The following is a 48,456-nucleotide window of genomic DNA, read 5'->3' as shown; positions in this document are numbered from 1 at the left end:
ATCTCTGCAGCCAAGCCACTAGATTTGAGGCTGAAGGCATAAAATGGATTGTCTTCCAGGAATCCTGCATCCGTTGAAAACACATCTTCAGCTGCATTTTCTATCCTTTCAGGAGCAACCGATGCCGTTGGATCAATCCGAACCCACCCACGGCCATCAAACCAGGCCTCAACCCAGGCATGGGCATCATACTGCCTAACCACGATATAATTTTCATAAGGGTTCAGATCACCACCCTGATAGCCTGTCACTACCCTTGCCGGGATGCCTGCCGCTCTCAGTAAAAGTGCTGTCGCACTTGAAAAATGCCCACAGAAACCGATCTGTGTATCAAATAAAAATTCATCGACGCTGTTGCGCCCTAACAAGGGCGGTTGGAGCGAATAACTAAAACGCTGGTTAAAGTATGCTAAAACCTTTTGCACAAACTCCGCTTCCGAGTCGCTCTGATCGAGCCAGCTCAAAGCAAGCTGTTTGCTTTGAGTATTACCTTCAGGCAGATGCAACAATCGCTTTCTCTGATCATGATCAAGATCTCCGAAATACTTCAGTGAGGGATCCGATTTCATTGCAAATTGCTGTCGACTTGTGATCGGCAAGCCATACTCAACTGTCGCATCACTAAAAAGGCTAAGCTTTGTTCCGAGAGGCCCTACGGGATATGAGAGCGCTGGCACATATCGCTTCTGGGTTGGTTCCAGGATTAAACTATAAGACAGTCCGTTGCTACCCAAATCACTAGCACGTAATAACTTATCTTTTACAGGCTGGGCATTGAACCACTCTCTACCATCAAAATCATTTAGGACCAGAGCCCGCCAATAGAGTTGAGGCTGAGCGGGTACCTCCGCTTCAAATGTGGCTCTAAAAGCAACCTCGGGTGAACGAATCAGGCTGGATATATCGCCCGGTGACATTGTTTCAGATAAACCAGTTCGGGCTGCTGTGCGGTCAAGACCCACTTCCCAAAGCGGCCCAAAACGAGGCATTCCAATAAACAGCACAGCCATTAAAGGAAGCGCAGGTAACAGTAACAGACATGACCGTTTGAATGTCTTTAACAATCCCTTAGGTCTCAACTGATATACCGATAAAAGACCTGAAGTGATCACAGCAAATGCTGCGAATAGATAAAGAGCAATTAAAATAGTCTGACTAAATAGGAACCCTGTAGCGGCGACAAGGTAAGCCACATACAGAACCACCAAGGCGTCTCGCTGTTTATAGACCTCAAGTGTTTTAAGACTAAAACCAACCACTAATAAGGATACTGTGACACTGATACCACCACCGGCGCGATAACTAAATAAAACCGCAAGCCCCGTGACAATAACGAAAAGCAACTTGATCCACCTGGATGGGAATGACCAGCGGCCAAGGTAGGCCATAAAGCGCCACAATAAAGAGATGACAACCAGTAAAGGGATCCATAAAGGCAAGTGCGTCAGGTGAGGGAGTACCGCCACAGCAACTGCAAAAAGCTGCCACAAGACAGCATCACGACTAAGCTGCCCTGTGCTCATCGATTGCTCCTGAGCAGAGAATCTTCGCCATAGAGCGCCAATTTGGTTAAAACCGTATCAAGATGCTCAGGACCTATAGCAGGCGGTAGACGCGTACCTGTTAAATCAAGGCCATACCTTACCCCCTGATTTTCTAATTGAAGGGCCCAGTAGGTCATTATGGAAAGCCTTCTTTCTGATGATGCTCCCGGCCAATCTGCCCACCTTAACCAAACATCTTTACTCTTTTGTCCGGAGTACTGTTTAGTTAACAACCCTTTCCCCTGGGCAAACTGTTTCCATGCTATATGCCGCGTCGACTGCCCAGCCTGGTATTCTTCAAGCCCTGAGAAATCATCCCCTCCCCGTGAACGCCCCTGTTCACCTTCACTATGCTCCAGGTCTTTATCTGGGGAAGGTCCCTCTATAGGAATGGGATATGCTACCGCGCTCATCTGAAGGTCAATCCAGCTCCAGGCCCTGAGTAGACCCAACGGATAAACCGTTTGTATTCTGAGTGCCCCCGGATTAACAAAGCCCCGCTTTATAGTTTTTACGTTCAGTACAACTTCTTTGGAAACACCTCTATCCAGGGCAACTTTTACCCCTGGCTGGCCCTCCCAGTTCAGCTCAATACTTTCATAATCACGCTGACAATTGGAAAAAGCCTTAACAATAAAGTCCGCGTTTTCTTTAGCAAAACAGTTCCTTGTACGAATCGCGGAGATGTTCAATCCAGATAAATTAAGGAAGGTGTAGTGGATGGTTAGCACGCCCAGGGAAATCAATAGAAACGCAAAAGCGTAGACAAGATTATTTTGGTAATTCAGACCAATCAGAATCAAGACGCAGCAAACGAGAAGATAACCCCACCCTGCAGCCGTTGGAAAAATAAAAATCCTCTTCTGATTAAGCTCTATCGAATGCCCTTTTGGCCGGCGTTTTGCTGCCCATTGATCTGACCAGCGTTTAATCGGTGCAAAAAAAGCATACATACGGCTAGCCTACAACATCAACTTCGCTAAGCAGCATACGTACTAAAGCAGTGCCACTGTTTTCAGATAAGCTATCAGAAGACCTCAAGCGATGCGCAAAAACAGGGTCAATGAGGGTTTGAATATCTTCAGGGATCACATAATCGCGTCCAGCAATGTAAGCCCAGGTTTTGGCTGTATTTAACAACGCAAGCGCGCCACGTGGCGAGATGCCATAATCAAATTCCGAAGACTCTCGGCTGTACTTAACAAGCCGTTGCAGGTAATCAAGCACACTAGAGGATACTGCGACCTGTTCACATTGGCCTCGTAAACTGGCCAGTTGATCAGGCGAAAAGCATTGTTTCAGTTCAGGTATCTTTTGTCTTGCATCACCGCCTGTCAAAAGCTCTCGTTCAGCCTCTTCAGACGGGTAACCTAACTTGACCCGCATCAGGAATCGGTCCAATTGAGATTCAGGTAAAGGAAAAGTCCCGTATTGTGAAATCGGGTTCTGAGTAGCGATTACAAAAAATGGCTCAGGTAATGCGTAGGTATTACCCTCAACAGTGACCTGCCTCTCCTCCATAGCCTCAAGTAAAGCGCTCTGAGTCTTTGGCGTTGTCCGATTGATCTCATCCGCCAAAAGCAGCTGAGTAAACACAGGCCCTTTATGAAAGACGAACTGCCCTGAACTGCTTTCAAAAATTGATACGCCGAGAATATCTGCCGGGAGCATATCACTCGTAAACTGAAGGCGCTGATAATCAAGACTTAATACCTGCGCCAACGCATGAGCTAAGGTGGTTTTACCCATACCAGGAAGGTCCTCAATTAAAAGATGCCCTCCAGATATTAAACAGGTCAGCGCCTGTTTAATCTGCTTCTCCTTGCCATAGAGTACCTTGCTTACTTCATTAATTAATAACCCTAATTGGTCTCTCATGGAAAAGCGTCCCTACAACAAATGGATATCAAAATTGTGAGCCAATTAGAACTCAGCAAGTACAGATGGTTCAATATAACCCAACTTAAAAAATAAGTGGCACGGATTCTCTATGGTAATCAGCAAACTCTGACTTACTCGCTTCATCATCAGTGTTTATCTGAACCAGATTGGCTTTATGAATACCTACCTTTAAGCAGATATCGTAGCCATCTTTAACCTGCTGACAGGTAATAACATTACCATCCACATCTTTAATCAGCTCCCGGACCGTTTCATCGCCTTTTGAATACTCAACTTCGACGACCATAGGCCCACAACCCGATTCGATGAAATTGACTGTTTTAATGCGCTGCTGTTGGTTGAGTGTTTCTAACTGTTCAGTATCCATAAACACCACCCTTCATAAAGTTATTTACTGATCGTTATTAAGGATAGCCAATCTTGAACGAGCTGAACCATCGCTCAGGCATAAAAAAACCCGGTAAGAACCGGGCTTTTGGAATAGAAAAAATTAGGCTTTTGAATCGCAGTTTGGATCATTACAGCAATCGCCTTCATCACTTTCGTGAACATGGCCATGAGCGATCTCATTTTCAGTCGCTTCGCGAACGTCAGTTACTTCGACAGAGAAGATCAGTACCTGGCCCGCCAACGGGTGGTTGCCATCCAGCATTACACCATCTTCCTCTAGCGCTACAACCGTAACTGGCTGCTGCCCCCAAGGCGCTTCAGCCATAAACTGCATACCTACCTGGATATCATCGATACCCTGAAAGTTCTCACGATCAACTTTTTGGATCAATTCCGCACGGATCTCACCGTAACCTTCTTCAGGCTGTACCGTTACGTCCAACTTATCACCAACGGTCTTACCCAGTAACGCTTTTTCCAGACCTGCAACAATATTATTTGCACCACAAAGAAACGGCAGAGGCTCCTGGCCTTCAGATGAATCCAAAACCTGACCTTCTTCGTTTTTCAATGTGTAATGAATAAGTGCGACTAGATTTTCAGCGATCTGCATAAGAATAATCTCAATTTGGGCCCCTACCTTTAGAAAACACCAGGTATGAACTCACCTGCTAAAAGTATCGGTTACCCTGTTAAATTTAGTCATGATCATACCAGACCTGAATCCAGCTACCAGTAGCACCACTCAGTTCTTAAGGAAAAATAGGAATTTTTCTTAAGCAATTATTCAAAAGCCTGTGCTACCTTTTATTCATTGATTCTGTATTCAAGGAGAGAAGGACAGATGGAGAATGCATGTACGCTTTGTTACAACCTTGTGTTGCATAACAAGCCCCATTCAGCATTAAAAAAGATAAGCGAGTTGAAAGGTAGCGAGCTTTATAAGTGCTGCTGTTGCTACGCTTATCTACATAAACATAATCATGAATGGGAAATTATCAGTGGTGGGGACTTTATGGGTAGCCCTAAGTCCAAGAATAGGGATTTCGACCGTAAAGAGATCGAAGACAGCCCAGCTAATGAACTGCCTATGACAGGAACTGATCAGGTGACTTATCGTTAATATGAGTCACCTGACTTTTACAGTAAACCTACCTCATACATCATCGCAATGAGTTGCGTTTTATTTCTCGCACCAAATACACGCTTCGCACGAGTTATATGATAAGTAATGCCTTCTTCCGTAAGCGCTAATCTATCAGCAATACTTTTAACCGGCATACCCTGAGCAGTCATCTTCAGTATCTGTAAACATGTTCCAGATAATAGCTCCTGCCGTTTAAAAGGGTTCTGCTCTTTCTCAGCGACAACCTGCAAAAGCGTGTGATAGCGCATAAGAATAGGCACCAACCACTCGCCCATTTTTGTATACAACTGGGCAAATTCATCAGCTGGCAGCTTGTGAAACAAACCAAAATAATGAAACCAGTATTTGTTGCTTTTACTTGGCATCGGGATGTAGGCCCTGGAAGCAATGCCGTGCTTTTTCCAGAATGTTTCAGCATACACTCCCTGACCACCAGATAAATCGCTGGTTAAAAGCGGTGCTTGGATATCCGGAAGCTTATCCCAAACAGGATCATGATTAACAATGTCCTTGTAATAGGCTTTAACAACCGAATCAGGTAATGAACCTACAATATCGGATCCATTTTCCCATCGGCTTTTCATGCTATCACTAGCGACAACGCTGTTACGGGTAAGCACTGAATATGTAAAGTAGCCAAAGTCGAGTTGCGACAGTAACTCATCTAGCTCAGATAATAGCTTATCCCAAGTGCACTCAACCGCTAAAACGGGCTGTTCCTGAAAAACTGGCTGCTGCTTTAGCTGGAGAATTAGGTGTTCCATATCTTGCACTAAAACACTCCATTGACAAGTGAATATGTCCATTCAGGGGATTGAAAAGAGCGTAAAAAAATTATCGAACAGATAAAAATTCAAACAAAAATTCAAAAAACAACATGCTGCAAACTTAAGGCCGTGCAACAAATTCCCCTATCCATATGTGTATAATAAGCCTATTCATCGAGCGCAGTAGTACCAAAACCTATAGTATCGCGCACGATTTTTATCCTTTAGGTATATTTTATATCAGTTATCGCTAAAAACATTGATATTCATACCCTACAGCGGTGTTTCAGCCACCACTTTTCCCACTCAAATACTCTGTTATTGCACCAAAAACCGGCACTTTAGTACTATGAGCCCCAAAATAAAGCTTACTTATTGAATGGTTATTCTGTGTTATTTTGTAGCATTCACTCATTTACGATGGCTGATAACGCAAACAAGAATTCAAACAAAGAATCACTTTCATTAAGAATTAAAACAAAGATAGATAAATTCGAGCAAACAGACCGAAAGGTCTGTCTGCACCATTTAGGTGCAAACAGAAATAATAAAATCAAACCTACAGACTAAATAAACACCATCAGAAACAACGTTCACACAAATAGGTTTTCCATGTGAAAAAGAACACCAATGAAATCAGAAACTCAAAGGGTTAGGCTCGCTTACCCAATCGATAAGTTCCATCTTCGAAAAACTGAGCAGCTTCTTTTCTCTTCTTCCCTATCAACACAGGACCACAGTCAAAAAACAGGAAGTTCTTCCAATTACGGACAAATACATCCCATTTTGTTTCAATGATATGGTCACTTTGGTAACAGAAATAGACGGTGGTATCAGGCGCCCATCCTTTAAAATATTCATCCATAAGCTCAGGCAAATCGGCCTTATTCGAATCCCAGGCGGATTGCCAGAAATCCTTTTCCAACCAATTGGCACCTTTAGCCGCCCAATCATTTTCAGCAAAATGTTCTGGGTGCGAACATCCTCGACTTACATGCTCCCGCCAAATTTGCTCAGCACGTGGTTCCGTAAGCGGCTTAATAAGCAATTTATCCTCTTCCGTTACCGGTAAGTCTCTATGTCTAAAAATCCATGCTTTTGGGTATTGGTCCAGTGGAAGGTAATTCATCAAAAATAATCCAGTACAGAAATAAAAAAGGGAGCCTTAGCTCCCTATTTTCAGCAAGCAGAAGTGTTCGTTATTAGCCCTCACCCTCAACCCGGTTGGCTCCACTCTGCTTCGCAATAAATAAGTTTTCATTTGCTCTTCTCAGCATCTGATCAGAGTCATCTTCAGGCCCATTGAGTGAAGCAACACCCACACTGACTGTGAACCTCACGTCACCCGCCGCATATGGAATTTCCATCTCTTCCATAATTTTACGTACACGGTTGCCAGCAGCCATGCCCTGTTCATGGTTGGTTTCAGGCATAAACATCACAAACTGATCATCCCCGTAACGAGCAAGAAAGTCAGATGTACGTTTCATACCATGTATCGATGTTACTAACTGCTGTAACACCTGATCACCACAATCCCAGGAATAATTGTCATTCAGATCACTAAAGCTATCTACATCAATGACCATTAAACTGCAGACCCAATCATAACGCTGCGCCTGAGCCACGGCTTGCTCTAACACCGGACGAAGCGCTCGACGATTGTACGCACCTGTTAAAGGATCACGTTGCGCCTGGCTAGTAACCTGACGCTCTAATCGGCGTTTAGCCGAGATATCCTGATACACAACGACAACTTCGCTTCCCGCTGTCTGACAACGAAGTTCAAACCACTTCGTTTCAGTGAGCCCCTGCTCACGCAGAACAGGAACGTGTTCAGGACGTAACTGAATATCAGTTTTAACAAGTTTTTGCTTCTCTGAAGCCTTAACCGCTGCGGCAACAATATCACCGCTGATATCTGCTGGGAAAATATCTTCAAGCTTTCTTCCCATAACTGCTTCACTATTCAACCAACCAGCATCCCCTTCGGAGCATGCCAGAATCAAACCCGAAGGTTCGATTACCATTACAGTATCAGCTGTAGCCTTTAGCAGGGCCTCATAACGCGCTTGAACCTGTTTATCGGACATCCAATATTCTCCACTGAACAGACAAATTAAATCGGCATATCAAAAAGATAGCTGTTTGCCTCGCTATGAACAAGCCCGAAAAGCAATTTTTAAAGTGATCAGATCAAAGCCTGAGCAAATTACAAAATATAGTAGTCCAGTGGAGGGAAACCATTAAACTCAATTGAACTGTAACTCGTGGTGTAGGCTCCGGTCGAATACCAGAATACATGATCACCAATTTCCAGGGACAAGGGCAGCTTATATTTAAACTGCTCGTACATAATATCCAGGCTATCACAGGTCGGTCCCGCAAGAATCACCTCTTCTTCTTCGCCCTGCCGGGAAGAAGAGATTGGGTATTTAATCGCTTCACCCAACGTTTCAATCAGCCCGTTAAACATCCCTACATCGGTATAAACCCAGCGCTCTAGGGCGGTAGATGATTTACGCGATATTAATACGACCTCTGAAACTATGACACCGGCATCACCAACCAGCGAACGACCTGGCTCGAGAATGATTCTGGGTATATCTTCGCCGAAATCCTCGCGCAGGAAGCGCTTAATTTCTTCAGCATAAGTCGTAAATTCATTAGTTTTTTGAAGATAGATGGCAGGGAATCCTCCCCCCATATTAATCATCTCAAGGCGTATACCCGCTTCTTCAAGCAAACGCTCAAAGATCACTTTAACTTTTGCTATCGCACCATCCCATACGTCGATATCACGCTGCTGAGACCCGACATGAAAAGATACGCCATAAGGGTTGAGGCCTAATTCTTTCGCCAACACGGCGAGTTCATATGCCATTTCAGGGTTACAACCAAACTTACGTGAAAGCGGCCAGTCGGCACCTTCGGAGCCATCAGTCAGCACTCTTATGTAGATATTTGAGCCTGGCGCATACTTAGCAATATTCTGTAGATCGGCTTCGGAATCTGTTGCAAACAACCGAACGCCCTGCTCATAAAAATACTTAATGGCAGAGGCTTTCTTGATCGTATTTCCGTAGCTCATCCGCTCAGCTGGTACGCCATAGGCAAGCACTTTATCCAGCTCCTGGGGAGAAGCAATATCAAAGCTAGAACCCTTACTGGCCAGCAGCTCTATCACTTCATCTGCCGGGTTAGCTTTAACTGCATAAAAAATATCAGCCTCAGGAAATCCATGCTCCAATTCCACATATCTTTTTTCAACGACAGAAAGGTCCATCGCCAGAAAAGGCGTAGGGTATTTTTCGATTAAAGATTCCAGACGCGATTGGGCGTCAGCAGAGAAATACTGCGGTAAATTCATGCGCTCTAACACCACACGAGAAATTGAGAAAACCGCCAGAAAGGCAGGGACTATGAAGACCGCGAAGTATAGTCAGTAACGACGACTTAAGTCCAGAGTAAAAACACGCTTTACAGCTCCCCTCCCTGGGTAATAATGGCTTCAATATCTGCAAAGCTCTTGGCTTCATACATAACGTCAAAACTAATCTTAAGGCGCCTGGATATATCACTCGAAGAGATAACTCCTCGCACTCGCATAACCCCTGCCGTACTCTCATCTACAACGAGGACATGCTGATCACCAGAGGTCCTAAGGGTCTGCATCACATCTCCTACCCGTGACTCTTCAAGCTGGGAATACCTCAAAGCCCGGATATTAAGCTTACTTAACATGACATGCCGGACCTGCACCTGATCCCGACTAACACCATCTCGTTGCATAAACGACATCACTTTACGTCCCGAAACATCGGTAGCGGTGACAATACCGCTAAAGTTATCGTGGTTATCAAGCACAAATAACAGTCGCACATGCTGCATCATCATATATTCCAATGCCTCAGTCACAGGCATAGATTCAGGCACAGTGACTGGCTTTACCTTGGTAAAATCCGTAAACACATCCAAAGCCGGACTGTATAGATTCGCAGGCACTCCGGAGCTTTCCGGGCTTAGAATATAATCAACATCTACCGCGTCTTGCAGACGTATTTGTCTGAACTCCTGCAACATTCCCTTCTCCCGAGATGCTTTTCTTACAGAATAGTACAGTTATCAGGAAAGGCAGGAGTGACAAACTAAATTGCTGAGAACAGGTATTTTTCACGCTTTAGGTTAGCCGCGCTAAAACCTAGGTTTTCGAAAAATGACACAGAGTCATCAATCATTTGAGGATGACCGCAGAGATAGATCATGTCATCGTTCGGTGAAGCTTCCAGCAAGGTATATAGCTCGGTCACATGACCTGAGAACTCCCCTTCAGCCAGGTTATTATTTTCTCGGCTAAAAACGGCATTAAATCCAAATCGCTCTTCCCTGGCACTCAGCGCTTTGAACTCTTCACCATACAGAAGCTCTTCCCTGTTTCTTACTCCTAAAATCAACTCAGTTTTTAGCTCGGGCTCTGCATGAAGCCGATTAGTTAGTTCATCGAGCATAGACCGATAAGGCGCTACACCCGCCCCTGTCGCAATAAGGATAAAACGCTTCGGATTTGACCGGGGGAGCACCAGGTTTCCAAAAGGACCACTCGCCTCAATCTCACTGCCAGGCTTTGCGGATCGAAAATACTCACTCGCAGCTCCACCTTCAACCAGAGTAATCACAAAACTAAGCGTAAATTCTTCATTTTGATCCGCTCTTTTATTGTTCACTACACTGTAGCTTCGGGACTTAAAGCCATCACCACATGGGAAACGCAGTGAGTAAAACTGACCAGCCAGGTATTTAAGTGGTTTGTCTGACTGATAGCTCAACTCTAATGAACGCGGGCTAAGATATTTTTTGTCGATCAGAGTGAGCGAAGTAGCTGTATTCATCAACATAGAAACCTCCTGATTAACAATAATGTATTTAATATACATCTTAATAAACAGAAGCTCAAACTACATAAATGAAAAAGCAGCCCGTAGGCTGCTTGTTCTTATTAATAACCTAATTCACTGGGATCTATGACGATTCCAAGAGAGCGCTTATCAATGAATTTACCTTTACTGGTCTCTTTGTACCTGAAGGTGACTTTCTTACCTAGTTCGATCTCCAGTTCTTTATCAGGAGACATATAAGAATACTGCTCACCATCTACTGTGATCATATGGATATAGTAAGGTGGCATACCAACCCACTCTACGTGCGGGCCATCAGTTTCAACCTGTTCCAATACACCTCGACCAGAAAGTTTAGGTGTCTTCTTGTAGCCGCCGCGGCGACCTCCAAAATTACCTGCCATTAAGGCTCCTTAAGCAATTCAACAACATAAATAAACGATTGCACCACCATTGTAGCCCCCTGCAGCACCAACAGCCAAACTTTGTGGAAAAAACTGATAAAATTCGAGGAAGAATCTACAGCATCTGACCTATATGACAACGCTACCCATTGAATCAGCTCTCCCTGAACTGCTAGAAGCTCTAATAAATCATGACCAGGCTGTGCTTGAAGCACCTCCAGGTGCCGGCAAAACCACCCAGGTGCCTTTATCACTGAAAGACGCTAACTGGTTAAATGACCAAAAAATGCTGATGCTGGAGCCGCGCCGTATTGCAGCTAAAACTGCAGCAGCTCGCATGGCCTCAATGTTAGGCGAGGCTGTTGGCGACACTGTCGGATACAGAGTTCGACTAGATACTAAAGTCAGCGGTAAAACCAGAATTGAGATTGTGACTGAAGGCATTCTGGTACGCATGCTTCAAAGTGATCCTAGCCTTGAAGGTTATGGCTTAGTCATCTTCGATGAATTCCATGAAAGAAATATGGATGCAGAGCTGGGTCTGGCCCTCACACTGGAAGCCCGAGCAATTTTTCGTGAAGACGATCCTCTAAAGCTACTTATCATGTCAGCAACGCTGGATGGGGAAGCCATTTCAGATCTACTAGGTAACGCTCCTATCATAAAAAGCCTCGGCCGCAGTTACCCCGTTAAAGAAGTTTATACCGGTGCTCCTCAGCAAAATGAGTGGATAGAGACCAAAACAGTCAAAGCTATAGAACAAGCCCTGCTCGAACAGGAAGGTAGCATACTCTGTTTTTTACCCGGCCAACGAGAGATTAGAAAGACCGCTGAGTTATTAGAAGAAAGGACTCTTCCGCAGCAAGAGAAGGTCATCATTACTCCCCTTTATGGTGATCTGAAGCTGGAACAACAACAGATGGCAATCGAACCCGCACCAAAGGGTCAACGTAAAATTGTGCTCGCCACCAATATTGCCGAAACCAGCCTTACCATTCAGGGGATTTCTGCTGTTGTAGATGCAGGGCTAGAGCGCGAAGCTCGCTACGACCCTACAACCGCAATGACACGCTTACACACCTGTAAAATTTCTAAGGCATCCAGCGTACAGAGGGCTGGTCGAGCAGGAAGATTGGGCCCCGGGACTTGTTACCGTTTATGGAGTGAATCCCAGCAAGAGCAACTCGTTGCCTTTTCTCAGCCCGAAATACTTCAAGCAGATCTTACTTCGCTGGCGCTTCAGCTCTGTTGCTGGGGCATACCCGATCCCAATTCTTTAGCCTGGATCGATGCTCCACCGAAAGGCGCTTATAACCAGGCAATTGAACTTCTCAAGTCATTAGAGGCGATCGATGAAAAAGGGGCTGCGACAAGCCACGGAGAGCAGATGGCTCAATTCCCACTGCATCCTCGCTTAAGCCACATGATGATAAAAGCAAAAGAGCTCGGTCTGGAGAAAAAGGCTGCCGCTATTGCCGCCCTCTTAATGGAACGAGATCCGTTAAAGACTAATCAAAGCGACATTGAAGAGCGCCTGGACTGGTTAGAAACCACGCCACAACACAATAAGGGCGCATGGTACAGATTGGATACGCAGCGAAAACAACTGATCAGGATTTGCGATTCGCTGCCCTGCGCTAACCTCTCTTTACCGAATTCGATCGACAGCAGATACCAGGCCGGTCTTTTACTGGCTCTCGCATACCCAGACCGAATAGCCCATCGTAAGCCAGAAAAACTGAGCCAATATCAACTCAGCAACGGAAGAAGCGCATCTTTCCGGGAGCAGGATCGTTTGGCAAGGCACCCATGGTTGACGGTTGCCAATCTACAAGGAAGGCATGGGGAAAGTAGTGATACCATAACTCTTGCAGCGGCTTTGGACGAAACACTGCTTGCTCGATTCATTCCCGACCTGATCACTGAAGCAGAGATGATCGATTGGGACAAACAAACTGATCGACTGGTCGCTGAACAACAGACCTGTATTGGCAAGCTTGTCCTGGAGCGAACCCCTTTGGACTCACCTTCGAGGGAAGCGATCATCAGTGCTATCTGCCAGCAAATTCAAAAGCGCGGGCTTCATATACTGCCTTGGTCAGATGAGCTACGAGACTGGCAGCAACGCGTCGTATTCCTGTACCAACATGACAATAGCGCTAATCAATGGCCTGACCTTAGCGATCAGTGGCTGGTTGATAATATTCAATCATGGCTGGGGCCATACCTAACCGATGTTTCCCATATCAACCATCTCAAACGCCTCGACCTGAAGAGTATTCTTCTGGCTCTTCTGCCCTGGCCACTGCCTCAGGCCATGGAGCAACTTGCGCCGGAAAAATACCAGGTCCCTTCAGGATCTAAAAAACGGATAGATTACGCCACCTACCCTCCGATTCTGGCCGTAAAACTTCAGGAGATGTTTGGTTGTGATGAGACTCCAACCATTGCTAATGGCGTTTCCCTCCAGCTTCACCTGCTTTCACCCGCACAACGCCCGCTTCAGGTGACACAAGATTTAGTGAGCTTTTGGGAAAATGGCTACAAAGAAGTACAGAAAGATATGAAAGGGCGTTATCCCAAGCACCCATGGCCGGATGATCCGATGACATTTCAGCCAACGGCGAAAACGAAACGCCATCTAAATAAAAACGGCGCCTAAGCGCCGTTTTTAATCTACCAGTTCCTTACTCAGCTTCAGCGACTGCTTCAGCTTCTATCATGGGCTGCTGCTTAGCTTTAGGCCATGCACTGAGAATGGCTTTAAACAATGTCGCAAGAGGTATCGCAAAGAAAACACCCCAAAAGCCCCAAAGACCACCAAACACCAGCACTGCCACAATAATTGCCACGGGATGAAGATTAACAGCTTCCGAGAACAGCAACGGTACCAATACGTTCCCATCTAGCGCCTGAATAATACCGTACGCAATCATCAGGTACATAAATTCACTGCTCCACCCCCACTGGAAGAAACCAATCAGAGCCACTGGCAGAGTCACAAGTGCCGCACCAATATAGGGAATTAGAACCGACAGGCCCACCAGAATACCCAGAAGCGCCGCATAGTTAATACCCAGGAAAATAAACGTAATGTAGGTTACCGAACCCACCACAATGATCTCAATAACCTTACCGCGTATGTAATTTGCGATCTGATCATCCATTTCGTGCCAAACCTGAGTCATCATGTCGCGCTTTTCCGGAAGAAATGAAACCCACCAACGCGTCAGAGATGAACCATCTTTCAGGAAGAAAAACACTAAAATAGGCACCAGAACCAGATAAATTAGCAGAGCAATAATGCTGGTAATCGAATTAAGGGAAAAAGTCACAACCCATTGCCCCATCTGCGATAACTCAGCCGCCGCAAGGTTGATAAGCTCTAAGACCCGCTCTTCAGAAATGAAGCCAGGATAGCGTTCTGGTAACAACAACAGAACTGACTGGATTTCCGACATAATACCAGGCAGCTCATTAAATAAATTAACCGACTGTTTCCAGGCCAAAGGCATAACGATCAGCAACAGTGCCCCAAGACCACCGACAAACGCCAAAAAGACTAAAATGACCGATAGAAGATGCGGAACATTAAGCTGTCTTAACCTATTAACTCCGCCCTGCATCAGAAAGGCCAGAATGATCCCCGCAAAAACCGGCGCAAGAGCCTGACCTAAAGTCAGAATAACGATGAGTGAAGCGCCTAACAGAACAAAGAGCAGCAAGGCTTCTTCATCTGAGAAATAACGCTCAATCCACTTACTTAATATCTGGCGCATAAAGGTTCAGATTAGCCTCGTTTAATCAGGTAGCTGTAAGGCTCCTGTTCTGTCTGAGAGTCAATGAGCTCATGAGCCGATTGATCAGTGTAAGCTTTGAAGTCCCTTATAGAACCATTATCAGTTGCTAAAACTTTCAGCACTTTCCCAGGCTCAAGCTTATTCAGCGCCTGTTTTGCTTTTAACAAAGGTAATGGGCAATTCAGCCCCGAAGCATCCAGTAATTCGTCGTACACTTGATCAGTCATCTATGAGTTCAGTTTTATAATTATCGATTCAAAATTGCACATCACTATAAACAATTCTGCCACATGTAGCATTAACTCATTGAATAAAAACAAATTCGATTATCTATCCGTCTAACAAGGACTATTATGAAGACCTGTTTTCAAATATTTCGAGCAAAATTGTGGCTTTGAATGATGAACTTTTTACTGGTTTACCTATCTTAACTCTTTGATCTTTCATACTTTGCCCCCAAATAGCTTATAGTGTTCGCAAAGACCTAGAATCAGGTTTGGAAAAATATATGCGCGGTTTGTTATCAGCCTTTTTAATTACCTTGCTTATGGGCTCTTCATCTTCAGCCCTAAAAGCAGAATCTCAACTGCCTGATATTGGCGGCACGGGCTATAGTGTTCTTACGCTACAGCAAGAACACAACCTGGGACGTGCCTGGGTACGCATGCTTCGAGGAAGCAGCAGACTTTATAAAGATGCACTGGTAAGCCAATATGTTGAAGACCTGACATGGAGCCTGGTGACGCATAGTCAGTTGCTCGACAAGCGCCTGGAAATCCTCGTACTGGATAATCCCACCGTAAATGCGTTTGCTGCGCCTGGCGGTATCATTGGTGTACACACGGGGCTTCTATTAACTGCACAGAATGAAGCCCAGCTTGCCTCCGTACTTGCTCACGAACTTGCCCATCTAAGCCAAAGGCATTTTGCGGCTCAACTAGAAGAGGACCGACGCAACCGCCCTCTTTTTATTGCCTCAATACTGGGCAGTATTCTGTTAGCAGCGGCCGACCCTGAAGCGGGTGTGGTTGGCCTACACTCCTCATTTGGCGCTGCTACCGCAAATAAACTCGCCTTCAGCCGCCAAAACGAAAGAGAGGCGGATTATATTGGTATGCAAACACTGACCAGTGCGGGCTATTCTCCGAACGCAATGGGAAATATGTTTTTACAGTTACAAAAACAAGCCCGATTTAGCCGTGTGCCACCGGAATTTCTTCTCACCCACCCTGTCACTCAGTCACGTATATCTGATTCCCAGAGTCGAGCAGCAGGCTATAAGGGCGGAACAAGGAAGTTAGATAGTATTGACTTCAATATTGCCAGAGCTCGAATTCAGGCTAATTACGCAAAAGATCTGAAACAACTTCTCGCTGAATTGGATTCCATTCAGAAGAAACGAAATTCAGATGTAGTTAAATACGCAATTAGCTATGCGGCGATGAAAGACAAACAGTTCGAATTAGCGGAAACCACCCTTAAGACGATTAGCAAAGATTTTTCTAAACGACTCAGCGTCAGGCTTCTAAAAGCTGAGATTGCAATGGCTCAAATGAACTACAGCTCTGCGGTTAAAACCCTGAGCAAGTTGATGCAAGTTTACCCTGGCAATCATGCTGTAAGCTTCACTTATGCCGATGCTCTGCTGAAAATGGAGCAGCCATCCAAAGCGTCGCAGGTTTATGAAGATCTAGTTGAACGGAATCCTAACGATAGCCGGGCTTGGTATCTTTTAGCTGAATCCTATGGGCTTGAGGGAAATATTGTTGGCGTTCATGAAGCCAGAATCGAATACTTTCTATTAACAGCCAATGTTGATCGCGCCCTCCGGCAAATTGAGTTTGCACTTAAAGACGAAAGCTTAAGCACTGCAGAAAGAGCCAAATTTGAGCAACGCCGAGAGGATGCAAAACAAGTCAGGGAATCCCTAAATCTCGATTTCTGATACAAAAAAAGCCCGCTTACAAGCGGGCGTTTTTATTAACCTTTAAGACTGGCAGAGAAATCCAGCATTCGCTGCAATGGCTTTCTGGCATCAACAATCAGCTCTTCATCTACAAAGATTTCATCTTTGCCGGTTTCAAGGGCGTGTAGCACGCTCTCAAGTCCATTCATTGCCATCCACGGGCAATGCGCACAACTACGGCAAGTCGCTCCTGAGCCACCTGTAGGCGCCTCAATGAATTGCTTACCCGGCGCAGCCTGCTGCATCTTGTAGAAGATCGCCTTGTCAGTCGCTACGATGAACTGCTCATTCGGCAGGTCACGTGCTGCATTGATAATCTGAGTAGTTGAACCCACTGCATCAGCCAATTCAACAACAGCGTCTGGGGATTCAGGGTGTACTAACACAGCCGCTTCAGGATAAACCTTTTTAAGATCAAGAATACCCTTCGCTTTAAACTCTTCATGAACAATACAAGCACCATCCCACATCAGCATTTCAATGCCTGTCTGGCGCTGAACATAAGTACCCAGGTGCTTATCAGGCGCCCAAATCACTTTCTTGCCCTGATCGGCAAGATGCTCTACAACCTGAAGCGCGATGCTCGAGGTCACCACCCAGTCAGCGCGTGCTTTAACAGCAGCCGATGTATTCGCATACACAACCACTTCATGATCAGGATGCGCGTCACAGAAAGCAGAAAACTCATCGATTGGACAACCGATATCCAGAGAACATGTTGCCTCTATAGTCGGCATCACCACTTTTTTCTCAGGTGTCAGTATCTTCGCTGTCTCACCCATAAACTTAACACCGGCTACGACTAGCGTACTCGCTTCATGCGCGTTACCAAAGCGAGCCATTTCAAGGGAATCAGAGACACAGCCGCCTGTTTCATCAGCAAGCTGCTGAAGCACAGGGTCAGTGTAGTAATGCGCGACCAGGCAGGCATCCTTCTCTTTAAGAAGCTGTTTAATCTTCTGACGATGCTCTTCGACCTGCTCAATGGTCATATCAAGCGGAAGATGTTCTTTAGCAAAGTGCTCCTGAATAAGGATGCGATCCGAAATATCCTGTTGGCTCAGCATGTGATCTCTATACTCATATGTTCTACATCTAACACCGCTCTCTCACCCGAGCAGCACAGTCATCTGAAGTGTCACAGATGTTGAAGGGGGCGCATTATAGCATAAATGGGGAGAGGGTCAGCTAGGACCAGTCAACTTCGGCTGGGTTCGGCTGGGTTCGGCTGGGTTCGGCTGGGTTCGGCTGGGTTCGGCTGGGTTCGGCTGGGTTCGGCTGGGTTCGGCTGGGTTCGGCTGGGTTCGGCTGGGTTCGGCTGGGTTCGGCTGGGTTCGGCTGACTTCGGCTGACTTCGGCTGACTTCGACTGACTTCGGCTGGGTTCGACAGACTTCGGCTGGGTTCGACAGACTTTCAGGCATAAAAAAACCAGCCGAGGCTGGAGTTTTTAAAGTGGTGGGTCGTATAGGATTCGAACCTATGACCAATTGGTTAAAAGCCAACTGCTCTACCGACTGAGCTAACGACCCGTCACAGAGAGCGCGTATTTTACGCACCCGTTTCTGTAATGCAAGCTTTTATTGATAGCGGGTTGGATCTTCCAAACCAGCATCCGTGAAACCTAGAGCACGCAGGCGACAACTGTCGCAATTACCACATGCACGACCGGAGTCGTCCGCCTGATAACAGGAAACTGTTAACCCGTAATCAACTCCCAAACGCGTGCCTTCCTGAATAATCGCTTCCTTGGTCAGGTCGATCAGTGGCGTCTCGATTTTGATCGGATCGCCATTAACACCACGTTTAGTTGCCAGATTAGCCATCGTCTCAAAAGCAGCAATATACTCAGGGCGGCAATCAGGGTAGCCAGAGTAATCAACAGCGTTTACACCGATAAAAATGGAATCTGCTTCAAGCACTTCGGCCCAGCCTAACGCAAGAGACAGGAATACTGTATTACGTGCTGGAACGTAAGTAACCGGAATATCATCCGTTTCCTCTTCAGGTACGTCGATACTGTGATCTGTCAGCGCAGATCCGCCAAAATCTTCAAGATGCAGGCGTATAACCCTATGCTCCCTGGCATTTAACTGCTTGGCAATCTCCTTAGCCGCATTCAGTTCAGTCAACGAACGCTGACCATAATCAAAACTAAGAACGTAGCAGTCATAGCCGCGATCAGCAGCCATAGCTAAAGCTGTTGCCGAATCCAGACCACCAGATAGCAACACGACTGCCTTTTTACCAGCAGATGTATTCATGAGATTTACCAAAGAGTTATTGCAAGCGTTTAAACTCTTTCGCTAAACGAACAGCAGAAGAGTCAGGGTATTTATTAATCACCATATCCAGGTATTCAACTGATTTAGCCTTATCGCCAAGCTGATCATAGACAATACCCAGCTTATAGGCCGCATCAGGGGCTTTGCGATGATCTGCAAAGTTAGTGATAACCTGAACAAAAGATTCTCGCGCAAGCTCTGGTTTCTGTTCGGCAAGATAGATCTCACCTAACCAGTAATGTGCATTGGCTAGTCGTGCACTTTGCGGATAGTCCTTGATGAAATTAGTGAAGGCTTCGATTGCCTTAGGATAGTTGCGCTCTCTCACCAAACCAAATGCTTCGCGATAGGCTTTTGCATCGCTAGGTGCAGCATCAGGCTGAACCATTTCTGGCTTGGGTGGCTGGAAGCCTGTTGAAGGCTGCGCGGCCGAAGCACTTACTGAGGATGTTGTAGCAACGGTTGAAGGTGCCACACCACTCTGTTGTACAGACGAGATACGTCGATCCAGATCACGGTAACGATCCAACTGCTGACGTTCCATCTGCTTAATTCGATGATCCTGCTGCTCAATCTGCCCACGCAGGGCACGCACCTCATCCTGCAACTGCAGGACAATCATCATCAGTTCGCTGTTTTTAGACGCTGTATAAACTTGTTGCGGCGCATTTGTAACCTGTGAAGGTACAGTTCCACCACCCAAATCGATCACAGGGACTTCTTCAGCAACAACATTAGCGCTGATAACCAGCGCTAATGTTGAAGTCAGTACGGTCTTCTTAGACAACATAAATTATCGAGTTACGTACTTCAGTTCCACGCGACGGTTCTGGCTCCAGCTTGCTTCGCTGTGACCCAGTACGGCTGGCTTCTCTTCACCGAAACTCACTGTTTCGATCTGTGAACCAGATGCACCGTTCACCTGTAGGAAACGCGCTACAGCTTTAGCACGACGCTCACCCAGTGCGATGTTGTATTCACGAGTACCGCGCTCATCAGCGTGGCCCTCAAGAACAACCTGTGCAGATGGGTTCGCTGACAGATAAGCCGCGTGCTTTTCCAGATCTGCAAAACCAGCAGCTTTAACTACAGACTTATCGAAGTCAAAGTAGAAAACTGTCTGTAGGTTTGCAACATCAGACATTGAAGAACCGCTAACACCGTTACCCTGACCTACACCCTGTGTAGTACCAGTATCAGTACCTGTGTTTGCGCCACCTTCAGTGTTGCTACCACCTGTAGAACAACCTGCTACCCATGCTACGGATAGAGCTAGTGCAACCGCTTTAGTTACGTTGGAAGCTCGCATTGATCACTCCTGTTATTTGCTGCTAATCAGCAATCATAATATTTAGTTAAAGCCGCCATGCCAAAAACTGAACATAAGTTAATGTCTATAAAGAATTATTGCAAGTAGGGACTCCACGCAGGTTCCCTTACATCACCACTTGCTGATGGCAAAATGAATCTGACGTTGCCATCTAGTGTTACACCACCCAGAACACCTTTAACCCCTTTCTGAGTTGCATATAGAATAATACTGCCATTGGGAGCAATGGTTGGAGATTCATCCAGGAAAGTATCCGTTAGCACATCCAGGCGCCCTGTCTTCAGATCCTGAACCGCGATACGGAACACATTATCATTGCCTCGGTGCACCATCGCCAGGAAACGCCCATCCAGGGTTAATCGACCACGTGAATTGTAATTACCTTCATAGGTAATTCGCTCTAATTGACGAGTCGGCAGGTGGATACGGTAAATCTGCGGCTGCCCCCCACGGTCAGATGTAAAGATCAGGGATTGCCCATCCGGTGACCAGGTTGGTTCGGTATCAATTCCGTAATGATGAGTCACACGAATCAAACGCGGCGAACGCAGATCCTGAATGTATATTTCCGGGTTGCCATCTTTCGACAGAACCAGCGCCAGCTTCGTACCATCTGGGGACCACGCCGGTGCACCGTTCAAACCACGGAAAGACGGCAAACGCTCTCGCTTCCCAGTAGCTAAGTGCTGTATATAGATACGCGGCTTACCTGTTTCGAATGAAACATAGGCCAATTTCGTCGCATCTCGTGACCAGGTTGGCGACATAATAGGCTCGCTCTGCTCTCGAATTGTAATCGGACGAGCGCCATCTGCATCAGCCATTTTCAAACGGTAGCGAACTTTACCTTCGCCAAATGCATGTGCAGTGACATAAACAATGCGAGTCGAGAACGCACCACGAATTCCGGTCAGTTTTTCGTAGATCATGTCAGAAATATAGTGCGCAATACCGCGCATATTGTCACGACGACCGGTAACACGCTCTGCTAATAGCGGCTGCTCTTTTAGAACATCGTAGAGCTCAAATTCAACAACCAACTCGCCATTAGCAGCGGGCTGTTGACGACCAATAACCAAAAATTCGGTATTGCTTACCCGCCAGTCACGGAAGAAGACCTGATCTCTTCGCGCTGGGAAACTGAGCATATTCTTACGCTCCATCATCGCAAACAGACCGGTACGTCCCAGGTCAGCACTTACGATACGGGCAATATCTTCGGGTAAAGCAGAACTACCATCCCAGGAGAAAGGCACCACTGCGACCGGGGTAGGCTCATCAACCCCTTTTGTAATCTCTATTGCCAGATCACCGTCGGACGCGAAGCTATTAACAGCAAACATCGTGCTATATAAAGCAACCAGAAAAACAACAATATTCTTCACACGTATCTCCCTATATAACTGGTGATAATACCCAGCTATAGAATACCTAATATCAGTTACGCAAATCTTCAGGCCTGAAGCGGAATATCCGCTTCCTGAAATACCTGTCAAACACTACCGGATCCATCTCCTGTAGCTTTTCAAAAACCTGAACCCGATCTATCGCACGCAACGCATCATTATCAAAACGCGAGTCACCACTGGACTTTGTCACATAACGATCATTAACACGACCAGAAGGCAGCAGATGAACGGTCACCTCAACCACCATACCATTACGCGCTGAAGGAGATCGTCGCCAGTTACGGGTGATCTGGTCGACAATGTAAGCCTCATAGCTCATGGCTGAAGCACGCTCTTCCTCTGCCCTTATTGCCGCCTCTTCCTGCAGGGCTTCATTCTGAGCCTGACGAGCGGCCTCTTCACGTGCCGCTTTTTCGGCAGCAGCCTTACGGGCAGCTTCCTGTTTCTTTTTGGCTTCAGCCGCTTTCTTAGCCGCTTCAGCCTTACGTTTCTTTTCAGCCTCGGCTTTCTTTATACGTGCTTGCTCAGCTTTCTTCTTAGCAATTTCCTGCTGACGCTTCTTATCTGCTGCTTTCTTTTTCTCTTCAGCAGCCTTCTTCTTAGCAATCTCTTGCTGGCGTTTCTTTTCAGCAGCCTTTTTCTTCGCTAGATCCTGCTTACGTTTTTCATCGGCCTTGCGTTTCTTTTCAGCATCCGCACGACGTTGTTGATCCGCTTTTTTTCGCGCTTTGGCTTCAGCCTCAGCTTTTTTCTGAGCTTTAGCCGATTTCATATCTACAACTTGCGCCTGGACATGGCGCGGCACTTTACGAACCGGGTCATCATGTTCAAACCAGCTCTGCGCCAACAGTGCAATCACAACTGCATGTAGGGCAACCGCCAGAATAGTTGGTATGAGGTAACTTCCTGCTCGCAACACTATGACCTACTACTCAGTAACCAATCCAACACTTGGCGCACCCGCTTGCTGGAGCAGCACCATCAGTTGAACGACTTTGTCGTAATTAACGTTTTTATCCCCGCGAACAAGCAGCATTTTCTTGGGATTACTTCCCAGAACTTTTGCAACACGCTCCTCAATAACCTCAGCACTTACAGGTTCTTTAGGATCACCGCCCACATCAATAAAATATTGCCCCTCTGCGTTCACTGTCACCACCAGAGGCTCGTTATCTGCATCATCAACAGGTTCTGCGGAAGCTTTGGGCAATTCAACATTCACGCCCTGCGTCAGCATGGGCGCAGTGATCATAAATATGACCAACAGCACCATCATTACATCGATATAGGGAACGACGTTAATATCAGCGTTTAACTTACGTTTCTTTTTGTGTCGTCTAATCACGATCAACCCACCCTATTAGTGAGATGCGTGCATACGGCGATGCAAAATAGATGAAAATTCATCTGCAAAGGTTTCGTAATTACCCAGCAGGTATTCCACTTGCGCAGAATAACGGTTGTAGGCGATAACGGCAGGAATTGCAGCAAAAAGACCGATGGCGGTTGCGATCAACGCCTCAGAAATACCAGGAGCCACAGAAGCCAGAGTTGCCTGATGCACATTGGCCAGGCCACGGAAGGAATTCATGATTCCCCACACGGTCCCAAACAGGCCAATATATGGGCTGGTTGAACCAACCGTAGCAAGGAAAGGCAGGTGGCGCTCTAGCTTGTCTTCTTCACGTGCTAACGCAACACGCATACTACGCTGGATACCATCCATCACAGAATCAGGATCATAGCCCGGCTGCTGAGTCAGACGTGTATACTCTTTAATTCCCGCACGGAAGATGTTCTCTGCGCCGCAATCAGAATTAGGTTCGTGGTTAATCTCTCGGAACAACTGTCCAAGATCAACCCCTGACCAGAAACGATCTTCGAAATTACGTAACGATTTACGCGCACTGCTCAACACAGCCTGGCGCTGGAAGATCATAACCCAGGAAATCACTGAAGCCATCAATAGCATTAACATCACTAGTTGAACAACCACACTGGCGTTAGCAACCAGACTCCAGATCGACATCTTATCTGCCACAGCAGTTTCCCTCTAACTCAATTATTGGACACAAACTTCCGGCTTTATGATCGCGTTAAGAGTAGGAAGTTCAGTCATTTTTCAGATAATTTAACGAAGGGACAACAATAGCAGGGACAGCAATTAATACAATAAAAAAACCAGCGATATCGCTGGTTTTTTAGATAGGGAAAGCGCCTTAGTCAGCCACTGAAAAACTTCATGCAGTTTTGCGAACTTCAGCTTCCAAAACCGACTGACAACGGATACATCGTGATGCAGTTGGACAAGCCCTAAGCCGGCTCAACTCAATCTCCTCACCACAATCCAGACAAAAACCAAAATCCCCTTCGTCAATTCGTTTCAACGCAGCAAGACAATCAGCAATCTCTTCGTCATGACGCGCCAAATTCTCAACATGCATCATCAGATCGACTACAGCTTCGGCTTCCTCGCCAGAATCATGAACATGAAGATCCTGCTGTTTAGTTTGCTCGGAGTATTCCTCTCCTGCTTCAGCTCTTAACTGCTCAAGCAGATCTTTAAGCTCTGCTTTGAAAGCAGCGATTTCGCTGAGATTTAAACTGACCATCGTGGTTTACCTGTTGATAGTTATATATTTTTATACAGGCATATTAGACGGGCTTTCAGCGAATACCCTTTGATTAAGATCAGAAGAGCACAAAAAACCTATTTTCTTTGTGGTTTATTGATCTGAGTCGGGTTTGGCGATGCCAAAATGCTTGTAGGCATGGTCTGTTACAACACGCCCACGCGGCGTACGCATAACAAACCCCTGCTGAATCAAGTAGGGCTCCAGCACGTCTTCAATCGTATCACGCTCTTCACTGATAGCCGCTGCCAGACTCTCTACCCCAACCGGGCCTCCGGCAAATTTCTCGATCATGGTCAGAAGCATACGACGGTCAAGGTGATCAAAACCATGATGATCAACATTAAGCATATTCAATGCTTTATCCGCTATCTCATTGTTAATCACACCATCCCCTTTCACCTCGGCATAGTCGCGTGCACGACGTAACAACCTATTAGCAATTCGCGGTGTTCCCCGGGAGCGCTTTGCCACTTCACGTGCTCCCTGATCATCAATCCCTGTTCCAGAAAGATTGGCAGAGCGAGAAACAATGCTCGTTAGATCATCAACGTTGTAGAACTCCAGACGCTGCACAATACCGAAACGGTCGCGTAACGGCGAAGTCAGCAAACCCGCTCGAGTTGTCGCTCCAACCAAAGTGAATGGCGGAAGTTCCAGCTTAATAGAACGTGCAGCCGGCCCCTCTCCGATCATAATATCCAGCTGGTAATCCTCCATTGCCGGATAGAGCACCTCTTCAACATTAGGACTGAGACGATGAATCTCATCGATAAAAAGAACATCGTTCGGTTCAAGGTTTGTTAGCAATGCAGCCAGATCACCTGCTTTTTCCAGAACTGGACCGGAGGTAGTCTTTATTTCAGAACCCATTTCGTTAGCAATAATATTTGCCAACGTTGTTTTACCCAGCCCAGGTGGGCCAAAGATCAGGGTATGATCCAGCGCCTCGGAACGCATTTTAGCGGCCTGGATGAAAATCTCCATCTGCTCGCGCACAACCGGCTGACCAACATAATCCTCAAGGCTTTTAGGTCGTATAGCGCGATCTTGAGCCTCCTCAACTGGATTACTTAACGGCGAAATGAAACGATCTGCTTCTATCATAACTTTTCCTTAGCCGACCATTGAACGCAGCGCGTGGCGAATTAGCTCTTCACTACTTGCACTGCTGCCCAGTGTCTTGAATACCTGCTCAATCGCCTTAGTTGCCTGTACAGGCTTATAACCCAAAGCAACCAACGCACTTTCAGCCTCAGCGCGATTGTCAGCCTGAGGCTCGAAGGATGCCATATCCGGTCCATCAGCCGCCGATAGCTCGAAATCTCCAGACGTTTCAAGCCCCAGGGCTTTAATCTTGTCTTTCATCTCAACAATCAGGCGCTCGGCAGTTTTCTTACCCACACCAGGCAATTTAATCAGCGATGCGGTGTCACCATCATTCACACAACGAACGAATTCAGAGGTAGAGATACCAGATAAAATCGTGATCGCCAATTTAGGCCCTACGCCATTGGCTTTAATCAGCGTACGAAACAGCGAACGCTCCTCTTTATCATAAAAACCATAAAGCAACTGCGCATCTTCGCGTACAACAAAGTGGGTAAAAAGCGTGAGTGTCGAGCCCAATTCAGGCAAACGATAAAAAGTGTTCATCGAAGCTTCAACTTCATAACCAACACCCTGCACATCGATCACTAACTGAGGCGGCTGCTTTTCAATTAATTCACCTTTTAATCGACCAATCACTGATTTTTATCCTTCTTTATTTTTTCCAGTTTATGCCCGGTAACAATAAACTCAGGCAAGCGCAGATCAGCAAACATAGCCGCCATACGCAACACAAATATGATCATCATAGAGCTAAGCGCAACCACTTCGCCCGGCATATATTCTTTGAAAACGATATAGAAAATCGCGCCACCCAATGCACAGGTTGCATAGAGCTCACCATCCCTTTGCAGAATCAATGGAATCTGCCCAGTGATGATGTCTCGAATCATCCCTCCGGCACATCCAGTGATAACAGACATCATGACAACGATTAGTGGCGGAAGCTCCAACGCCAATGCCTTTTCAGCACCCAGCACAGCAAACAGTGCCAATCCCATGGCATCGAGTACCAATAACGTACGTCTCGGATACTGGATATAACGACAAACAACAAAAGCAACGACTGCAGAGATGATCGCTGTCCACAAATAGGAGGTATCAGCAATCCATACTACCGGATGGATATCCAGAGTAATATCGCGGATAGTTCCACCACCCAATGCCGTAACAATTGCCAAAACGACTACACCCAGAATATCAAGGCGCTTCCCCTGAGCTGCCAACGCTCCCGCGGTAGCAAATACCGCCACACCTATCAGGTCGGCAATATAGATAAACTGGGCATAACTTAGATCAGTCATGTTAAAGCTCTCATACTTAGCGGCGCCAACTAGCGTTTCGAGAGGACATTGTACCTGCTGTTTTGATCAGACTATTACGGGTATGGGCATGACAAAGCGCGATAGCCAGCGCATCTGCCGCATCCGCCTGAGGCAACCCCGGCAACTTCAGTATATGCGCAACCATATGCTGAACCTGTGCCTTATCAGCCGAGCCCTTACCAACAACCGATTGTTTCACCTTTCGAGCTGCGTACTCGTATACCGGCAACTCAGCATTTGTACCCGCCACAATAGCAACACCACGCGCCTGCCCCAGCTTCAAAGCCGAATCAGCGTTGCGTGCCATAAAAACCTGCTCAATCGCAAATTCTTGCGGGCAATAACGCTCAATCACTTCAGACACACCCGCATATACCTGCTGTAAACGTTCCGGTAACTCATCACCTTTGATACGGATACAACCGCTGGCAACATACTCATTTTTATTGCCCACACAGTTAATCACTCCGTAACCGGTGATTCGCGAGCCCGGGTCAATTCCTAATATCAGCATCAAACAAATCTACTGGTTATTTATACAGGCAAGCATACAGCAGTCACCCTGGTTTACAAAGGAATTTCTCACCAACAAAAAGCCGGAACACAGGTCCCGGCCAGATTAAGCACTCAACAGTTTTACAGGTCCATCGCCTCTTCAGGGATGACTGCATTGTGGTAGACATTCTGCGAATCATCCAGATCATCCAGCACATCGATAAGCTTCATTACCTTACGCCCGGTATCGACGTCTAATTCAACAGTCGTTGTTGGTATCATCGCCACTTCTGCATGCACCGGTTCAAAACCCGCGTCTAATAAGCCCTGTTTCACATCGAGGAAATCATGCCAGTCTGAAAACACATCAATTGAGCCATCCTCATTAGCCACTACATCCTCGGCACCCAGCTCAAGTGCAGCATCCATGATTGACTCTTCATCAACGTCATCAGCAAAAGTAATCTGACCCTTCTTATCAAATAGATAAGCAACAGAACCACTGGTTCCAAGGTTGCCGTTATATTTATTGAAGGCAGCACGTACCGCAGCAACCGTCCGGTTCACATTATCAGTCATACACTCAACGAGAATAGCCGCACCATTAGAGCCATACCCCTCATAGGTCAACTCATCATAATGCTCATCTTCACCGCCACCCGCGCCGCGCTGAATCGCTTTATCGATAGTGTCGCGCTTCATATTCGCACCCAACGCCTTATCGACAGCCGCACGTAAGCGAGGGTTGTCATCGGGATTTCCGCCACCCTCTTTAGCAGAGACAACCAGTTCGCGGATTAGCTTAGTAAAAATCTTGCCTCGTTTAGCATCCTGGGCTGCTTTCCGATGCTTGATATTGGCCCATTTGGAATGACCTGCCATAGCGCCTACTCCTTCGTTCGCTGATGATTATCCTATATAAACAAAAAAAGCTGCCCTTAGGCAGCTTTTTCGAGTTATAGAAGCAGGTTTGAAATTAAGGCGTTTTACGCAGCTTAATGTTCAATTCGCGCAGCTGAGCAGCACTTACTTCACCCGGCGCTTCAGTCATCATGCACGATGCGCTCTGTGTTTTCGGGAATGCAATCACTTCACGGATAGATTCAGTACCTGTCATCAGCATGATCAAACGATCAAGACCAAATGCCAGACCACCGTGCGGTGGCGCACCGAACTGCAGCGCGTTCAACAGGAAACCAAACTTGTCTTCAGCTTCCTCATCAGAGATACCCAGGATCTCAAGAACCTTAGCCTGCATCTCCTGATCGTGAATACGGACAGAACCACCGCCCAGCTCACAACCGTTCAGAACCATATCGTATGCACGAGACAGCGCTTCCAGCGGGTTAGCTTTCAGCTCATCTGCTGTGCAGCTAGGCGCTGTGAATGGGTGATGCAATGCAGTCAGGCCTGCATCAGTCTCTTCGAACATCGGGAAGTCAACAACCCACAGCGGAGCCCACTCGCACTGCGCCATGTTAAGATCTTCACCAACCTTAATACGTAACGCACCCAGCGCTTCAGATACGATCTTAGCTTTGTCAGCGCCGAAGAAAACGATATCTCCATTCTCAGCACCCAGACGCTCCATGATCGCCATAGTCACATCATCACCCAGGAACTTGATGATTGGTGACTGCAGACCATTTACGCCGTTTTCAATCTCATTAACCTTGATCCACGCCAGACCCTTCGCGCCATAGATGCTTACAAACTTGGTGTAATCATCAATGTTCTTACGTGTCAGCTGAGCACCACCTGGTACTTTAAGTGCAGTTACACGGCTCTTTGGATCGTTAGCAGGACCGGCAAATACTTTAAACTCGATCTCAGCCATCAGATCCGCAACATCTACCAACTCCATCGGGTAGCGCAGATCCGGCTTATCGGAACCGTAACGCTGCATAGCTTCAGAGTAAGGCATACGCGGGAAGTCACCAAGATCTACGTCTTTCATCTCCAGGAACAACTTGCGGATCATGTTCTCAGTCAGCGCCATGATACCTTCTTCATCCATAAATGAAGTTTCGATATCGATCTGAGTAAATTCCGGCTGACGGTCAGCACGCAGGTCTTCGTCACGGAAACATTTAGCAATCTGGTAGTAACGATCAAAGCCAGAAACCATCAGCAACTGCTTAAACAGCTGTGGAGACTGTGGCAACGCGAAGAACTGACCTTCGTGAACACGACTAGGAACCAGATAATCACGCGCACCTTCTGGTGTCGCACGGTTCAGGATAGGTGTTTCGATATCCAGGAAGCCGTTGTCATCCAGGTAGTTACGGATCGCGTTTGTTACCTTAGAACGGAAACGCATTTTTTCCTGCATTTCAGGGCGACGCAGGTCAATGTAGCGGTGACGCAGGCGAACTTCTTCACCTACATTCTGATGCTCATCCAACTGGAACGGAGGCGTTTCAGCCTTGTTCAGGATCACAAGTTCTTTACCAAGAACTTCGATCTCACCTGTAGGCATTTCCGGATTAACCGTACCTTCAGGACGATTACGCACAGTACCTTTGATCTCTACAACAAACTCATTACGGCAGCTGTCCGCCAGCGCGAAGCTCTCTTCACGATCTGGATCAAATACAACCTGTGCCAGACCTTCACGGTCACGCACGTCCAGGAAGATAACACCACCGTGGTCACGACGACGATGTACCCAACCACACAGGGTAATGTCTTCGCCGATATGCTCTTTTCTGAGATCGCCGCAATAATGACTGCGCATAATTTTCTTTTCCCGTTCTTAATCTGTCCGCATCGCGGACTCAACAAAATAAAATAATAAGCCTAGCTCGCTGAGGAGGAGCCAGAATCACCTGCAAGATTTTTCTTCTTGCCGGTCTTAAAATCAGTTTCATACCAACCAGAGCCCGAAAGTCTAAACCCTGGCGCAGATACTAGTTTGGTCACATCATCACTTGCGCAGGATACACAAGCGGGTGCTGGCGAATCGCTCTTTAGCACAAGCTTTTCAAACTCATGACCACAGCTTTGACACTGAAAATCGAAGATTGGCATTCGAAATAACCCTAGACCCGGAACAGGTCAGTACCTTTGAAAACGGCGGATTATACCTGAAATATTAAGCGGAAACAGGCCCCAAAACAGATTGAGGCCTGAATAGATGAGATAGTTTTAGATTTCCTGAGAAATAAGCTTGAAAAATACTAATTGGTTAGTTTTCAGGAACGAAATCCAGCTCACCAGCCATTAGCGATTCAAGCTTGCGACGGATATCGTGGATCTGCTGTTCGGTATAGGGAACCGCAGGCACTTTACCCCACACAGGGCCGGGCCATGCTTTATCATTCTCGTAACGAACAATGTGATGAAGATGGAGCTGCGGCACCATATTGCCCAGCGATGCGACATTCATTTTCCTGGCAGCGAAGCTATCCGCCAGATTCGAAGCCAGAAAAGAGGATTCTTTGATCAGGATGCACTGATCCTCATCTGAGAGATGGTAGATCTCAGTTGCGCCAGCCCTTCTCGGCACCAAAATAAACCACGGATAGTTAGCATCATTGAGCAGCAAGAGCCTGCTGACGGGAAAATCACCTAAAACAATACAATCAGCAACCAATTGCGGGTGGAGTTCAAATTCCAACTCTAATTCATCCATTACAATACTCCTGTACGTATAGCTGCCAGGGTCATTACAATAGAAAAGACCCTTAACTCCTTTTAGCTTAGCAACACTCGATGGAAGCCGCGACATGCTGGAACTAAAATTCAGCCATAAAATCAGTGAAATAGGAGAGACAGTCTGGGATGAACTCCGTCCTGATGACTTTCCATTCAGCAGGTACGCGTTCCTCAATGCCCTTGAAGAATCCGGCAGCGTGTCAGCCAAAACGGGCTGGCAACCACTCCATCTACAGTTTCAAGATAACGGTATAACTATTGCAGTAATGCCGCTTTATCTGAAAAATCACTCTTATGGAGAATACGTTTTTGACTGGGCCTGGGCTGACGCATATAACCGCTACGGGCTGGATTACTACCCTAAACTGGTCTCCGCCATACCCTACTCCCCTGTATGCGGGACAAGGATTCTGACCAAACAAGATCCCAAGCCTCTGATAGAAGTTATTGAAAGAATGCTGCCCCAGCTATGTAAGAAATTAAGCGCCAACTCCTGGCACTTGCTGTTCCCAACAGAATCAGAACAGGACAGCTTCACAGCCTCTCACATACTCAAACGCAAAGGCTGTCAGTACCAGTGGTTTAATAAAGGTTACCGCTCCTTTACCCATTATCTTGAGCACTTCAATTCCCGCAAACGAAAAAGCGTTAGGAAAGAGCGTCAGAAGGTCGAAGCCCACGGCATAACCCACCAGCACTTTGAAGGTGAGCATATTTCAGAAGAGCAGATAGATATATTCTACGAGTTCTATCGAATGACCTACCTTAAACGCGGCCGGGAAGCCTATCTAAATAAAGCGTTTTTCACACAACTGATTAAAGACATGCCCGAGCATGTTCTGTTGATCCTGGCATACAGTGATCAACAACCGGTTGCCGCCGCACTGTCACTCAAAGATAGCAATACCCTTTACGGCCGCTACTGGGGATGCTTTGATGAATATGACAGCCTGCATTTCGAAACCTGTTATTACCAGGGTATTGATTATTGCATCGCCAATAATTTACAACGCTTTGACTCCGGAGCTCAGGGTGAGCACAAGATCCAGCGTGGATTTGAGCCTGTAGAGACCTGGTCAGCCCATTGGGTAAAAGAGGTTGGGTTTAACCAGGCAATCAGACAGTTTGTAGAAGAAGAATCAAAGGAGATAGATCTTCAACTTCAACAATTACGTGAATATCTTCCGTTTAAGAAATAGACGCCAGAGCACCGAATATTATCGGCTTTAAGAGGCGATGTACCGACCGTTCATCTTCTATTCGAAACTACTTCAACTATAATAGATTCATCGTTAAAGGATTATTTACCGGTCAGGCTGACCATTTCCCTATATGACTATGGCCCAGTTTGTACCGCGAATATGAGTTCAGACCAACATATTAAAAAAGCTTTTGAGCTGTCAGCAAAGTTCCTTGCGCACAAAAGCTACAATTCCCTGACCCATGCAGTGCTGCACTATTTCTGCTCGCTTGAGGGCGTGTCAGAAGCAGTGTCCTACGAAATATTTGGTGACCCAAATTCTGAAACAGGCCTATCCATACGCCGCTTCCCAATGACCCTCGATGAGTCTTACTCAGACCGCAACCGTGACTTGATGCTCAAAGCACTACCTAAGAGCAAAGGCGGGGTCACCTGCTTCAAATTTAAAGGCGACGACTACATCCTCCTGGATATTACCAAAGATGTGTTACCGCGCCGAATCATCCTGATTCGGGGAAAGGTTTCATCTTCTGATCTTATTTTGGTTGAAGGCGTGTATGGGATCTATGCTAATCAGGTATCACTACTCGATTCCAAAGAGCGCGATAACCTGACTGGGTTACCTAATCGCCAGACAATGGAATTTACGCTGAATGATGTGGTGACTTTTCACCGCAATAACAAGCTAAACCCTATTAAGCCATCGTGGATGGTGGTACTCGATATTGACCATTTCAAGAAGATAAATGACACCTTCGGTCATCTTTACGGTGATGAAGTTCTCCTTCACTTTGCGGATCTGCTAAAGAAATCCTTCCGGCACACCGATTTTCTTTTTCGCTACGGAGGCGAAGAATTCGTTGCGATCGTAAATAATGCAAACCCAGAGGAAGCCCAGCAGATTCTGGAACGCTTTCATCAAGCGGTGCAAGACTATGATTTCCCTTCCGGCAAAGTGACTGTCAGCATTGGTTATACGCAGGTAGATCCAGTCACCCCGCCCCTTCTACTGTTTGAGCATGCAGACAGAGCCTTGTATCACGCGAAACACAATGGCCGAAATATGATCGTTAATTTTGAGGATATGGACAGCCAGGTCAGGGTCCACGAAGACGACATTGAGCTATTTTAAGCATCGATCCGTACGAATAATTGAGCAATAAAAAGGGCATCTAAGATGCCCTTTTTTAATTCGCAGAGCTTAACCAGATACAAATACTGGAGCAAATCCAAGATTCCAAACAATTACAGTCCCTACGCGGGTTGTAACCAGATATACCAGACCTACTGTCAGAATAGCGCCGCTGAAGAAGAATGCGCGATCCTGATCGATGCCAAGCACATGAGGTAAGCCATCATAGATGAGATACCCTGCATAAGCTGCGGCAACCATGTAAGCCAACATATTTACCCATGGAACTGGGTACAGAGAAACAAAACCAGCCAAAAACAGAGGCGTACAGGAATAAGCCGCCAAAGCGATACCATTAGCTGCATATTCATCATGACCACTGCCGTATGTTTTTGACATCCAGTCAATCATCCAGCCTAAACCAAAGACCCCCGCAAGGATCGCAATATAGGTTAGAACATTGAGTTGAATGGAGCTCATTGTAGTAAGCTTAATCAGCTCACCATCGCCAACACGCCAACCAAACTGAGTGGTTGAAATAAAGGCGCAGACCGGCCCAATCAGGGCGAGAATTCCAATATAAGTGAAGTATATTCTGCCGGGGTTGCTGTGCTCTTTCTTGATAAGCTCCCACTCGGCATCTGGGTGGGTGAACATTCCGGGTACGTGACTCAGCAACATGATTAACACCTCTCAAACTTGTTTTTATTCTCTGAGCATTTGCATCATCAATATTACGACTTCATGTAAGATATAGATCAGTATTTGAACAGCAACAAGCCTGTAACCCTAACAATAGAAATTTTCATGTTGGCAAAATACGACATATTGCAAACATTTGCGGCGAAATACGCACAAAAAAGGCCGCTTTTAAAAGCGGCCAAACGGATGTCTGATCCTGCGAACAATAGAATCAGCTTACACCAAGAACATTAAGGGCTTACTGAGCAGCAATAACGCTAAATTCAACGAGCAGATCAGGACGCGCCATCCGCGCTTCAACACAAGCACGAGCTGGCTTTTCATAGTCCGCCACCCAGGCATCCCATACCGCATTCATCGCTGCAAAGTCTTTCATATCACGCACGTAGATTGTTACTGAAAGCAGCTTGTTACGCTCACTCCCCGCTTCCTCTAACAACGCATCAATCTTAGCCAGGCATCGCTCAGTCTGCTCGGTGATATCCCACTCAGGAGCGCTGGCAGTTTGACCACACAGATAGATAGTACCGTTGTGTTTAACAATTTTACTCATACGCTCAGTCGAGCCAATTCGCTCAATTGACATTGATTTACTCCACAAGAAAAAATTAAATTACAGAACTTTTCGTTCAAAACGATCTATTCGGAAAGCACTCAGATCAAATCCGGACTTACCCGTAAGAACAAGATCTGCCATGACCTTCCCGATAATGGGCCCCATCTGGAATCCGTGCGCAGAAAAGCCAAAGGCATGAAAAGCATTTTCAGAACGTACACTTTCACCAATCACCGGCAGGTTATCTGGCATATACGCCTCAAGCCCTGACCACATACGATTGACTGAAGCGGTCCGCATGATCGGAAAGAACTCGATCGCATTCTTAGCGCCCACAGCCAACTTGCTGTAATCAAGCCGGGTTCGATTATGATCACGGTCAGCAAAGCCTTTCGCTCCACCACCAATCAGAACGGTACCATTCTCAAACTGTTTAAATGACAAAGGACGACTAACTGCACCCACAACTGGCGTTGCGAAATGCGGCATTCGAGATGTGATCATTAACATGGGGGCACTATGAGTGAGCGGCACGTTATCACCGATCATCACCGAGACTTTATCAGCCCAGGCACCGGAACAATTCACAAGCTTAAGCGCCTCGTATTGCTGAGATGGCGTTTCGACCAACCAGGTAGTGCCAATTCTACGAATCTGCTTTACCTCAGCCCCTTCTATAAACCTGACTCCTAATCGAGCAGCCGCATTTCTAAAAGCCAGAGTGGATTTATAAGGGATCGCATAACCATCGGATTCAGAAACAACGCCACCCACGCAACCTGGGGACACATAAGGGAGTCGCTCTCTTAACTCCTGTTGATCGATCATCTTTTCATGATAATGGCCCAGGCTATGCATCTGTTCCTGACGCTTGAGCAGGGTCTCTATATCCTGCTCATCTGCTGCAATATTAATGAGCGATCGACATCTGAACCCCGTATCCGCTTCAAGCTCATCATCAAGCCCCTGCCACAAATCCATAGATGCTTTGCTTAACTCAACCTCTGCGACATGACGCCCCAGAACCCGAACACCACCTGCATTAACACCCGATGCATGCTGAGAAACACGGTCTTTCTCCAATACAATGACAGAGGCACCTTTCTTAGCCAGCTCATAAGCCGTCGCACAGCCCTGAATACCACCTCCAATGATAATGACATCAGCATTCATGATTGAGCCTCCTGCTGCTGTACCGGGCTCACCTGGCTAAACTGACTCAGCTCTGTCAGGTTCAACAGCCGCATAGGTGAGCGCAAACGATAGTATCCAACCTCACTGACCGGTTTTTCCTGCCAGCTAGCCAGCAGTTCTGAAACCGTATGCCCGCACTGCCGCCCCTGGCAGGGCCCCATACCACAGCGAGTCAGGCCTTTGAGTTCATCAGGTCCTGCGGCTCCTTTTTCGAAACCGGCTTTAAGCTGCGCAACAGTCTGCTCTTCACACCGGCAGACAACGGTTTGAGGGCTATCAGGTATACGATGACCCACAACCGGCTGATATAAACAATCAATAAACGCTCTGAATTGATTCATTCGGGTAATGAAATCAAGGTAATCCGCAGACTGCAGATCCCGGTGCTGCTCGCTTATCAGGCCTAATCGAACCAAGCGCTGTAGCGCGACAACCTTTCCCATTGCCTGGGCGGCATCAGCCCCGACAATGCCACTACTATCTCCAGCAACGGCCACATTCGGAACCGAACTTTGTCCCCATTGATCAAGGGTTGGCTTCCAGCATAGCTGCTGCTTACACCAATGATGCTCTAAACCCATGGATCGGGTCATATTCAGGTTCGGGATCACCCCCTGGTGCAAAAACAGGTGTTCTGCAGAAAGCTGAATCGATTCGCCGCGACTCTTAAAACGAACCCCCTCAACCGTCTCTTCGCCCACAACTTCAACGCTGTCAGCGAATCGGTATACTTCCACGCCAGATCGGCGAATCTCATTAAGTAATCCAAGCCCCTTAGCTAACATTTTGTAGCCTCGCAGCGCAGCCGGGAAAAGCGAAACTGAATCTTTATAAGCCGAAAACGGTGTCGTATCGACAAGCGCTCTCACCTTTACCCCTAAACGAAGGTATTGAGCTACGATCAGGTAGAGCAGCGGACTTGTTCCAACAAATACAGCATCATCACGTACCAAGCCATCATTTTTCAGCATGACCTGAGCACTACCAGCCGACATCACCCCCTTTAGATGCCAGCCTGGCACAGGAAACGGACGCTCCATAGCACCACAACCAATGATGACTTCACGTGCTGTCAGACTTTTAGTTTTTCCATCATGAGAAAATAGAATCTCGCCATTCTCTCCCACATGCCAGACATTCGCTTCAAACATCTTTTCAGCCTGACAATGGTCAAAAGCTTCTACTAATGCCTGACCACTTAAGTAATCTTCACCAAGCTTCTCTGGACATTCTAAAGGGCTGTAAGTCACGTTCCGGTAGATCTGACCACCCGCACGTTTTTTATCATCTAGCACGATAACCCGCGCCCCGGCTTGTGAGGCTGTAATAGCTGCAGACATTCCTGCAGGGCCTGCACCAATAATGGCAAGATCGTAACTGCTTAGCATGAGGCCCCCTTTTCTCTCTGCACATCAAAAACCTGTACAACCTCATCAGGCGAAATCTCTGTGGAATTCGGCGTTAAATAAGGCAGACAACTTTCCTGAGTAATTTCCTGACGTTTAACTTGCATACCCTCACGTGCTTCGATTAGGCATGCCTGACGATTGGGAACTCCGTCCACCTCAACCAGACACTCAAAGCAAACACCCATCGCACAATACGCAGAGCGCTCTTTTTCAGATACTGATGACAGACGAGTCGTCGTTTCACCTGCAACAGCCATTGCAGCCCAGACAGAACTCCCTGCTGGAACGTTTATCTCTTGGTCATTAATATGCAGCTGGACAGTATGCTCTGGTCGCTGCGCCAGAAAACGGAACATAGTGGATACCTTTCAGGCAATAAGATGCCCGGGTCATGGCCCTCAAGCAGGCACACAACCATTTAAAAAACTAAATGGGAGAAGTGGTAACCAGGCATTCGCTGGATCGCCTGGTTACCTATTTATAGATGAGGATTAGTTAGCGATCTGATCAAGAACGCCCTGTCCCCACTCAGCACCGATGTCATCAAGGATTTTTGGCCATACTTCAGCACGTACTTTTTTCGCTGCTGCCGCCAGCTCATCATCAGACAGTTTTACAATTGTTGCGCCATATTCTGCCAGCTTCTGCTCGTAGTCAGACTGGTCTGATTCAGCACGTTCCCAGCGTTTGGCTTCAAACTCTTTCGCCGCTTTGATCAAAGCTTCGCGGTCATCCGCATCCATATCAGCCAGCGTTTCAGAGTTAATCAGCATGTACCAGGCTTCAAAGTGCGTGTTAACCGGAATGTAAGTTTTAGTCACATCACGGAAAGAAGCATAGTAACCCTCCGCACCAGAACCGATCACACCATCAACTACACCTGTCTGTACTGCAGTGAAAGCTTCTGAGAAAGGAATCGGCGAACTGATATAACCCAGTGAGTCAGAGGTCAGCTGGAAGCTTTTGATTCCAGGCACTCGTACCTTAATCCCTTTATCAACATTTGGGTTACCCGGTGAAACTGCGTCAGTATTCAGAGCAACGCCGCCGAAATAAACCGGATATGCAGCCAGCATGGTAATGTCCTGCTTAGCATAAAGGCCTTTCATCGCCTCATAGATCGCGCCACCTGGGCCGTAAGCAACTTTTGCCTGCTCCCAGTTAGCCGCCACATAAGGGAAGTAGGTAATCTGCATCTGGCGTGATGCTGCTGTAGCTGCTGGCTGAACCGCCATATCTACCGCACCCACGGAGATACGCTCCTGTACAGTGGTGTAATCACCCAATGCACTCGCAGCAAAGATTTTAACTTTCACATCGCCTTCAGTAGCTTTATCAACATTAGCAGCAAAGTCTTTAAGCTCCAGGTCAACTATCGCGCCTTGTGGACGGATATGGCTAATCTTCAGCGTCGCTGCTTCAGCAACAGCAGTCAAGCTCATAGCACCCGCTACTAGCGCAGCGCCCAGGGTTTTATTAAAGCGAAAAGGTTTCATTTTCTATCCTCTGTATTTGTTTTTGTATGTCCCGGCTTTTGGCGCCGGGATCAGGATCTTTCAGGATCTTGCTTTAGTATCCAAAGACTCGTGGCAGGTAGAGCGACAAGTCAGACCAGAATGACGTCAGGAACACTACTGGCAGATAGCCGGTAAGGATCAGAATCATTGCAGGACGAATTACTTTAGTTACCTTGACCTTGCCGATGCGGGCACCAAGGTAAAGAATCGAAGCGTAAGGAGGCGTTACACCACCCATAGCTGTGTTAACACCCATGATGGCTGCGAACTGAACCGGGCTAATGCCAATCGCTTCCATCAATGGCAGCAGTAGAGGCGCAATCAAAATGATCGCTGTCACATCATTGACGACCATGCCCACCAGGAATAACAGAACATTGATCAGGATAAGCAGGACAACTTTGTTATCAGTGATCGCAAAGATCGACTCAACAATGGCCTGAGGAATGCTCTCCAACACAAACATCTGAGAAAGGATCATAGAGAACAGAATCATCACCATGATCGCACCAACCGAGGTCGACGCTTCTTTACCTGCCCCCAGGAAAGTTTTCCAATCCAGACCTTTGTAGATCAGGAAACCAACCGGAATCGCATAGATCACCGCAACCGCAGCCGCTTCAGTTGGGGTCATAATCCCGCCATAGATACCACCCAGGATGATGACAGGCATCAACAGCGCTGGTGTTGCCTTAAAACCACGCTGGGTAACCTCAGCAACAAACTCTTCCCCTTTAGGACGATCCTCCAGCTTGAGTGGAAACTTACGTGCCAACCAGACGTTAACAACCGAGAAGTTCGCCATGATCAGCAGGCCCGGACCTAAGGTCGCCAGGAAACACGCCAGAATCGATGTATCAGTTACCCAGCCATAAACGATCATGGTCACGCTTGGCGGGATCAAAAGGCCTAACAAGGATGCATTGGCAATCAGTGCCGTAGCGTATTCACGCGGATATCCCTGCTTCTCCATCTCAGGAATCAACAGTGGGCCGATTGCAGCTACCCCGGTCAAACCTGAGCCAGAGATCGCGCCGATCAGTGCACAGCTAATAGTCGCCACCACACCCAGACCACCACGCAGATGACCAACAAAGATATTTACAAAGCGGAGCAAACTGGCGGCTATCCCGCTGACACTCATAATCGTGCCTGCCAGGACGAACAGTGGAATCGCCAGCAGTACCGGATTGCCCAGCTGCTGGAAGCCCCAGAGCATGTTGCCTTTCATGACAACATCGCCCATGAAGTACATCACCATCAAACCGCCACCAAAACAGTACGGAAGTGGCACACCCAGAGTCAGCAGAATAACCAGTACAGCAACAGCCATCAGAGCAACTTCAATCATGATTGACTCTCCTCATCAAACAGCGAACGGACGTGCTGAACGAGGTGATACGCTGTGTAAATCATCATCAGAACCATACCCACTACCAGAGCGATATCTACATAGAAGGTCGGGATATAAAGGGTCGGGCTCTCTTTCCATACCCGCCAGGAATACTTGGTAAAACGCCAAGCCCAATAGGTTAACCAACAACCTACAACCAGACTGACTACCTCAGCAACGATGGCCAAAACCACATGCTGCTTCGGTGTTTTAAGAAAAATTTCCAACACATTGGCACGGATATGCGTGTTCTCACGAGAAGCATTCACTGCTCCAAGCATATAAAGCCATAAGGTCGGATAGAGAAGACTTTCCTCAAGTCCCATCACCGGAACTTCGAGGACATACCGGGTAATCACCTGGACAAACTGCCCTAGCGCTACCAGGCAGATCAGCCCCGTCAATAGAAGACTGGCAAATCTGTTCATGGATATTTCCTTCGCACTTTTAGATTTTGTTTTTATCTGTTTGATTAATGATGGCAATCATCACCCATAAACTCAAAACGATAATATTGATCGAACCATAGATTTATCTTATGGATATGGTTTATTCTTTAATATTCAATCACCTATTTCTGTAGTGGTTACTAAAAAACATCGGTTAGTTAGCAAAAAGCTGACCTGACTCAGGAAGTTACCCATGAATCTAAGCTTCAAACAGTTACAGGCATTTCGTGAAGTGATGCGGACCGGCTCGATATCAGAGGCTGCACGCGCTCTTAACCGAACCCAACCTGCGGTCAGCTCACTGATTACCACACTGGAAGCAGAACTCGGAATTGATCTGTTTGAGCGCAATCGTGGCCGGCTGATAAAAAAACCCGAGGCGCAATTCTTTTTAGAAGAAACAGAGGCAATCCTTGAGCGACTTAACCACTGCACCAAAACCATGAAAGAGATAGCCGACCTTAAAGAAGGCCGGCTTCGAATCGCCTGCATGCCTGCATCGTCTCAGTTTATGATGCCGCGACTAGTTGCCGACTTTGTTCGAGACAAACCTCAGGTTAAGGTTTCACTGATGATGAGGGCCTCTGCCATCATCGAAGAGTGGATCGCTTCTCAGCAATTCGATATTGGCCTTGCCGAAACACCCGCTCCTAGTGGTGCGATAAAAACGGAAACATTTGAACTGGCCTGCATCTGTGCATTACGCAGCGACGACCCACTTGCAGAAAAAAGCATCATTACCCCTAAAGATCTCTCCGGAAGACCTCTCGCGACCCTTCAGGAGGATCACCCCAATCTATTAGCTACCCAGGCAGCCTTTAAAAGCGCAGGCGCACAATTCAATGCCAGATTCGAGCTACGAAACTTCCAACCCGCCCTGAAGCTGGTAGAAGAAGGCCTTTGCTATTGTATCTGCGATCCGATGACGGCAAGCAGCTACTATGAGTACCAGTTACAGGAACAAGCACTTTGCTTCCGCCCTTTCGCGCCGGAAGTCCACCTTTCGGTCGCGATATTGCAGCCAGCCCATCGCCCTGCATCGGAGCTTTCATCTGCATTTATCGATATCCTCAGAGCCGATCTGTTAGCTATCAACCAGCAGTTCCAGACGTAGAAATACCCCGCAGTTGAGAAATCCGGTCTACGCTTTAAGAAAGCGTCTGAATAAGCGGGGTACATTATGCTGGAGCATATTGATGCAGAGCTTGAGGACCCAATTCTAAAAGTAATGGCCAGTTTCAAAGCCTCTACTGTTTCTCATAAACTGGATCTCGGTATTGGCGTCTATCGCGATAGCAAGGGTAAAACACCGATTTTTAAAGCGGTCAAAGAAGCTGAGCTCATCATTCAAATGCAGGAGACCAGTAAAGCCTATCTGGGGCCTGTTGGTGATACCCAATATACCGGACTGATCCATCAGCTTTTGTTTGGCCAGCTTGATTGCCCCCCCGATTTTTTCCAAATCATTCAAACCCCAGGTGGTACGGGTGCGCTCAGGGTTGCTGGGGAGTTTTTACACAGCGCGCTACCCTTCGCAACTTTGTGGCTTTCAGACCCCGCCTGGTCTACGCACAAGCCTATCTTTTCCGGGGCACAACTGCCTACTAAGGAGTATCGTTACTTTGATCATGAAACTCGTGTGCTGGATTTTGCCGCCATGTGCGAAGATATTGCAGCCATCCCAACAGGCGATATCGTCCTGCTGCAGAGCTGTGGTCACAACCCCAGCGGCTGCAATCTTAGTTATGAGCAATGGCTAAGCGTTTCGCAATTAATGGCCGATAGAGGGCTTTTACCTTTACTCGATCTGGCCTATCACGGGCTAGATCAGGGTCAGATTTTGGATCTTCAATCAATTAAAGCGATTGAAGCACACCATGATGAGTGGTTGCTTTGCTATTCAGCTTCGAAAACCTTCAGTCTATACAACGACAGAACCGGCGCGTTGGCAGTTAGAAACAGAACCATTCAAAACGCCCATCACGCGCTTAGCCTGATCCTGAATCTGGTGTGCGCAAACTACTATATGCCACCTGCTCATGGCGCATCGGTGGTTCGGACCATTCTTACAAGCTCTGACCTCACAGAGCTCTGGAAACATGAACTTGAAGCCGCCCGAACTAGAATTATTGACTGCAGAAAAGCGCTTATCGATGCTTTATCAAGTTCGGGGACCGATGACTATCAGTTCCTCGAACGCCAAGAGGGTATGTTTGCCTATCTGGGCCTGACAGAAAAAGAGCTAGCTTGGCTAAGGGAAAAGCATGCTCTCTATTTTGGTCCGGGTGGTCGTCTGAACATTGCCGGTTTAAACCCGCAGAGTCTTCCGCAAATCAGCCAAGCGTTGACTGAACTTGCGAAAAAAAAACGGGGCTAAAAGCCCCGCTAAAAAAGCGTCCAGCAGAAGCTGGAAGCACACCAATAGTGTTACAACAAGGATTCCAGAGATAAAACCTGTACAAGCCTTATATCTGGCATCCCTGAAACAAATCTCAGGATAAGTTGCAGCCACCGGATTACTCCGGTAGCTGCCGGGGCAGCAGATAAACCCCATGTGTCTATCTGCCATCCAGCAAAACGCCAGCGCGCAGTGAGGCATTTTGCTGAATTTTGCCAGGCTGGATCTCCCGTTCACCTGGCTCAAGATAAGAAGTTCGACTTTTTAACCTTCTTGATCCTGATAAGCTTCAATGCCTGGGCATGAACAGATGAAGTTACGGTCGCCGTATACGTTGTCGATACGGTTAGTCATCGGCCAGAACTTATTCGTACGAGTCGCTTCATTAGGGAAGACAGCCTCTTCACGAGTATATGGACGATCCCAAGCACCATTCATTACATCTGCCTGAGTGTGAGGCGCGTTGAACAACGGGTTGTTGTCCGCAGGCCACTCACCATTCTGAACTTTTGCGATCTCCTCGCGGATCTGAACCATTGCATCGACGAAACGATCGATTTCAACTTTAGATTCAGACTCAGTTGGCTCAATCATCAATGTGCCTGCTACTGGGAAAGACATGGTTGGCGCGTGGAAACCGTAGTCCATCAGACGCTTAGCAATATCTTCCTCAGTTACACCGCTCTCTTCCTTAAGTGGACGAATATCAACGATGCACTCATGAGCAACTTTGTTGTTACGACCGCGATACAGAACCGGGTAGTGCTCAGCCAGTTTCTCAGTCATGTAGTTCGCATTCAGAATTGCCATCTGAGTGGATGCTTTAAGGCCAGATTTACCCAGCATTACGTTGTACATCCAAGTGATTGGCAAAATAGACGCCGAACCATAAGGAGCGGCGGCAACCGCGCCGTTTTCAGGGTTCAAACCTTCAACCGGGCTCACTTTGTGACTCGCCAGGAACGGTGCCAGGTGACTCTTAACACCAATTGGGCCCATACCCGGACCGCCACCACCGTGTGGGATCGCGAATGTTTTATGCAGGTTTAGGTGAGATACGTCAGAACCGATCAGGCCTGGTTTAGAGATACCTACCTGCGCGTTCATGTTCGCGCCATCCATGTACACCTGACCACCGTTTTTGTGGATGATGTCACAGATTTCAACGATATCTTCTTCGTAAACACCGTGTGTAGACGGGTAAGTGATCATCAAGCATGACAGATCATCTTTGTGCAGCTCAGCCTGAGCGCGCAGATCAGCCACATCGACGTTACCGTTGTCATCGCACTTAGTTACAATGATCTTCATGTCCATCATAGCTGCAGATGCCGGGTTAGTACCGTGCGCAGAAGATGGAATCAGGCAGACGTTACGGTGACCTTCACCGATAGACTCCTGGTACTTACGAATCGCCAGCAGACCTGCATATTCACCTGATGCACCTGAGTTAGGCTGCAGGGATACTTTGTCGTAACCAGTGATTTCAACCAACTGCTCTTCCAGCTCATTTAGCATCTGGTGGTAACCAGCAACCTGGTCAGCAGGCGCAAATGGGTGGATGTTAGCAAACTCAGGCCATGTTACCGGGATCATCTCCGCAGTCGCATTCAGTTTCATCGTACAAGAACCCAGTGGGATCATGCCGTGAACCAGAGAGTAATCTTTGTTCTCCAGCTTCTTCATGTAGCGAAGCATATCTGTTTCGCTGTGATAGCTGTTAAATGTCGGGTGAGTCAGGATCGCATCTTCACGACGTGCATCAGCGGAGATACCTGTTGCTTCACCTGCAACGATTGCTGCATCCAGCGCTTCAACCGTCTGACCGTGAGCGTCGCCCAAAATAACGTCCAGTAGTACTGCAACGTCTGCAGGAAGCGTTGTTTCATCCAGGCTGATACCCAGCTTGTCAGAGCCGATCTTACGCAGGTTACAACCTTCTTCCAGCGCGCGCTGGTAAACCACTTCCTGAGTTTCAGGCAGGGTTACTGTCAGTGTATCGAAGTAAGTATCGTTAACCTGAACACCTTTAGCTTTAAGGCCGTTAGCCAGAATAGCTGTCAGGCGGTGCACGCGCTCAGCGATACGTTTCAGACCTTCTGGACCATGGTACACAACATAGAAAGAAGCCATGTTTGCCAGCAATGCCTGAGCAGTACAGATGTTTGATGTCGCTTTCTCACGACGGATATGCTGCTCACGTGTCTGCATTGCCATACGCAATGCCTGGTTGCCGTTTACGTCGATAGATACACCGATGATACGACCCGGAACAGAGCGCTTAAGTTTTTCAGACGCAGCAAAGAATGCCGCGTGAGGACCACCAAAGCCCATTGGCACACCAAAGCGCTGTGAAGAACCCAGTACGATATCAGCACCTAGTTCACCCGGTGATTTCAGAAGTACCAGCGCCAGAATATCAGCCGCAACAGATACCATTGCTTTCTGACCGTGCGCAGCATCAATAACAGACTTAATATCAGTGATATCGCCGTATGTGCTTGGGTACTGCAGCTGGACACCAAATGGATCCGCCGCTTCAAGATCAGTTAGCGGGTTACCCACTACGATATCGTAACCGAAGTATTCAGCACGGGTTTTGATAACGTCAATTGTCTGCGGATGCACATCGTCAGCGACAAAGAAGGTATTAGACTTCTTACGATTTGAGCGCTTGCACAATGTCATCGCTTCAGCCGCGGCTGTTGACTCATCCAGCAGGGATGCGTTCGCCAGCTCCATGCCTGTCAGGTCCATCACCATTTGCTGGAAATTCAGCAATGCTTCTAGACGACCCTGAGCAATTTCTGGCTGATATGGGGTATAAGCAGTATACCAACCTGGGTTTTCCATAACGTTACGCAGAATAACGTTTGGCACCAGGGTATTGCTATAGCCCATCCCAAGGTAGGATTTATTGACTTTATTTTTCGCTGCCAGCTGTTTCAGGTAAGCCAAAGCATCGGCTTCGCTTACGCTATCAGTCATATCCAGCGCATCATCCAGGCGGATGGAATCAGGAACAGTCTGAGTCATCAGATCTTCTACAGAATCAACGCCCAGGTAAGACAACATTTCCTGAGTCTGTTCGGCATCGGGGCCAATGTGGCGATGAGTAAATTCATTCGCTTGCTGAAGATCACTCAGAGTACGAGTTTCTACTGCCATAACAATAACCTAATGTAACACTAATAAATTAAAGGGTGCGAAGCGGTCCTGCACTACCACTTCGCGTATGCCGGAGAGATAAACCTCTCCAGAAGCATGATCGGGGACAATGGAGGGATAAGCTTATGGCTGATTAGGCCGGCCTATCACCTCCAATCGATCACGCTTCTTCAGCAATCGTAGCTGCGTACGCTTCAGCGTTTAGCAGTTTTTCCAGTTCAGAAGCATCTGCAACTTTGATCTTAACGATCCAGCCGTCACCGAATGGGGATTCGTTAACAGTCTCAGGCGCGTCTTCCAGCTCTTCGTTAACTGCAACGACTTCACCAGAGATTGGCGCGTAGATGTCAGACGCTGCTTTTACAGACTCAACCAGAGAGAACTCTTCGCCGGCTTCAACTTCACGGCCTTCTTCTGGCAGTTCAACGAATACAACATCACCCAGCAGCTCCTGAGCGTGGTCAGAGATACCAACAGTTACAGTGCCGTCACCGTTGTCCAGTACCCACTCGTGGCTTGGTGCAAAAAGGTAGTTAGATGGAATGCTCATAATTGTTTCCTATTGCTTGTTCGTTACACAGGTTCTTATCGATACAGAGGGAACTTCTTGCACAGCTCTTCAACCTGCGCACGTACTTCCGCTTCAACTTTTGAGTTATCTTCTGGGTTAGCCACCAGGCCATCCAGAACATCACTGATCAGGTTACCGATCAGACGGAATTCTTCAGGACCGAAGCCACGGCTAGTGCCCGCTGGTGTACCCAGACGGATACCAGATGTAACCATCGGTTTTTCAGGATCAAACGGGATACCGTTCTTGTTACAAGTGATGCCCGCGCGCTCAAGCGCTTCATCTGCAGCATTACCTTTCAGACCTTTTGGACGCAGATCTACCAGCATCAGATGGGTATCAGTACCACCTGTTACGATGTCACAACCACGCTCAACCATAACGCCAGCCAATACTTTTGCGTTCTCTACTACACGATCGATGTAAGTCTTGAACTCAGGCTGAAGCGCTTCACCGAAAGCAACGGCTTTAGCAGCAATCACGTGCATCAGAGGACCGCCCTGAAGGCCAGGGAATACAGCCGAGTTGATCTTCTTACCCAGATCCAGATCATTAGACAGGATCATACCGCCACGTGGACCACGCAGAGTTTTGTGTGTCGTTGTCGTAACAACGTGAGCATGTGGCAGTGGTGATGGGTGAGCACCCGTAGCAACCAGACCAGCAATGTGCGCCATGTCGACAAACAGGTATGCGCCTACTTTGTCAGCGATCTCACGGAAACGTGCGAAGTCAATCTGACGTGGGATAGCAGAACCACCTGCGATGATCATTTTAGGCTGGCACTCTACTGCCAGTTTCTCGATCTCGTCGTAATCGATACGGCTGTCTTCACGGGAAACACCGTACTGAACTGCATTGAACCACTTACCAGACAGTGCAGGACGTGCACCGTGAGTCAGGTGACCACCAGCGTCCAGAGACATACCCAGAACAGTATCGCCAGGCTGTAGTAGCGCCAGCATAACTGCACCGTTCGCCTGAGCACCCGAGTGCGGCTGAACGTTGACAAATTCACAATCAAACAGCTGCTTAGCACGCTCAATTGCCAGACCTTCTGCTTTATCAGCATACTCACAACCACCGTAGTAACGACGGCCTGGGTAACCTTCAGCATACTTGTTAGTCAGTACAGTACCCTGAGCCTGCATAACAGCCTTAGATACAATGTTTTCAGAGGCGATCAGTTCGATCCCCATCTCCTGACGATCAAATTCTTCATTAAGAGCGGACTGCAACTCAGCATCACGGCTTGTCAGATCCTGAGTAAAAAATGCTTCGCAAACAGCGTCGTTGCGGTACAGATCACTGTGACTCATATTTTTATTCTCTTAGTTGTGCGACTTATGATTAGTTATTCAAAAAGGGGCCGATTAACATGCAACCACGTTAACCGCTAGCCCACCTTGAGAGGTTTCTTTGTACTTGTCCTGCATATCGAGACCTGTTTGACGCATCGTCTCAATTACAGAATCCAGGGAAACGTGGTGCTCGCCGTCACCACGCAGGGCTAACCGTGCAGCATTAATCGCTTTCACAGCACCCATGGTATTTCGTTCGATACAAGGAACCTGAACCAGACCACCGATTGGGTCACAGGTCAGTCCCAGGTTATGCTCCATGCCAATCTCAGCGGCATTTTCGATCTGCTCGTTAGTGCCGCCCATAACAGCGCAAAGTGCACCAGCCGCCATAGAACAAGCAACGC

Annotated in this window: 50 protein-coding genes and 1 tRNA gene; 7 read left to right on the top strand and 44 right to left on the bottom strand. The window is 47.2% G+C overall.

Going from position 1 to position 48,456, the window contains the following annotated elements:
• The 5 genes from MED92_RS00265 to MED92_RS00245 form a co-directional block, all read right to left on the bottom strand.
• On the bottom strand, positions 1–1,523 hold a 1,523-nt coding region (locus MED92_RS00265), incomplete at its 3' end, for a transglutaminase TgpA family protein (RefSeq protein WP_007019446.1).
• Positions 1,520–2,497 (bottom strand): DUF58 domain-containing protein, encoded by a 978-nt coding sequence (locus tag MED92_RS00260; RefSeq protein ID WP_007019445.1) that lies wholly within the window; start codon positions 2,495–2,497, stop codon positions 1,520–1,522. The genes MED92_RS00260 and MED92_RS00265, both read right to left, overlap by 4 nt.
• A 4-nt stretch (positions 2,498–2,501) precedes the next feature.
• Positions 2,502–3,422, bottom strand: coding sequence for an AAA family ATPase (locus tag MED92_RS00255; RefSeq protein WP_007019444.1), 921 nt, complete (start codon positions 3,420–3,422; stop codon positions 2,502–2,504).
• A gap of 85 nt (positions 3,423–3,507) precedes the next feature.
• On the bottom strand, positions 3,508–3,813 hold the full coding sequence (locus MED92_RS00250) for a hypothetical protein (RefSeq protein ID WP_007019443.1): 306 nt from the start codon (positions 3,811–3,813) through the stop codon (positions 3,508–3,510).
• A gap of 123 nt (positions 3,814–3,936) precedes the next feature.
• Positions 3,937–4,449, bottom strand: a complete 513-nt coding sequence (locus tag MED92_RS00245) for an FKBP-type peptidyl-prolyl cis-trans isomerase (RefSeq protein WP_007019442.1) — start codon at positions 4,447–4,449, stop codon at positions 3,937–3,939.
• Between the two features lie 231 nt (positions 4,450–4,680).
• Between MED92_RS00245 and MED92_RS00240 the strand changes: the two genes are divergently transcribed.
• Entirely contained in the window at positions 4,681–4,959 is a 279-nt protein-coding gene (locus tag MED92_RS00240) for a hypothetical protein (RefSeq protein ID WP_007019441.1), read from the top strand.
• Between the two features lie 17 nt (positions 4,960–4,976).
• On the opposite strand, the gene MED92_RS00235 is transcribed toward MED92_RS00240, so the two are convergent.
• From MED92_RS00235 to MED92_RS00205, 7 genes are all read right to left on the bottom strand, one after another.
• On the bottom strand, positions 4,977–5,747 hold the full coding sequence (locus MED92_RS00235) for a helix-turn-helix domain-containing protein (protein WP_238321503.1): 771 nt from the start codon (positions 5,745–5,747) through the stop codon (positions 4,977–4,979).
• Between the two features lie 655 nt (positions 5,748–6,402).
• The gene (locus MED92_RS00230; protein WP_007019439.1) at positions 6,403–6,879 is read right to left on the bottom strand and encodes a DUF2947 domain-containing protein; all 477 of its coding nucleotides are present in this window, start codon (positions 6,877–6,879) and stop codon (positions 6,403–6,405) included.
• A 73-nt stretch (positions 6,880–6,952) separates the two neighbouring features.
• Positions 6,953–7,843, bottom strand: a complete 891-nt coding sequence (locus MED92_RS00225; RefSeq protein WP_007019438.1) for a sensor domain-containing diguanylate cyclase — start codon at positions 7,841–7,843, stop codon at positions 6,953–6,955.
• A gap of 119 nt (positions 7,844–7,962) precedes the next feature.
• The gene (locus tag MED92_RS00220; RefSeq protein WP_007019437.1) at positions 7,963–9,120 is read right to left on the bottom strand and encodes a type III PLP-dependent enzyme; all 1,158 of its coding nucleotides are present in this window, start codon (positions 9,118–9,120) and stop codon (positions 7,963–7,965) included.
• Between the two features lie 110 nt (positions 9,121–9,230).
• The gene (locus MED92_RS00215) at positions 9,231–9,833 is read right to left on the bottom strand and encodes a CBS domain-containing protein (RefSeq protein WP_007019436.1); all 603 of its coding nucleotides are present in this window, start codon (positions 9,831–9,833) and stop codon (positions 9,231–9,233) included.
• Between the two features lie 65 nt (positions 9,834–9,898).
• Positions 9,899–10,645: a ferredoxin--NADP reductase gene (locus MED92_RS00210; protein ID WP_007019435.1), complete on the bottom strand. Its 747-nt coding sequence runs from the start codon at positions 10,643–10,645 to the stop codon at positions 9,899–9,901.
• Between the two features lie 101 nt (positions 10,646–10,746).
• Positions 10,747–11,049, bottom strand: coding sequence for a hypothetical protein (locus tag MED92_RS00205; RefSeq protein ID WP_007019434.1), 303 nt, complete (start codon positions 11,047–11,049; stop codon positions 10,747–10,749).
• A 133-nt stretch (positions 11,050–11,182) separates the two neighbouring features.
• On the opposite strand from MED92_RS00205, the gene hrpB reads away from it, so the two are divergent.
• Positions 11,183–13,711, top strand: coding sequence for an ATP-dependent helicase HrpB (hrpB, locus tag MED92_RS00200; protein WP_007019433.1), 2,529 nt, complete (start codon positions 11,183–11,185; stop codon positions 13,709–13,711).
• A gap of 25 nt (positions 13,712–13,736) precedes the next feature.
• Here the strand turns inward: hrpB and MED92_RS00195 are convergent, their stop codons facing one another.
• Together MED92_RS00195 and MED92_RS00190 are read right to left on the bottom strand one after the other, a co-directional pair.
• On the bottom strand, positions 13,737–14,828 hold the full coding sequence (locus MED92_RS00195) for an AI-2E family transporter (RefSeq protein ID WP_007019432.1): 1,092 nt from the start codon (positions 14,826–14,828) through the stop codon (positions 13,737–13,739).
• Between the two features lie 11 nt (positions 14,829–14,839).
• The gene (locus tag MED92_RS00190) at positions 14,840–15,076 is read right to left on the bottom strand and encodes a sulfurtransferase TusA family protein (protein ID WP_007019431.1); all 237 of its coding nucleotides are present in this window, start codon (positions 15,074–15,076) and stop codon (positions 14,840–14,842) included.
• A gap of 281 nt (positions 15,077–15,357) precedes the next feature.
• On the opposite strand from MED92_RS00190, the gene MED92_RS00185 reads away from it, so the two are divergent.
• Entirely contained in the window at positions 15,358–16,794 is a 1,437-nt protein-coding gene (locus MED92_RS00185) for a M48 family metalloprotease (protein WP_007019430.1), read from the top strand.
• 35 nt (positions 16,795–16,829) lie between these two features.
• On the opposite strand, the gene nadA is transcribed toward MED92_RS00185, so the two are convergent.
• From nadA to MED92_RS00090, 18 genes are all read right to left on the bottom strand, one after another.
• Positions 16,830–17,882 (bottom strand): quinolinate synthase NadA, encoded by a 1,053-nt coding sequence (gene nadA, locus MED92_RS00180; protein WP_007019429.1) that lies wholly within the window; start codon positions 17,880–17,882, stop codon positions 16,830–16,832.
• A 388-nt stretch (positions 17,883–18,270) separates the two neighbouring features.
• Positions 18,271–18,346: transfer RNA gene (locus MED92_RS00170), tRNA-Lys, on the bottom strand.
• A 48-nt stretch (positions 18,347–18,394) separates the two neighbouring features.
• The gene (gene queC, locus MED92_RS00165; RefSeq protein WP_007019427.1) at positions 18,395–19,078 is read right to left on the bottom strand and encodes a 7-cyano-7-deazaguanine synthase QueC; all 684 of its coding nucleotides are present in this window, start codon (positions 19,076–19,078) and stop codon (positions 18,395–18,397) included.
• A 16-nt stretch (positions 19,079–19,094) separates the two neighbouring features.
• Positions 19,095–19,889 carry a tol-pal system protein YbgF gene (ybgF, locus tag MED92_RS00160; protein WP_007019426.1) on the bottom strand — a complete coding sequence of 265 codons (795 nt, stop codon included), beginning with the start codon at positions 19,887–19,889 and terminating at the stop codon, positions 19,095–19,097.
• Between the two features lie 3 nt (positions 19,890–19,892).
• Positions 19,893–20,408, bottom strand: a complete 516-nt coding sequence (pal, locus tag MED92_RS00155; RefSeq protein WP_007019425.1) for a peptidoglycan-associated lipoprotein Pal — start codon at positions 20,406–20,408, stop codon at positions 19,893–19,895.
• A 95-nt stretch (positions 20,409–20,503) separates the two neighbouring features.
• On the bottom strand, positions 20,504–21,814 hold the full coding sequence (gene tolB, locus MED92_RS00150; RefSeq protein ID WP_007019424.1) for a Tol-Pal system beta propeller repeat protein TolB: 1,311 nt from the start codon (positions 21,812–21,814) through the stop codon (positions 20,504–20,506).
• 52 nt (positions 21,815–21,866) lie between these two features.
• Positions 21,867–22,757 (bottom strand): cell envelope integrity protein TolA, encoded by an 891-nt coding sequence (gene tolA, locus MED92_RS00145; protein WP_007019423.1) that lies wholly within the window; start codon positions 22,755–22,757, stop codon positions 21,867–21,869.
• 9 nt (positions 22,758–22,766) lie between these two features.
• Positions 22,767–23,183 carry a protein TolR gene (gene tolR / locus MED92_RS00140; RefSeq protein ID WP_007019422.1) on the bottom strand — a complete coding sequence of 139 codons (417 nt, stop codon included), beginning with the start codon at positions 23,181–23,183 and terminating at the stop codon, positions 22,767–22,769.
• A 15-nt stretch (positions 23,184–23,198) separates the two neighbouring features.
• A complete protein-coding gene (gene tolQ / locus MED92_RS00135) occupies positions 23,199–23,879 on the bottom strand; it encodes a protein TolQ (RefSeq protein WP_007019421.1) in 681 nt (226 codons plus the stop codon).
• 199 nt (positions 23,880–24,078) lie between these two features.
• On the bottom strand, positions 24,079–24,450 hold the full coding sequence (locus MED92_RS00130; RefSeq protein WP_007019420.1) for a TraR/DksA family transcriptional regulator: 372 nt from the start codon (positions 24,448–24,450) through the stop codon (positions 24,079–24,081).
• 114 nt (positions 24,451–24,564) lie between these two features.
• Complete coding sequence (ruvB, locus tag MED92_RS00125) at positions 24,565–25,578, bottom strand: Holliday junction branch migration DNA helicase RuvB (RefSeq protein ID WP_007019419.1); 1,014 nt, start codon at positions 25,576–25,578, stop codon at positions 24,565–24,567.
• 9 nt (positions 25,579–25,587) lie between these two features.
• On the bottom strand, positions 25,588–26,220 hold the full coding sequence (gene ruvA / locus MED92_RS00120; RefSeq protein WP_007019418.1) for a Holliday junction branch migration protein RuvA: 633 nt from the start codon (positions 26,218–26,220) through the stop codon (positions 25,588–25,590).
• Positions 26,217–26,885, bottom strand: coding sequence for a trimeric intracellular cation channel family protein (locus MED92_RS00115; RefSeq protein ID WP_007019417.1), 669 nt, complete (start codon positions 26,883–26,885; stop codon positions 26,217–26,219). The genes ruvA and MED92_RS00115 overlap by 4 nt, the downstream gene beginning before the upstream one ends.
• Before the next feature lie 16 nt (positions 26,886–26,901).
• Positions 26,902–27,420: a crossover junction endodeoxyribonuclease RuvC gene (gene ruvC / locus MED92_RS00110; RefSeq protein WP_007019416.1), complete on the bottom strand. Its 519-nt coding sequence runs from the start codon at positions 27,418–27,420 to the stop codon at positions 26,902–26,904.
• A gap of 122 nt (positions 27,421–27,542) precedes the next feature.
• Positions 27,543–28,283 (bottom strand): YebC/PmpR family DNA-binding transcriptional regulator, encoded by a 741-nt coding sequence (locus MED92_RS00105; RefSeq protein WP_007019415.1) that lies wholly within the window; start codon positions 28,281–28,283, stop codon positions 27,543–27,545.
• 94 nt (positions 28,284–28,377) lie between these two features.
• Complete coding sequence (gene aspS / locus MED92_RS00100; RefSeq protein ID WP_007019414.1) at positions 28,378–30,138, bottom strand: aspartate--tRNA ligase; 1,761 nt, start codon at positions 30,136–30,138, stop codon at positions 28,378–28,380.
• A gap of 62 nt (positions 30,139–30,200) precedes the next feature.
• Entirely contained in the window at positions 30,201–30,431 is a 231-nt protein-coding gene (locus MED92_RS00095) for an FmdB family zinc ribbon protein (RefSeq protein ID WP_007019413.1), read from the bottom strand.
• 157 nt (positions 30,432–30,588) lie between these two features.
• Entirely contained in the window at positions 30,589–31,035 is a 447-nt protein-coding gene (locus MED92_RS00090; RefSeq protein ID WP_007019412.1) for an HIT domain-containing protein, read from the bottom strand.
• Between the two features lie 94 nt (positions 31,036–31,129).
• Here MED92_RS00090 and MED92_RS00085 point away from each other — a divergent pair, with 94 nt between their 5' ends.
• A complete protein-coding gene (locus tag MED92_RS00085; protein ID WP_007019411.1) occupies positions 31,130–32,257 on the top strand; it encodes a GNAT family N-acetyltransferase in 1,128 nt (375 codons plus the stop codon).
• A gap of 162 nt (positions 32,258–32,419) precedes the next feature.
• Positions 32,420–33,391, top strand: a complete 972-nt coding sequence (locus tag MED92_RS18285; RefSeq protein WP_007019410.1) for a GGDEF domain-containing protein — start codon at positions 32,420–32,422, stop codon at positions 33,389–33,391.
• Positions 33,392–33,460: 69 nt separating this feature from the next.
• On the opposite strand, the gene MED92_RS00075 is transcribed toward MED92_RS18285, so the two are convergent.
• The 8 genes from MED92_RS00075 to MED92_RS00040 form a co-directional block, all read right to left on the bottom strand.
• A complete protein-coding gene (locus MED92_RS00075) occupies positions 33,461–34,072 on the bottom strand; it encodes a Yip1 family protein (RefSeq protein ID WP_007019409.1) in 612 nt (203 codons plus the stop codon).
• A 259-nt stretch (positions 34,073–34,331) separates the two neighbouring features.
• Positions 34,332–34,679 carry a RidA family protein gene (locus MED92_RS00070; RefSeq protein ID WP_007019408.1) on the bottom strand — a complete coding sequence of 116 codons (348 nt, stop codon included), beginning with the start codon at positions 34,677–34,679 and terminating at the stop codon, positions 34,332–34,334.
• A 27-nt stretch (positions 34,680–34,706) separates the two neighbouring features.
• A complete protein-coding gene (locus tag MED92_RS00065; protein ID WP_007019407.1) occupies positions 34,707–35,822 on the bottom strand; it encodes an NAD(P)/FAD-dependent oxidoreductase in 1,116 nt (371 codons plus the stop codon).
• On the bottom strand, positions 35,819–37,231 hold the full coding sequence (locus MED92_RS00060) for an FAD-dependent oxidoreductase (RefSeq protein WP_007019406.1): 1,413 nt from the start codon (positions 37,229–37,231) through the stop codon (positions 35,819–35,821). Before MED92_RS00060 ends, MED92_RS00065 begins: the two co-directional genes overlap by 4 nt.
• Complete coding sequence (locus tag MED92_RS00055) at positions 37,225–37,608, bottom strand: (2Fe-2S)-binding protein (RefSeq protein WP_007019405.1); 384 nt, start codon at positions 37,606–37,608, stop codon at positions 37,225–37,227. Before MED92_RS00055 ends, MED92_RS00060 begins: the two co-directional genes overlap by 7 nt.
• A gap of 135 nt (positions 37,609–37,743) precedes the next feature.
• Entirely contained in the window at positions 37,744–38,748 is a 1,005-nt protein-coding gene (dctP, locus tag MED92_RS00050; protein WP_007019404.1) for a TRAP transporter substrate-binding protein DctP, read from the bottom strand.
• Between the two features lie 73 nt (positions 38,749–38,821).
• Positions 38,822–40,120 carry a TRAP transporter large permease gene (locus tag MED92_RS00045; RefSeq protein WP_007019403.1) on the bottom strand — a complete coding sequence of 433 codons (1,299 nt, stop codon included), beginning with the start codon at positions 40,118–40,120 and terminating at the stop codon, positions 38,822–38,824.
• On the bottom strand, positions 40,117–40,590 hold the full coding sequence (locus MED92_RS00040; protein WP_007019402.1) for a TRAP transporter small permease: 474 nt from the start codon (positions 40,588–40,590) through the stop codon (positions 40,117–40,119). The genes MED92_RS00045 and MED92_RS00040 overlap by 4 nt, the downstream gene beginning before the upstream one ends.
• 214 nt (positions 40,591–40,804) lie before the next feature.
• Here MED92_RS00040 and MED92_RS00035 point away from each other — a divergent pair, with 214 nt between their 5' ends.
• Together MED92_RS00035 and MED92_RS00030 are read left to right on the top strand one after the other, a co-directional pair.
• Positions 40,805–41,725 (top strand): LysR substrate-binding domain-containing protein, encoded by a 921-nt coding sequence (locus tag MED92_RS00035; protein ID WP_007019401.1) that lies wholly within the window; start codon positions 40,805–40,807, stop codon positions 41,723–41,725.
• A 66-nt stretch (positions 41,726–41,791) separates the two neighbouring features.
• Positions 41,792–42,988, top strand: coding sequence for an amino acid aminotransferase (locus tag MED92_RS00030; RefSeq protein WP_007019400.1), 1,197 nt, complete (start codon positions 41,792–41,794; stop codon positions 42,986–42,988).
• A 285-nt stretch (positions 42,989–43,273) separates the two neighbouring features.
• Here MED92_RS00030 and gcvP read toward each other — a convergent pair whose 3' ends face one another.
• The 4 genes from gcvP to MED92_RS00010 all read right to left on the bottom strand — a co-directional run.
• The gene (gene gcvP / locus MED92_RS00025) at positions 43,274–46,177 is read right to left on the bottom strand and encodes an aminomethyl-transferring glycine dehydrogenase (protein WP_007019399.1); all 2,904 of its coding nucleotides are present in this window, start codon (positions 46,175–46,177) and stop codon (positions 43,274–43,276) included.
• 160 nt (positions 46,178–46,337) lie between these two features.
• On the bottom strand, positions 46,338–46,727 hold the full coding sequence (gcvH, locus tag MED92_RS00020; protein ID WP_007019398.1) for a glycine cleavage system protein GcvH: 390 nt from the start codon (positions 46,725–46,727) through the stop codon (positions 46,338–46,340).
• 35 nt (positions 46,728–46,762) lie between these two features.
• Positions 46,763–48,067, bottom strand: coding sequence for a serine hydroxymethyltransferase (locus MED92_RS00015; protein WP_007019397.1), 1,305 nt, complete (start codon positions 48,065–48,067; stop codon positions 46,763–46,765).
• Positions 48,068–48,121: 54 nt separating this feature from the next.
• The coding region (locus MED92_RS00010; protein ID WP_007019396.1) for an L-serine ammonia-lyase, iron-sulfur-dependent, subunit alpha at positions 48,122–48,456 on the bottom strand (335 nt) is incomplete at its 5' end.

The organism is Neptuniibacter caesariensis (genome assembly GCF_000153345.1).
Classification (GTDB): Bacteria; Pseudomonadota; Gammaproteobacteria; order Pseudomonadales; family Balneatricaceae; genus Neptuniibacter; species Neptuniibacter caesariensis.
The sequence above is the reverse complement of the archived record's forward strand: the minus strand, read 5'-3'. Positions and strand labels throughout refer to the sequence as shown.

Excerpts from the sequence above, each read along its gene's own strand:
- MED92_RS00260 (WP_007019445.1), bottom strand. The coding sequence starts at position 2,497 with ATGTATGCTTTTTTTGCACCGATTAAACGCTGGTCAGATCAATGGGCA.
- MED92_RS00255 (WP_007019444.1), bottom strand. The coding sequence starts at position 3,422 with ATGAGAGACCAATTAGGGTTATTAATTAATGAAGTAAGCAAGGTACTC.
- MED92_RS00250 (WP_007019443.1), bottom strand. The coding sequence starts at position 3,813 with ATGGATACTGAACAGTTAGAAACACTCAACCAACAGCAGCGCATTAAA.
- MED92_RS00245 (WP_007019442.1), bottom strand. The coding sequence starts at position 4,449 with ATGCAGATCGCTGAAAATCTAGTCGCACTTATTCATTACACATTGAAA.
- MED92_RS00240 (WP_007019441.1), top strand. The coding sequence starts at position 4,681 with ATGGAGAATGCATGTACGCTTTGTTACAACCTTGTGTTGCATAACAAG.
- MED92_RS00235 (WP_238321503.1), bottom strand. The coding sequence starts at position 5,747 with ATGGAACACCTAATTCTCCAGCTAAAGCAGCAGCCAGTTTTTCAGGAA.
- MED92_RS00230 (WP_007019439.1), bottom strand. The coding sequence starts at position 6,879 with ATGAATTACCTTCCACTGGACCAATACCCAAAAGCATGGATTTTTAGA.
- MED92_RS00225 (WP_007019438.1), bottom strand. The coding sequence starts at position 7,843 with ATGTCCGATAAACAGGTTCAAGCGCGTTATGAGGCCCTGCTAAAGGCT.
- MED92_RS00220 (WP_007019437.1), bottom strand. The coding sequence starts at position 9,120 with ATGAATTTACCGCAGTATTTCTCTGCTGACGCCCAATCGCGTCTGGAA.
- MED92_RS00215 (WP_007019436.1), bottom strand. The coding sequence starts at position 9,833 with ATGTTGCAGGAGTTCAGACAAATACGTCTGCAAGACGCGGTAGATGTT.
- MED92_RS00210 (WP_007019435.1), bottom strand. The coding sequence starts at position 10,645 with ATGTTGATGAATACAGCTACTTCGCTCACTCTGATCGACAAAAAATAT.
- MED92_RS00205 (WP_007019434.1), bottom strand. The coding sequence starts at position 11,049 with ATGGCAGGTAATTTTGGAGGTCGCCGCGGCGGCTACAAGAAGACACCT.
- hrpB (WP_007019433.1), top strand. The coding sequence starts at position 11,183 with ATGACAACGCTACCCATTGAATCAGCTCTCCCTGAACTGCTAGAAGCT.
- MED92_RS00195 (WP_007019432.1), bottom strand. The coding sequence starts at position 14,828 with ATGCGCCAGATATTAAGTAAGTGGATTGAGCGTTATTTCTCAGATGAA.
- MED92_RS00190 (WP_007019431.1), bottom strand. The coding sequence starts at position 15,076 with ATGACTGATCAAGTGTACGACGAATTACTGGATGCTTCGGGGCTGAAT.
- MED92_RS00185 (WP_007019430.1), top strand. The coding sequence starts at position 15,358 with ATGCGCGGTTTGTTATCAGCCTTTTTAATTACCTTGCTTATGGGCTCT.
- nadA (WP_007019429.1), bottom strand. The coding sequence starts at position 17,882 with ATGCTGAGCCAACAGGATATTTCGGATCGCATCCTTATTCAGGAGCAC.
- queC (WP_007019427.1), bottom strand. The coding sequence starts at position 19,078 with ATGAATACATCTGCTGGTAAAAAGGCAGTCGTGTTGCTATCTGGTGGT.
- ybgF (WP_007019426.1), bottom strand. The coding sequence starts at position 19,889 with ATGTTGTCTAAGAAGACCGTACTGACTTCAACATTAGCGCTGGTTATC.
- pal (WP_007019425.1), bottom strand. The coding sequence starts at position 20,408 with ATGCGAGCTTCCAACGTAACTAAAGCGGTTGCACTAGCTCTATCCGTA.
- MED92_RS00130 (WP_007019420.1), bottom strand. The coding sequence starts at position 24,450 with ATGGTCAGTTTAAATCTCAGCGAAATCGCTGCTTTCAAAGCAGAGCTT.
- ruvB (WP_007019419.1), bottom strand. The coding sequence starts at position 25,578 with ATGATAGAAGCAGATCGTTTCATTTCGCCGTTAAGTAATCCAGTTGAG.
- MED92_RS00115 (WP_007019417.1), bottom strand. The coding sequence starts at position 26,885 with ATGACTGATCTAAGTTATGCCCAGTTTATCTATATTGCCGACCTGATA.
- ruvC (WP_007019416.1), bottom strand. The coding sequence starts at position 27,420 with ATGCTGATATTAGGAATTGACCCGGGCTCGCGAATCACCGGTTACGGA.
- MED92_RS00105 (WP_007019415.1), bottom strand. The coding sequence starts at position 28,283 with ATGGCAGGTCATTCCAAATGGGCCAATATCAAGCATCGGAAAGCAGCC.
- aspS (WP_007019414.1), bottom strand. The coding sequence starts at position 30,138 with ATGCGCAGTCATTATTGCGGCGATCTCAGAAAAGAGCATATCGGCGAA.
- MED92_RS00095 (WP_007019413.1), bottom strand. The coding sequence starts at position 30,431 with ATGCCAATCTTCGATTTTCAGTGTCAAAGCTGTGGTCATGAGTTTGAA.
- MED92_RS00090 (WP_007019412.1), bottom strand. The coding sequence starts at position 31,035 with ATGGATGAATTAGAGTTGGAATTTGAACTCCACCCGCAATTGGTTGCT.
- MED92_RS00085 (WP_007019411.1), top strand. The coding sequence starts at position 31,130 with ATGCTGGAACTAAAATTCAGCCATAAAATCAGTGAAATAGGAGAGACA.
- MED92_RS18285 (WP_007019410.1), top strand. The coding sequence starts at position 32,420 with ATGAGTTCAGACCAACATATTAAAAAAGCTTTTGAGCTGTCAGCAAAG.
- MED92_RS00075 (WP_007019409.1), bottom strand. The coding sequence starts at position 34,072 with ATGTTGCTGAGTCACGTACCCGGAATGTTCACCCACCCAGATGCCGAG.
- MED92_RS00070 (WP_007019408.1), bottom strand. The coding sequence starts at position 34,679 with ATGTCAATTGAGCGAATTGGCTCGACTGAGCGTATGAGTAAAATTGTT.
- MED92_RS00065 (WP_007019407.1), bottom strand. The coding sequence starts at position 35,822 with ATGAATGCTGATGTCATTATCATTGGAGGTGGTATTCAGGGCTGTGCG.
- MED92_RS00060 (WP_007019406.1), bottom strand. The coding sequence starts at position 37,231 with ATGCTAAGCAGTTACGATCTTGCCATTATTGGTGCAGGCCCTGCAGGA.
- MED92_RS00055 (WP_007019405.1), bottom strand. The coding sequence starts at position 37,608 with ATGTTCCGTTTTCTGGCGCAGCGACCAGAGCATACTGTCCAGCTGCAT.
- dctP (WP_007019404.1), bottom strand. The coding sequence starts at position 38,748 with ATGAAACCTTTTCGCTTTAATAAAACCCTGGGCGCTGCGCTAGTAGCG.
- MED92_RS00045 (WP_007019403.1), bottom strand. The coding sequence starts at position 40,120 with ATGATTGAAGTTGCTCTGATGGCTGTTGCTGTACTGGTTATTCTGCTG.
- MED92_RS00040 (WP_007019402.1), bottom strand. The coding sequence starts at position 40,590 with ATGAACAGATTTGCCAGTCTTCTATTGACGGGGCTGATCTGCCTGGTA.
- MED92_RS00035 (WP_007019401.1), top strand. The coding sequence starts at position 40,805 with ATGAATCTAAGCTTCAAACAGTTACAGGCATTTCGTGAAGTGATGCGG.
- MED92_RS00030 (WP_007019400.1), top strand. The coding sequence starts at position 41,792 with ATGCTGGAGCATATTGATGCAGAGCTTGAGGACCCAATTCTAAAAGTA.
- gcvP (WP_007019399.1), bottom strand. The coding sequence starts at position 46,177 with ATGGCAGTAGAAACTCGTACTCTGAGTGATCTTCAGCAAGCGAATGAA.
- gcvH (WP_007019398.1), bottom strand. The coding sequence starts at position 46,727 with ATGAGCATTCCATCTAACTACCTTTTTGCACCAAGCCACGAGTGGGTA.
- MED92_RS00015 (WP_007019397.1), bottom strand. The coding sequence starts at position 48,067 with ATGAGTCACAGTGATCTGTACCGCAACGACGCTGTTTGCGAAGCATTT.